Source organism: Sphaerisporangium dianthi (genome assembly GCF_042654065.1).
Taxonomy (GTDB): Bacteria; Actinomycetota; Actinomycetes; order Streptosporangiales; family Streptosporangiaceae; genus Sphaerisporangium; species Sphaerisporangium dianthi.
In genome coordinates, this window is sequence record NZ_JBHSFP010000004.1 from 168,204 (window position 1) to 225,874 (window position 57,671).

Below are 57,671 nucleotides of genomic sequence, written 5' to 3' on the forward strand. Positions count from 1 at the left end.
TCGGCCGGGCCGTCGCGCGCGGCTTCGCCCGGGAAGGCGCGACGGTGTTCGCCGCCGGCCGCCGGCGCGAGCCTCTGGAGGAGACGGTCCGGCTCGTCGAGGCCGAGAGCGGCCGGGCGACCGCGCTGACCGCCGATGTGACCAGTTCCGCAGACGTCGCCCGGCTCGTCGGCGAGATCATGCGGCGGGAGGGGAGGCTGGACGTCGCGGTGAACAACGCCGGCGTCCTCACCATGGGCCACGTCGCCGACATCGACGAGGACGACTGGGCGCGCACCATCGACGCCAACGCCACCGGCGTCTTCCTGTCGATGAAACACGAGATCGCCGCCATGCGCCGGCACGGCACCGGTGTGATCATCAACGTGTCGTCGCAGATCGGCGCGCACAAAAGGGTCCCCGGCCTGGGCGCCTACGCCGCGTCCAAGGCCGCGGTGGCGGCGCTGACCCGCACGGCCGCGCTCGAGTACATCGGCGAGGGCATCCGCATTAACGCGGTGAGCCCGGGACCGCACGACACCCCCATGTCCATGCGCCCGGGCGAGACCGAGGCGGACCGCGCCGCCCGCATCAAGGCACAGCTGCCCATCGGCCGGGTCGGCACGCTCGACGAGATCACCGCGGCGGTGCTCTGGTTCGCCTCCGACGACGCCGGCTTCGCCGTCGGCCACGATCTCGTCGTGGACGGCGGCTCCACCGCCTGACGTGAGTCACCGGGCACCATTACCCGGGGCGTAATCGCGGCGGCGCCGGGCGGCGCATACCCTCAGGGCCATGACGATGACGGCGCTGTCCCGGCGGCCGGTGGGCGAGCTGCTCCGCCAGTGGCGCGAGCACCGCCGGCTCAGCCAGCTCGACCTGGCCATCCAGGCCGACATCTCCGCCCGGCACCTGAGCTTCCTGGAGACCGGGCGGTCCAATCCGAGCCGCGAGATGGTGCTCCACCTGTCCGAGCACCTTGACCTGTCGCTGCGCGAGCGCAACCGCCTGCTGCTGGCGGCGGGGTTCGCCCCCGTCTTCTCCGAGAGCACGCTGGACGCGCCGGGCATGCGAGCCGTGCGCGGGGCGATCCGGCAGGTCCTCACCGGGCACGAGCCCTACCCCGCGGTCGTGGTCGACGGCCGCTGGAACCTCGTGGACGGCAACGCGAGCCTCTCGCTGTTCACGCGGCTGGTGTCGCCCGGCCTGCTCGCCTCGCCCGCCAACGTGCTGCGCGCCAGCCTGCACCCGGACGGCCTGGCCCCCCACATCGTCAACCTCGGTGAGTGGCGGGGGCACCTGCTCGGCCGGCTCCGCCGCCAGATCTCGCTCACCGCCGACCCGCAACTGGAGGCGCTGGACCAGGAGCTGCGCTCTTATCCGTGCGACCAGCCGGAACCGGAGGTGGAGATCCCCGGCCCCGGAGACATCGTCGTGCCGCTGCGCCTGCGCCACGAGGGCGGCGAGCTCGCGTTCTTCAGCACGATCGCGACCTTCGGCACTCCCCTCGACATCACGGTCGCCGAGCTGGCCATCGAGTCGTTCTACCCCGCCGACGAGTCCACGGCCGCCACCCTGCGCGAGATGGCCTCCCGACCGGATCGGCCCTCGTCGTAACGGCCGGTCCTGCTCGATCAGGCCGCGCCCCGTGGCAAGGGCTCAGTGCGGGGCCATGTCGACGAAGCGGCTGTAGTGGCCCTGGAAGGCGACGGTCACCGTCGCGGTGGGACCGTTACGGTGCTTCGCCACGATCAGGTCGGCCTCGCCGGCCCGCGGCGACTCGCGCTCGTAGGCGTCCTCCCGATGCAGCAGGATCACCACGTCCGCGTCCTGCTCAATCGACCCAGACTCGCGCAAGTCGGACACCTGGGGGCGCTTGTCGGTGCGCTGTTCGGGGCCACGGTTGAGCTGGGAGATCGCGATGACCGGAACCTCCAGCTCCTTGGCCAGCAGCTTGAGGGCCCGGGAGATCTCGGAGACCTCCTGCTGGCGGCTCTCTGTCTTCTTCGGAGAGCTCATCAGCTGGAGGTAGTCGACGATGACGAAGCGCAGGTCGTGACGCTGCTTGAGCCGCCGGCACTTGGCGCGGATCTCCATCATCGACATGTTCGGCGAGTCGTCGATGAACAGCGGCGCCTCGGCGACCTCGCTCATGCGGCGGGCGAGACGCGTCCAGTCTTCGTCGTTCATCGTGCCGGAACGCATGGTGTGCAGCGCCACTCGCGCCTCCGCCGACAGCAGGCGCATCGTGATCTCGTTGCGCGACATTTCCAGGGAGAACACGACCGTGGTCATATGGTGCTTGATCGCAGCGGATCTGGCGAAATCAAGCCCCAGCGTCGACTTTCCGATCGCGGGACGGGCGGCGACGACGATCATCTGGCCGGGGTGGAGGCCGTTCATCAGGGCGTCGAGGTCCTGGAAGCCGGTGGGCACGCCGACCATCTGGCCGCTGCGGCTGCCGATGGCCTCGATCTCGTCGAGCGCACCCGGCATGATCTCCGACAGCGGGCGGTAGTCCTCGCTGGTGCGGCGCTCGGTCACCGCGTAGACCTCGGCCTGGGCCCGGTCGACCAGTTCGTCGACCTCCTCGTTCTGCCCGCCGTAGCCGTAGGAGACGATGCGGGTGCCCGCCTCGATGAGCCGCCGCAGGATGGCCTGCTCGCGCACGATCTTGGCGTAGTAGCCGGCGTTGGCGGCCGTGGGAACGATGGCGGTGAGCGTGTGCAAGTAGGTGCCGCCGCCCACCCGGGCCATCTCACCCCGCCGGGACAGCTCACTGAAGATCGTCACCGCGTCGGCCGGCTCGCCCCGCCCGTACAGGTCGAGGATGGCGTCGTAGATGACCTGGTGCGCGGGCCGGTAGAAGTCGTCGGAGCGCAGGACCTCCACCACGTCGGCGATGGCGTCCTTGGACAGCAGCATGCCGCCCAGCACGGACTGCTCAGCCTCGATGTTGCTCGGGGGCGTACGCTCGAACGGTGCGTCGAAGGCCGGGATGACTTCACTGCTCAACTGGCGGCCCTCCTGACTCCCCCGTGCCACCCCCGAAGTAGCCGGGGTGACAGTTTCGCCGGTAATCGCGCAAGCGGCAACGCGTCCTGTCGACAACGTTGTGGATAACGTGTGCAGTTCTCCGCCGGAGGTGTGGGCACACTGGGGACAACTCTGTGGATAACTGTTGGGGACAACCACAGACCCCCTATTGAGCAGGGGAAACAGTATCCACGGGCTGTGGAGAAAAGAAAGTCTGCGCGACAGGCCGACGACCGGAGGAGCCGGTGCCGAGCATGCTGAGGTAAGGGGCAATATAGACAAGTGGCTCTTACCCCTCGTGTCGGCAGCCGGGAGATCCTCAGGCTCGCCGTCCCCGCCTTCGGCGCCCTGGTCGCGGAGCCGCTCTTCATCCTCGTCGACTACGCCATCGTCGGCCGCCTGGGCACGGCCTCGCTCGGCGCCCTCGGCATCGCGGGCGCCGCGCTCACCACCCTGGTGAACGTCTGCGTCTTCCTCGCGTACGGCACCACCGCAGCAGTGGCCCGGCAGGTCGGCGCGGGCAACCTCCTGCGGGCGGTCAAGCAGGGCATCGACGGGCTCTGGCTCGCCACGGCGATCGGGCTGGCACTGATCGCGATCTGCTGGCCGATCGCCCCGTGGATCGTCGAGTGGTTCGGCGCGGCTCCCGAGGTGTCCGGGCAGGCGGTCACCTACCTGCGCGTCAGCCTGCTCGGCATCCCGGCGATGCTGATCATCCTGGCCGGGACGGGCGTTCTGCGCGGCCTGCAGGACACCGTCACCCCGCTGGTCGTCTCGGTCGGGTCGTTCGCGCTGAACGCCGTGCTCAACGCCGCCTTCGTGCTGCTGTTCCACTGGGGCATCGCCGGCTCCGCCTGGGGCACCGTGGCGGCCCAGGGGCTCGGGGCCCTTGTCTACCTGCTCGTCATCGCCCGTGCGGCCCGTGAGCACAAGGTCCCCGTACGGCCGGACCTGGCCGGCGTGCGGGCCTCAGGCGCGGCGGGCATCGCGCTGATCATCCGTACGGTGTGCCTGAGGATCGTGCTGATCGCGGCCACCGTCGTGGCGACCCGCATGGGCGTCGCCCAGCTCGCGGCGCACGCGATCGCGACGCAGATCTGGTCGCTGCTCGCCTACGCCCTGGACGCGATCGCCATCGCCGGCCAGGCCATCACCGGCCGCACCCTCGGCGCGGGGCGCACGGCCGACACGCGGGCCGCCACGCGGACCATGGTGGCCTGGGGCGTCGGCTATGGGATCGTCCTGGGCGCCGCCCTCATCGTGCTGCGGCCGGTGATCCCGCACCTGTTCGGCGCCGACGCCGCCGTGAGCGCCGAGCTGGTCGCGGTCCTGTGGCCGGTCGCGCTGCTCCAGCCTCTGGCAGGCGTGGTGTTCGTGCTGGACGGCGTCCTCATCGGCGCCGGCGACCGGCGATACCTCGCCTGGGCGTCGGCGATCACGACGGCCGTCTACCTTCCCGTCGCGTTCGCCGTCGTCCACCTGGGCGGCGGCCTGGTCGCCCTGTGGGCGGCGTTCGGCCTGTGGATGGCGGCCCGCCTGGTCACCCTCGGGTCGCGCGCGTACGGACGCGCCTGGCTCGTCACCGGCGGTTGAGCACCCTGCGGGGAACCCACGCGCGTGAGGGTCGGTGAAGAACGCTTCGGCTCCGGCGCACCGGCCGCCGATCCGGGCCATCGGGACTCGATCTTCGCCGGTTCACCGGAGGTCTTCCGGTTCGCCGATCCGCCTTGTCGACGCGGCTCACCAGCGGGTCGTCCTTCTGGACGACCAGGCCGGTCTCCTCGGGGACGGCAAAAGGCCCCTTTCTTAGCAGAAAGGGGCCTTTGTGGACCTAAGCCGCGGGCGGCCCTCCCATGAGCGGGAGTACGGGCCGCCGGCGGCCGGAGCCGGCACGGTCAGGAGCCGACGACCTCGACGTCCAGGTTGGCGGACACCTCGGGGTGCAGCCGGACCGAGACGCGGTGGGAGCCGACGCTCTTGATCGCGTTGGTGATCTCGATGCGACGGCGGTCCAGGGTGGGACCGCCGGCGGCCTTGACGGCGTCGGCGATGTCACCGGTGGTCACCGAGCCGAACAGGCGGCCGGAGTCGCCGGCGCGCGTCTTCAGCGTGACCCGCAGAGCGCCGAGCCGGCCGGCGACCTCCTTGGCGGTGCCGAGGTCGCGGATCTCGCGGGCGTCGCGCGCCTTCTTGATCGAGTCGATCTGCTTCTCGCCGCCACGGGTCCAGCGCATGGCGAACCCGCGCGGGATCAGGTAGTTGCGGCCGTAGCCGTCCTTGACCTCGACGATGTCACCGGGCGCGCCGAGGCCCGAGACCTCATTGGTGAGAATGAGCTTCATATCTGCAAGCCTCCTGTCAGCGCGCAGTGCTCGTGTACGGCAGCAGCGCCATCTCACGAGCATTCTTGATCGCGGTCGCCACGTCACGCTGGTGCTGGGTGCAGTTGCCCGTCACCCGGCGGGCACGGATCTTGCCGCGGTCGGAGATGAACTTCCGCAGCAGCGCCGTGTCCTTGTAGTCGACGTAGGAGATCTTGTCATGGCAGAACAGGCAAACCTTCTTCTTCGGCTTGCGCAGTGCCGGCTTCGCCATCTTGGTGCTCCTCCTAAGAGAGCCCCGCATGACGCGGGAATGGTCGATCGGTTACTGGAATGGGTGGGTGATCAGAAGGGGGGCTCGTCGCTGAGGTCGCCGCCACCGCCACCGCCGCCGAAGCCGCCCTGGTTGTAGCCGCCACCCTGGTTGTAGCCCCCGCCGCCGCCACCGCTGAAACCGCCGCCCGAGGGCGCCGGAGTGGCCGAGGCCCACGGGTCGTCGGCGCCGCCGCCGAACCCGCCGCCTCCGCCGCCGCCGCCCTGACGCGCGGTCTTGTTGACCTTGGTGGTGGCGTTGCGCAAGGACGGGCCGACCTCGTCGACCTCGACCTCGTAGACCGTGCGCTTCTCGCCTTCCTTGGTCTCATACGACCGCTGGCGCAGCCGCCCCTGGACGATGACCCGCATCCCACGCTGGAGGCTCTCGGCGACGTTCTCCGCCGCCTGGCGCCACACGTTGCAGGTCAGGAAGAGGCTCTCGCCATCCTTCCACTCGTTGGTCTGGCGGTCCATGAACCGCGGAGTGGACGCGATGCGGAACCGGGCCACGGCCTGCCCCGAAGGGGTGAAACGCAGCTCGGGGTCGTCGACAAGATTGCCGACGATGGTGATCGTTGTGTCGCCTGCTGCCATCGGTCGCTTTCGCCTTCCTGCGTGAGTCTGCGCAGCCTGTCGGGGCTCAGAGTACGGCCACCGCCCGACAAAAGCCGGGCTTCCGCGGACTCGGAGCCGCTCAGTGCATGTCGGGGCGCAGCACCTTGGTGCGCAGAATGCCTTCGTTCAGGTTGAGCTGGCGGTCGAGCTCCTTGACGGTGGCCGGAGCCGCCGTCAGGTCGATGACGGCGTAGATGCCCTCGGACTTCTTGATGATGTCGTAGGCCAGCCGGCGACGACCCCACACGTCGACCTTCTCCACGGTGCCGCCATCGTTGCGGACGACGGTGAGGAACTGGTCGAGCGAGGGAGTCACCGTGCGCTCATCGAGGGACGGGTCGAGGATGACCATCACTTCGTAACGACGCATGCGGACTTCCAACCTCCTCTGGACTTTTGCGGTCACGACACCATGCCGTGACAGGAGGACGCTGACGTCGTCGCCCTCGCCTTTCGGTGGCAGGGCGACCGCGTGGCCGATGTTCGGCATGCCGAACGGCACGCATATGCGACGCAGCCCAGGAAGTCTACCAGGGCCGCACGACCGGCCTGCCGCGATTGCCGACCGTCACAACGGGAACGTGGCAGGAAACGGGAGGAATAGGAAAGGAGGTGGTTGTCATGCCATCTGCCACAGATCGTGCAGGCAGAGAGCACTTCCACCTGACGCTGAACTCCGACGGCGGGAGCCACACCCGTGAGAACGTCCTGACGCTGGTGGCGCTGGCGTGCGGCGTCATCGCGTTCATCAGCGGCCCGATGGTGGCGGCGCACATCGTCGCCTCATGGGCGGGAACGATCGGTTTCGTGGTGGGGATGTACTCCCAATATGTGTCGGCCACGACCGCCGAGCGGTCCGTGAACATCGTCGCCATCGTCATGTCGTTCGTCGGCGTCGCGATGGGCGTGTTTCACGGCGGGTTCATCTGACCGAGCCGGCACCACGCGGCCATGGCGGCGGGCTCATCGGCCGCGGGTGGGGCGACCGGGCGCGTCCGCCCGGCAGGATCCTCCGTGATGGGGCGCCCCCCGAGGCGCCCCACCGATCACTCGCCGCCGATGTGGAGGTCGACTCCGAGCAGGATCAGGAACCACAGGAAGACAGCGAGCAGGGCTTGGGCGATCCTCCTGAGCAAAGAGGGGGTGATGTAATCGTGAACCCATGCCACGTAGATGCCGATGAGAATGTAGATCAGGCCTAAGAGGCTGACCCCGCGGCGGTAGTAGGCCACAGTCGTCTCCTATATGTCACGGCACGCGAGTCTCAGGGCGTACCAGCCTGGCGCTCCCACTGCCCCTGGTGCAGGCCTTGAAACGGCTAGGCTCGTCCCATGGTTCGTATCGGAGCTCACGTCGACCGAGATGACCCGCTGACTCATGCGGCGGCCCGCGACGCCGAGGTCGCGCAGTTCTTCCTGGGCGATCCGCAGGGGTGGAAAGGGCCGGTGCTGCCCGAGAACGCCGCGGCCCTCGCCACCTCAGATATCGACGTCTACATCCACGCCCCGTACGTGATCAACGTCGCCACCGCGAACAACCGCATCCGCATCCCGAGCCGCAAACTGCTCGCCGGCCAGTTGGAGGCGGCGGCGTCGATCGGCGCCAAGGGTCTGATCGTGCACGGCGGTCACGTCGGCAAGGACGACGATCCGCAGGTCGGGTTCGACAACTGGCGCAAGGTCTTCGAGCGTCTGGAGACCCCGATCCCCGTCCTGATCGAGAACACCGCCGGCGGGGGCAACGCGATGGCGCGCAGGCTCGAGCGCCTCGCGCGGCTGTGGGAGGCGCTCGACGGCTTCGACGTGGGGTTCTGCCTGGACACCTGCCACGCGCACGCCGGCGGTGAAGAGCTCGCCGACGTGGTCGACCGGGTCAAGGCCATCACGGGGCGCATCGACCTGATCCACTGCAACGACTCACGCGACGCCTTCGACTCCGGCGCCGACAGGCACGCCAACCTCGGCAAGGGACAGATCGACCCTGAGCTGATCCTGGGCGTGTGCCGTGCCGCGGGGGCGCCGATCGTCGTGGAGACCCCTTCCGACGGGCAGGCGGCCGACATCGCCTTCCTCCGTGAGCACCTTTGATCCACAGCCTGTGGATAAATCCCCTGGATTACGGCGACGGGAAAAGGGGTAAGGGCGGCGCGCGATAAGCCTCCGCGGACGCGACCCCCCGGACGGGCGCGTCAACCCGCCCAGGCGCCTCTCATGAAGGTCAGCGTGTTCAGCACCATGAGCGGCCCGGCCACCAGCGCGTACAACACCAGCACCCAGCGGTGGCGTACCGACACCCTGCCGAGCATCACCCACAGCGGCCACCACAGCAGGGCCGCGCGCGGGACCGACAGGTAGTACGCCGAGAACAAAAGGGCGCCGAGCTGCAGGCCGACGTAGACGAACTCGCTCCACCTGCGCGCCACGAGCAGCCAGATCAGTACGGCGCCGCCGAGCAGAGCTCCGGCGATCTCCATGCGGAACGCCCAGACGAACTGCCCGTCTCCGCCCGCCATGCTCCAGGTGGTCATGAACGACTGCCACGGCCACACCATCTCCCGTCCCCAGCCCGCTTGCTGCGCGTGCTGCCAGGCGAGCCAGTCGCCTGTGCGCCCGTGCTGGTAGGCCGAGTAGGCGACCAGCGGGAGGAACGGGACCAGTAGCCACCATGCCTGACGAACCCGCTCGCGCCGCACGACGAATTCCACGATCAGCGCGAGCGCGAGGAACAGGCCGGTGATGCGCACGCAGGACGCGCCGGCCGCCAGCAGCGCCGCCGCCGACCAGTCTCCGCGCTTCGCGTACAGCCAGGCGGGGATCGCGAACGCCAGGAACAGCGACTCGCTGTACCCGGCGAACAGGAACACCGCCATGGGGAACATCAGGATCGCGAGCACCGCCCGCCGTCCGGCGCCGGCAGGTCCCTCGAAGTCGGCCAGCCGTGCCAGGGCCACCATCGCCACCGCGCCGGCGACGAACGAGATCAGCAGACCGGCGAGCGACCAGTCGGGGACGATCACGTGGACCAGGCGCAGCGCGAGGGGCATCCCGGGGAAGAAGGCGGGCAGGCCGGCGTCGGGGTTCTCGGCCGGATCACCGCCGTAGCCGAACTTCGCGATCTTCACCATGAGCCCGGCGTCCCAGTGCACCCAGCGCTCCAGGAACGGCGTGTTGTTCGCCTCGCCGCCCAGCACCCCCGCACCGACCGTCATCGCGACGACTATCCCGAGGCGCGACCCCAGCCACGCCAACAGCGCATCGCCGGTGGAGGAACGTACAGGCACCGGAGAGACGGTCTCCGGTGCCGGCTCCGGCTCCGGTGGGGAGGTCTCCTGGGGGGAGGTCTGCACACATAGGAGAATAGGGGGTCAAGCCGGACTCTCGATCAGAGATCACACAAAACCACAGCGGTCATGAAGGACCGGGAGCGGGCTCCCGCACCACCGGCCGAGTCGGCGCCCGCAGGACGAAGCGGTCCTCGGCGCCGTCGAAGACCCCGCCCACCGGATCGTCCACGCCGCCCTGCCGGATGATGTCGTGCTCGGGACGCATGATGTCCCTGATCACGAAGGCCACCATGATCGCGATGGTGATCGCCCGCGCCCACACCGCCGTGAAGTAGGCCCCGTCGCCGATGCCGAGTGCCTCGCCGCCCGACTGCACATGCACCAGATACAGCCAGATCGCGAAGAAGTACCAGCACTCGGCGACCTGCCACAGGGCCAGCGGCTTCCAGTTCGGCCGCGCCAGCACCGCGAACGGCACCAGCCACAGCACGTACTGCGGAGACCACACCTTGTTGGTGACCATGAAGGCGGCCAGCACCAGGAAGCAGAGTTGCATGAGCCTCGGCCGGGTGGGCGCGATGAGCGCGAGCAGGGCTATGCCGAGGCAGAGCAGGGCGAACGACCCGATGCCGAGGGTGTCCAGTCGCGCGGCGTCACCGAGGAACGGCCACTGCCGATTCTGGAAGAAGAACCACAGCGACCCCCAGTCGGCTCCGCGCTCGCTGCTGAAGACGTAGAACCTCTTCCATCCGGTGAACGCCAGCAGCATGAACGGCAGGTTGACGACCACCCACGTGATCACCGTGCCGCCCAGCGTCCACAGGAAGGGCGACAGCTTGCGCGTTCGCAGAGCCAGCAGCAGTAAAGGGCCGAAGAAGATCACCGGGTAGAACTTCGTGGCGATGGCGAGGCCGAGCAGCACTCCTGCCAGGAAGTGCGCCCGCCGGGACCAGGCGAGGAAGGCGCCGAGGCTGAGCGCGCCGCACATCAGGTCCCAGTTGATGTACGCGGTGAGGATGAGCGCGGGCGCCACCGCGTACCAGGCCGCGTCCCACGGCCGGCCCTGCAGGCCGGCCAGCGCCACCATGATGACCACCCCGGCCACCAGCGACACGGCCATGACGATCACGGTGAGGTCGTAGAACCGGACGCCCGGATCACTGGTGCCCGTCACGAGCTTCTGGATGCCCCACATCAGGGAGCCGATGCCGACCGGGTATTCGACCGGATGTCCGAAATAGGGCGTGACGCCCTGGTCGAGCTTCTCGTTCCACCACAGCGGATAGATATCGGTGTAGCAGAAGTTGAGGAACTGCTGAGTGCCGTCGTTCCACGCCCCGCCGAACCGGCACGGCGCCTTCCATGCGTACGCGAGAATCGCCCCGACGGCCGCGAGCAGCCCGAGGGGGACGAACGGCAGCGCGGCGCGCGCCACGGAGCCGGCGGGACCCGGCAGGGACGTGGAACGGGTCATGACGTCGTCCGATCAGCGAGAGGGCGCGGGCGTCGAGCGGCGTCCGCCCGACGCGGTCGGGGTGGGGACCGGCGTGGCGGCGCCGCTCGGGGCGCTGCCCTGGTTGTACGGGTCACCCCCGCCACCGCCGCCGTTGTTGTTGCAGGAGTCGTCCCAGGGCATGCAGTCGCCCTGGGGATTGCCGTTGGGGTTGCCGTTGTCGTTCGGGGCACCATTGTCGTCGGGGAAGCCGTCACCGTCAGGGAAGCCGTCGCCGTCGGGGAAGCCGGGGTCGGCGGTGGGCGTCGGCGTCGGGACCGGCTTGGGCGCCAGGTCCAGCGGGTTGCCGATGTTCGACGGCGGCGGGAACTCCATGGGCTTGCGCCCCTTCATCGCCTCGCTCATGAACGCCCGCCAGACGCGGGCGGGCACGGTGCCTCCGTCGAAGTTGTTGCCCAGCGACAGCTCGGCCCCGGTCTTGCGGTCCTCCTTGTACATGCCGACCGCCGTCGACAACTGCGGGGTGAAGCCGACGAACCAGGCTTCCTTGTTGTCGTTGTTCGTTCCGGTCTTTCCCGCCACCGGACGGTCGGCCAGCGCCGCCGCCGTACCCGTTCCGCCCTTGACGACCGACCGCAGGGCCACGATCGAGTCCGCCGCCACATCTTCGGAGATGACCTGCTTGGGCGACTTGTCCTCGTTGACGACCTCGGTGCCGTCCGGCGCGATGACCTTGACGACGGTGTGCGTCTTGTAGTGCTTCCCCTTGTTGGCGAAGATCGAGTACCCGCCCGCCTGTTCGACGGGGGTCACACCGGCGCTGCCGATGGAGAACAGGAACCTGTGCTCGTCGACGTCCTTGTCGAGGCTCTCTTTGCTCAGCCCGGCGTCCTCGGCGATGCGCTTGACCGCGTCCAGCCCGACCTCGGCGCCCATCTGGCCGAAGGCGGTGTTGATGGAGTGCTGGGTCGCGTAGACGATGTTCATGGACTGCGGGGTGGAGTGGCCGTTGAAGATCGGCGTGGTGCCCTCGAGCTTGAGCGGCTGCTTGCCGGTCACATAGCTCTTCAGGCTGTTCCCGGCCTTCAGCCACGCCGCGAGCACGTACGGCTTGAACGCCGACGCCGCCTGCTTGCGGGCCTGGAACGCCTCGTTGAACTGGTCGGGGTGCTTGCCGAGGTAGTTGTCACCGCCGTAGAACGCCACCACCCGGCCGTTGTTCGGGTCGACCGCGGCAAGGCCGGTGTGGACCTCCTTGGGCAGGCCGGCCGTGGTCTGCTTGACCGCCGTCCTGGCCGCCTTCATGAGGTTCTTGTCGAAGGTGGTGTAGACCTTGTACCCGCCGGTCTCGATGTCGGAGCGCCTGATGCCCGCCGACTCGAGCTCCTTGAGCACCTCGGTGATCATGTACCCGTGCAGGCCGGCGAAGGCCTGGGAGATGGTGCGGGGCTTGGGCTTGGGGTACTTCAGCGTCGTCGGGTAGTTGCCGTACTTCTGCGGGTTGACCTCGGCCATCTGCCTCAGCACGTACTCGAAGCGGAACTTCGTGCCCGAGAAGTCCTTCTTCTGCTCTTCCGCTATGTCGAACTGCCCCGGCTGCTGGATGCGGCCGGCCAGGTACGCGGCCTCGGCGGGGGTGAGCTTCTTGACGCCGTGACCGAAGAACTCCCTGGCCGCCGCCTCGATGCCGTAGGTGTTGCGCCCGAAGGGAACGATGTTCAGGTAGTACTCGAGGACCTTGTCCTTGGACCACTCTTTGTCGAGCTTGACGGCGATGAAGATCTCCTTGACCTTCCGCTTGACCGTCCGCTCCTGGCTGAGGCCCTTGAAGTAGGCGCGAGCCATCTGCTGGGTGATCGTGGAGGCGCCCTGCACCTGGGCCCCGGTGGCGGTGCTCCACGCCGAGCGCACGATGCCCGACAGCGAGATTCCGGGGTCGGTGTAGAACGTCTTGTTCTCGGCGGCGACCACGGCGTCGCGGACGTACTGCGGCACGTCCTTGATGTCCACCAGTCGCCGCTCGGTGCCGAGGCTGGCCATGAGCGAGTTGTCGGCGTAGTAGAACCGGCTGCCCTGCGAGGTCGCCGTCTCCTGGGCGGCCGTCGGCATCTCGGTGTTGGCGTAGGCGACGGCGATCATGCCGAAGACGCCGGCCGCCAGGACGACGAACGCCGCCATGACGATCTTCCAGTTCGGGAGGAACCGCTTCCAGCCGCGGCCGCCGGGCTCCTCCTCCCGCCGCGCCCGGCGCCCACCCGGGGGCTCGTCGCCGGGACCGCGTCCGCCGGGACCTCCTGGACCGTCGGAGCCGCCACGTCCGCCCGGACCGCCGGCACGCGCGGAACCCCCCGGAGCCCTGCGAGAACGCCTCGCGCCGCCGGCGTCGCGGTTCACCGCGGTCTCGGCGTCGGAGACCTCACGCCGCTGGGCGCCCGGTGCCGACCCGGCCACCTGGCCCATCGACTGGGTGTCCTCGAACGCCGCCTCGGAGCGGCGGGGCCGTGCCGCCGCCTGGCCCCGGCGCGGGTCGCCGGGGGGTGGCTGCCGCACATCGGCCGCGGCCGGGCGGGGACGGGGGCCGGGGGCTGGGCGTCCGGTCGGGGGGCGCTGTGGAGAGGTCCATCCCGCATCGGGGACCGGCTGCGGGGCGGCACGCCGCCCGGAGCCCTGGTCGTACGCCGGCGCCGACGGCGCTGAGTGGTCTCCACCGGCGGGCGCGTCCCCTTGGGGAGAGCGACGGCGCCGCCCGGGACGAGCTGATCCACCGGTGCCCTCGGTCGGGCCGGGGCGGCCGGTCGGCTCGGGGCCATAGCTGCTGTAACTCACGCGTCCTCGTTGGGTCATCTGGCGATCTGGAGGGTCTTCGACGTCTGTCTGCGGCAGGCGGAGAGCATGCCTCCCGGCGGAACTCAACTGCACATGGCTACGTCTCTTCGGGGTGCCCGCCTGAGTCGGAGCCGTTCTGTCGCATGGTGCCTGAGTTGCCCGGTGGCCCGCCGTTGCCCAGGACGAAGGAAACCGTCAGGTGATTCCATGAACAACCTTGGCAGACCTCGACAACGTAGACCCGGAATTCCTCGTATTCGTGGGCCATCTGAACAAGGTCTGACGTGGCTTTTACGCGTCCTGCGCTGCGACCTAGCGCATCGCCGTACACGTATGTGACATGAGTCACGTTCCGGTGCTCGCAGATGGGGCAGACGCGCTGCGTCGGCTCCCCGTGGTAGCGAGCGGCACGCAAGAGGTAGGGATGCGCATCGCACACATCGCGCCTGGCCGTGCGGCCGGAGCGGAGCGACTGGAGCGTCGCTCGCTTCGCGAGGCCATAGTTCACGACCCCTCGCTGTGACCACATGAGCGTCAGACTACGACTTTTTCGTCTATTCCGCCCAACCGCTTGACTGATTTCTTCATTGCGCAGTATGCCGACGCGACGTATCCTCTGGATGTATCGGCTCGATACATCGACGAGACACATCCTTGCGAGAGGGGGCGGTTCCAGTGGCGGTCGGCAAAGGCGGAGTCCTGGAACTGGCCGTGCTCGGCTCGCTGCACGAGACGCCTCTGCACGGCTATGAGCTGCGCAAACGGCTCAATACCCTGCTCGGCATGTTCCGCGCGTTCTCCTACGGCTCGCTCTACCCGTGCCTTAGGCAACTGCTCGCGAACGGGTTGATCGCAGAAGAGTCGCCCGAAGACAACACCGCTGCCACCGGGTCTCAGACCGCGATCGACAGCGCCCTGCCGCTCACCGGCCGCCGGTCGAAGATCGTGTACAAGCTGACGGCCGAGGGCAAAGAGCGGCTCCACGAACTGCTGACGCAAGCGGGGCCCTCCTCCTGGGAGGACGAGAGCTTCGGCGTTCACTTCGCCTTCTTCCGCCACACGGAGGCCGAGGTCCGGCTGCGCATCCTCGAAGGCCGCAGAAGCCGGCTGGAAGAGCGGCTCGACGGGGTGCGCACCGCTCTCGCCCGCACGCGAGAGCGTCTCGACAGCTACACGCTGGAGTTACAGCGCCATGGCTTGGAGTCGGTCGAGCGTGAGGTGCGCTGGTTGAACGAGCTGATCGATACCGAACGAGCGCAAGCCGTCCGGGCAAGAACGGACAGGGCACAGGCGCAGGACGCCGAGCCCGTTCCTGATAAGACGAACGAGTAAAGGAGCGAGTGCCATGGGTTCTGTGCGCGTAGCCATCGTCGGTGTCGGCAACTGCGCCGCTGCGCTGGTCCAGGGCGTGCACTATTACAAGGACGCCGATCCGGCCGTCCGGGTGCCCGGCCTCATGCACGTCCAGTTCGGCGACTACCACGTCGGTGACGTGGAGTTCGTGGCCGCGTTCGACGTCGACGCCAAGAAGGTCGGACGCGACCTGTCCGAGGCGATCGTCGCCTCGGAGAACAACACGATCAAGATCTGCGATGTGCCGCCGACGGGCGTCACCGTGCAGCGCGGCCCGACATATGACGGTCTCGGCGAGTTCTACCGCGAGATGATCGAGGAGTCCGACGAAGAGCCGGTCGACGTGGTCGCCGTGCTCAAGGCCGCCAGGGCGGACGTCCTGGTCTCCTACCTCCCCGTGGGGTCGGAGGACGCCGACCGCTTCTACGCCCAGTGCGCCATCGACGCGGGCGTCGCCTTCGTCAACGCGCTTCCCGTCTTCATCGCCTCCGACCCGGTCTGGGCGCAGAAGTTCACCGACGCCGGCATCCCCATCGTCGGGGACGACATCAAGTCCCAGGTCGGCGCCACCATCACCCACCGCGTCATGGCCAAGCTCTTCGAAGACCGCGGGGTCGAGCTGCTGCGCACCTACCAGCTCAACTTCGGCGGCAACATGGACTTCATGAACATGCTGGAGCGCAAGCGCCTCCAGTCCAAGAAGATCTCCAAGACGCAGTCGGTCACCTCGCAGATCCCGCACGAGATGGCCAAGGCGGACGTCCACATCGGCCCGTCCGACCACGTGCCGTGGCTGGACGACCGCAAGTGGGCGTACGTCCGCCTGGAGGGCAGGTCCTTCGGTGACACGCCGCTGAACCTCGAGTACAAACTGGAGGTCTGGGACTCCCCGAACTCCGCCGGCGTCATCATCGACGCCGTGCGCGCCGCCAAGATCGCCATGGACCGCGGCATCGGCGGCCCGATCCTGTCGGCCTCGTCGTACTTCATGAAGTCGCCGCCGGAGCAGTACTCCGACGACGACGCGCGTGACGCCGTCGAGAAGTTCATCCGCGGCGAGGTCGATCGCTGACGGCGGCTCCGGCCGCCGCCGTTTCGGCTGTCGCGAAGGCCGGTACGCCAGGCGCGGCTTCGGCGACCTGGAGGTTCAGGCGCCCCGGACAGATCGGACGGTGTGCGACGCCACCGGCACGCCGCCTCGGCTCGAAAGGAAAGCGCCCATGGTTCCACGTGAAACCATGGGCGCTTCCTCATGTCATCCCTGTGCGCGAGGGGCCGGGGCGCTGACGCCCTTCAGACGCCCGGAGCGGGCAAGCGAGCGGCGGGCGGAAGGTCCGCGTGGTCGGCGGAGGGCCAGGTATAGGGGTCGGCGCCGAGCGCCGTGAGCAACGGCACCTGTTCCGCGCACCACGGGGAGATCGCCAGCAGCCCGCACATGACGTCGTCGGTGAACTCCTTCCACGGCATCCAGCGGACGTCACCGACCTCCTCCGGGTTCGGAACCGGGGCGGCGGAGACGACGGCCCGGTAGACCGGGCACATCTCGTGCTCCACCGTGCCGTCTGCCATCACCGCGCGGTAGGTGAAGCCTGGAAGCATCAGCTCGACGTCGTCGGCCGTCAGGCCGAGCTCGTGGGCGAGCCTGCGCCCCACCGCCTCGACCGGCGGCTCCCCCGGCAGCGGGTGCCCGCAACAGCTGTTGGTCCACACCCCCGGCCAGGTGCGCTTGTGCGAGGCGCGCCGGGTGAGCAGGACCCTTCCCTCGCCGTCGAACACATAGCACGAGAACGCCAGATGCAGCGGGGTGTCGGCGCCGTGCACGACCGTCTTGGCGGCGGTGCCGATCGCCTCGCCTCGCGCGTTCACGAGCACGACATGTTCGTCCTGAGTCACGTGACCGAGGGTACGTGATCATGTCGGGTAGATGGGTTGCACTGAAGTGCTGGCACGGCGAACCGGCCAGAGAAGGGTCATCCCTGGATGAGGAAATGTCCTTCTCGGTGGACCAACCATCTACCTTGAGCGAACTCGGAGGACGAACCGCTCCAAAAACGATGGTGCCGCTCCGGCACGAGCGAGCACCGGACCACCGGACCAGGCGGAGAACAAGCACCCTTTCCGTATGCGCGACCGTCTCGGCGACGCGACGGAACCCTCGGACGTTCCGGGAACGACGGTGGCCGACACAGTTCTCATGCGGTGTCCCGGTAGATGAGGGGGAGCTTGGGCGTTCCGGGAACGACGGTGGCCGCGGCCCGAGGGCCGGGCTGCGCTCGTGACAGGTGGGCGAAATGGGGGAGTTCATCATCTGTTGGGGGTGAATCAGGGTTGTTCCCGATGTGGCGCCCCGCACATGGACAGTAGGCTGACCCGCGTGCCATTCGTCTCCGACCTCCGTGCGGTCCTTCGAGGCCGGGACTTCAGGCGTCTGTTCGCGACCCGCCTGGTCTCGCAGTTCTCCGACGGCGTGTTCCAGTTCGCCGTGGCGGGTTACGCCTTCTTCACGCCGGAGAAGCAGACGAGCGCGGCCGAGGCCGCCGTCGCGTTCGCGGTGCTCCTCCTGCCGTACTCCATCCTCGGGCCCTTCGCCGGGGTGTTCATCGACCGCTGGTCACGGCGGCAGATCTTGGTCATCGCACCGGTCGTGCGCGGGGCGCTGCTGGTGGCCGCCGCGCTGCTGGTGGCGCTGAACGCCCCCGACTGGTGCTTCTACGCCGCCGCCCTGGCGGTGCTGGGCGTCAACCGCTTCTTCCTGTCGGCCCTGAGCGCCTCGCTGCCGCACGTGGTCGAGGGTGAGCGACTGCTGCTGGCCAACGCCGTCACCCCGACCTCCGGCACGGTCGCCACGTTCGTCGGCGCCGGCGCGGGCTACCTGCTGCGCCTGGCCTTCGGCCCCGAGCACGCCGGCACCGCGGGGTTGCTGGTCGTCTCGGGAGTGGTGTTCGGGCTGAGCGCCCTCATCGCCTCCACCATGCAGAGGGACCTGCTCGGCCCGTCGTTCGACCCGAACCGCCCGCAGACCCGCCAGGCCGTTCGTCACGTGCTCACCGGGCTTGTCGACGGGGCACGCCACATGCTTCACAAGCGGGCCCCGGCGGCCGCGCTGGGCAGCATGGCCGCTCATCGGTTCATGTACGGCCTGGTCATCGTCATGACGGTGATGCTCTACCGCTTCTACTTCACCTCCAACGTCGAGGCGGGCCTGAACGAGATCACCGGCGTGCTGGCGACCTCCGGCGTCGGCTTCTTCGTGGCCGCGCTCATCACCCCGTGGGCGACCGAGCGGTTCCGCCCCGAGGCGTGGATCCCCATCATGCTGGCGACGGGAGGGGTGCTGCTGCTGGCGCTCTGCCTGCCGTTCCAGCAGATCGGCTTCCTCGCCGCCGGCTTCGTCCTGGGCGTGACCGGGCAGAGCGTGAAGATCTGCGCCGACACGATCGTCCAGCGCGACGTCGAGGACGCCTACCTCGGCCGGGTGTTCTCCATCTACGACATGCTCTTCAACGGCATGCTCGTGCTGGCCGCCGTGGCCGCCGCGTCGCTGCTCCCGGCCAACGGCAAGTCCTACCCGGTGCTGCTGATCGCCTCCATCGGTTATGTCGTGAGCGCCGTGGTCTACCGCCTCGTCGTCGGAGTCACCACCCGCCCCACCCCCCAAGAAGCCACCCGCTGACCCACACCCCCGACCGGCGCCCGCAGGCGGACGCCCACCGACGCGGTGGCGTGCGGCGCGGTCAGGAGCGCAGTGCGGCCACGGCCGCGTTCATCGCCTCGGTGATGGCGGCGAGGTCGCCAGGACCGGCGCAGTAGGGCGGCATGGTGTAGATCAGGCGCCCGAAGGGGCGCAGCCAGACGCCGTGCTCCATCACGATGCCTTGGACCTTCTCCACCTCCACCGGATCGACGGTCTCTATGACGCCGATCGCCCCGAGGACCCGGACGTCGCGCACCCCTGGGGCTCCCGCGGCCGAGGCCAGCCCTTCGCCGAGGCCCGCCTCGATGCACTTGACCTCATCGCGCCAGGGCCGCTCGAGCAGCAGGGACAGAGAGGCGTCGGCGACCGCCGCGGCCAGCGGATTGGCCATGAAGGTCGGGCCGTGCATCAGCACACCGATGCGCTCGGCGACCTCGTCGGTGCACAGCGCCGCGGCCATGGTGAGGTAGCCACCCGTCAGCGCCTTGCCCACGCACATGATGTCGGGCCGGACGCCCGCGTGATCGCAGCCGAACAGCTCGCCCGTACGCCCGAGCCCCGTGGCGATCTCGTCGGCGATGAGCAGCAGGCCGTGCTCATCGGCCAGCTCGCGCAGCCGCCTCAAGTAGGCAGGGTGGTAGAAGCGCATGCCGCCCGCCCCCTGCACCACGGGTTCGACGATGATCGCCGCCAGCTCGCCGGCGTGCCGCTCGACCATCGCTTCGAGATGGCGCAGATAGCCCTCGTCGGGGACGGCTTCGGCGGAATCTCGGGACGTGCCGGGGCGCAGGCCGTAGTCGCCCGGTGGGCGGTCGGCGAAGACATGGACGGGCAGGACACCGGTGAACAGGTGGTGCATGCCGTTCACCGGATCGCAGACGGACATCGCCCCGAAGGTGTCGCCGTGGTAGCCGCCCTTCACGGTGAGCAGGCGGCTCTTGCCGGTGCACTGGAATGCCATCTTGATGGCGACCTCGACGGCCACCGAGCCGGAGTCGGCGAAGAAGACCTTCGGCAGGCCGGTCATCTCGGCCAGCCGCCGCGCGAGGCGGACGGCCGGCTCGTGGGTGAGGCCGCCGAACATGACGTGCGCCATGTCGCCGAGCTGGTCGCGGACGGCGGCGTCCAGACGGGGGTGACCATAGCCATGGATCGCCGCCCACCAAGAGGACATGCCGTCGATCAGCTCACGGCCGTCGTCGAGCGTCAGCCGCACGCCCTTGGCCCTGGTCACAGGATGGGCGGTGACGGAGGGAGATGCGGCGGCATAGGGGTGCCACAGGTGTCTCCGGTCGAGGGCTCGCAGGTTCTCGGCGTTCATGCGGCCACCTTAATCAGGCGTGCCGTCTCCGCCCGGGCGCACGCCGCGCCTGTGGACGACCGACCCCGGACATATCACACAAGCTGGGGATGAATGCCCCGGAAAACCCGGCAACCTGTGGATGACCAGCCTGCTTGGGCCCGGGCTTCCGCCGAGGCGTCGCCGGGGGCGGAGCCGCCGTCCACGACGTTGCCGACCGGAGGCGCCGCGCCAGGCCGCCCGTCGCGACCTGGCCTCCGGTCAGCCGGAGCCCGGGACGAGACCCTGTTCGCGACCCCAGTTCAGCAGGGCCTCCTTGGCGGCGTCCTTGCCGACGATGCCCTGGTCGAGACGCATGTCCAGCAGGTACTTGTACGCCTTGCCCACCACAGGGCCCGGTCCGACGCCCAGAACCTGCTGGATCTCGTTGCCGTCCAGCTCGGGCCGCATCTTCGCCAGCTCTTCCTCGTCGGCGAGGCGGGCGATGCGCTGCTCGAGGTCGTCGTAGGTGCGTGACAGGGCCTGGGCCTTGCGCTTGTTGCGGGTCGTGCAGTCGGCGCGGGTGAGCTTGTGCAGCCGCTCCAGCAGGTGGCCGCCGTCGCGGACGTACCGGCGCACGGCGGAGTCGGTCCACTCGCCGGTGCCGTAGCCGTGGAAGCGCAGGTGCAGCTCGACCAGCCGGGCGACGTCGGCGACGACGTCCTTGGGGAAACGCAGCTCGCCGAGGCGCTTCTTGGCCATCTGGGCGCCCACCACCTCGTGGTGGTGGAAGGAGACCCGGCCGGCCTCCTCGTACCGGCGCGTCTTGGGCTTGCCGATGTCGTGCAGCAGCGCCGCCCACCGGAGCACGCGGTCGGGCCCGGCGGCCTCCAGCGCGATGGCCTGCTCGAGCACGATGAGGGTGTGCTCGTAGACGTCCTTGTGGCGGTGGTGCTCGTCGATCTCGAGCCGCAGCTTGGGCAGCTCGGGCAGCACGTGGGCGGCCAGGCCGGTGTCGGTCAGGAGGCCGAGGCCCTCGCGGGGGCCGGCGCCGCAGATCAGCTTGTCCAGCTCGTCGCGGATGCGCTCGGCGGACACGATCTCGATGCGGTCTGCCATCGACGTCATGGCCGCGACGACCGCGGGGTCGACGGTGAAACCGAGCTGGGAGGCGAAGCGCGCCGCCCTCAGCATCCGGAGCGGGTCGTCGTCGAAGGACCGCTCGGGCGTGCCGGGCGTGCGCAGCGCCTTGGCGGCGAGGTCGGACAGGCCGCCGTACGGGTCGACGAACTCGTGCCCGGGCAGCCGCACGGCCATGGCGTTGACCGCGAAGTCCCGCCGCTCGAGATCGGCTTCGAGGGTCTCGCCGTAGACGACCTCGGGCTTGCGGGACTTGGGGTCGTAGGACTCGCTGCGGTAGGTGGTGATCTCAAGGACCCAGTTGCCCTTGCGCACGCCGACCGTTCCGAAGTCGATGCCGATGGTCCAGATGGAGTCGGCCCAGTCTCTGACGATTTCCAGCACCCGCTCCGGGCGCGCGTCGGTGGTCAGGTCAAGGTCGTTGCCGATGCGGCCGAGCAGGACGTCGCGAACCGAGCCGCCGACCACGGCGAGCTCGTGCCGCTGCGCGGCGAACAGTTCGCCGAGCTCGTCGACGACCGGAGCAATGCGCCGGAATAGGTCGGTCACTGCCCTCTGCTGACTAACGCTCAGATTTGAGACGGACAAGCTGGGTAGGTCCTTCGGTTACGGAAGCAAATCTCTGAGCTAGCCCTGGTGTGACCCGCCCGGGACACACCCCGAGCGATCACCAGGTTACGGTCGGTCGTAGATCCGTCGGGGGCACCCGGACAAGACAAGGAGCACGAGAGATGAAAGATGCCCTCGCGATCCATCGCTGGCTCCTGTCCCACCAGATCCACCATGAGATCGTACGGCTTCCCCGCGCCTTGACATGCGCCGACGACCTCCCGGCCATTCTCCACGCCGAGCCGTCCTCCTGCATTCGAGTGACGGTCTTCGAGGTCACGACCCGCAACCAGCGCGAGCCCGTGGCCGTGGTCACCACGGTCGCCTCGCCCCCTCGCCCGGGAGCCGTCGGAGCGCTTCTCGGCGCCCGCCGGGTGCGCCCGGCACCCGCGTTCCTGGTCAACTCGGCCACCGACTACGCCGCCACATGCGTGTCACCTCTGCTGCTTCCTCAGGAACTCACCGTCCTGATCGACGAGCAGTTGGCCGCCCCCGGCGACCCTGACGAGATGGTGTGCACCCCGACCGGCGAGCGGCGCACCGCCCTGCGCCTGAGGACCCTTGACCTGCTGTCTCTCACGCGGGGAAAGCAGGTGGACCTGCAATCACCGCGGCACAGGACGGTGCGCATGCCCGGCACCCGGGAGGTGCGGCAGGTGAGAGGCGCCCCACGCTGCGAATCGCCGCCCGCTCTGCTTTAGGCCATACCATTCTGGGCGTGCGCCCAACTCCACCCCTGGCCGGCACGTGATCCGCGGAGCCGCCCTGATCTTCGCCCTGACCGCCGCGTCCCTCACGACGCCGGCGGTCGTCACCGGTGCCTCGGCCGGTGCCGCAGGGACGGGCGCCGCGCAGGCCGTCGCGGTGACGCGAGCGCATTCCTCCGCGGGAGCTCCGGGCCAGGTCCTTCCGGCCCATGCCGGGGCCTCGACGCGGGCGCGCCCCGCCCACGCCGGGGCCGCCGCCACCGGGCGCCAGGAAACGCAGATCGTGATCAACTCGATCACGCCCCAGGCGCCGCGCGACCCGGCCTCCGAGGTGAAGATCTCCGGGGCCATCGCCAACACCGGCGCCACCACGCTCAACTCGCTCACGCTCCGCTTGCGCTTCTCCCGCCAGCCGTTCGCCACCCGCGCCGAGATGCAGGCGTTCGCCGCTGGTGGCCCGATGCTCGACTCCTCACGCGAGTCCCTGGTGGTCGGCCAGTTGGTGGCCTCCCAGAAGGTCCCCTTCGAGTTCGCCACCACGCCGGCCGAGCTGGGCATGTACCGCTTCGGCGTCTATCCCCTCACGGTCGAGATCATCGACGTGACGGGGCGGCAGCTGGCCGCGCAGAGGACGTTCCTGCCGTACGCCCCCCGAGACCAGCAGGTCGCCCGCACGAAGATCGCCTGGGCGCTCCCCATCGTCGACCAGCCCCATCGCGGCGACGACGCCACCTTCGTCGACGACGGCCTGCACGACGCTGTCGCCGACGCGGGCCGTCTGGGCAAGATCCTCAAGATCGCCGAAACCTCCACCAAGGGGGTCAACTGGTTCGTCGACCCGGCGGTGCTCGACGACGCGCAGGCCATGGCGAAGGGGTACACGCTCAAGTCCGGCGACAAGAGAACGGCCCGGCCGGGCGACCAGACCGCCTCGCAGTGGCTGCAGCGCCTGCGCACGGCTCTGCAGGACGTCCCCGTCTCCGCCGTCCCCTACGCCGACCCCGACATCGCGGCGGTCAACCACCACGGTCTGGACGCCACCACCGGCATCGCGCTCAAACAGGGCGCCGCCGTCGCCACCGCGCTGCTCGGCAAGCAGGTCACCACCGCCGTCAACTGGCCGGCGGCCGGGGTCATCGACCGCGACGCGCTCGACGTCCTGGCCGTCGGCGACGTGCGCACCGTCCTGCTGAACGCCTCCGCCCTCCCGCCGAGCGTCCCGATCACCTACACGCCCGACGCCGCCGCCACGGTGGACACCGTGCGACGGCCGGTGCGCGCGCTGCTGGCCGACCCGGTGCTGAGCGAGCTGATCGGCACGACCGGCACTTCCGCGCCGGGCGTGACCGCCCTCACCACCCAGCGCTTCCTCGCCGAGACCGCGATGATCAGCGCCGAGCGTCCCACCGAGTCGCGCTCGGTCGTGGCGGCGCCCGCACGACGGTGGAACCCCGACCCCGCGTTCGTCACCGCGCTGCTGAAGACGGCGGCCTCGGCCCCCTGGCTCAAGCCCGTCTCCCTGAGCTCGGTCAAGCCCTCGGCCAAGACCGCGGTGCCCCGCGCCGACCTGCTGTACAGCGACAAAGACCGGCAGGCCGAGCTGAACCGGGCCTACATCGGCGGCGTGAGGCAGCTCAGCAGGCGCGCCGAGCTGACCGCCACCATCACCGCGGACCACCGCCGGGTCTTCGACACCGCCCTGCTCCGCGCCGCCTCGACCGCGTGGCGCGGTCGCACCGGCGCCGCCGGGCCGCTGCTCAAGCAGGTCGACACCGCCGTGACCACGCGCACCGAGGACATCTCGATCACCAACGGGGAGGGGCGGGCGCTCGCCGGAAAGAACGGCATCGTGCCGATCAGCATCCGCAACGACCTGGGCGACCAGGACGTCACGATCGGCGTCCGCATCACCTCGGGCGACCCCAAGCTGCTCACCATCGGCGCCTTCGAGTCGCCCGTCACGATCAGTCCGGGCAAGACCCGTCCGATCGACATCCCGATGACCGCCAACGGCAGCGGCGAGACGACGGTCAAGGTGCAGCTCATCACCGCGAGCGGCATACGCTACGGCGCTCCCGTCGAGATCACCGTGCGCACCACGGGCTACGCCGCCATCGCACTGGTCATCGTGGGCGCCGCCGTGGCGGTGATGCTCGCCGCCGTGCTGCTGCGCGTCGCCCGGCGCCGCGCACGCAAGATCGTAAAAGCGCGTGACGCGGCGCGCAACGTGCCGCGCGCCGTCCCCGAACCGGCACAGCAGCGAGAGGGTCCTTCATGAGCCGGATGTTGCGCGCGAGCGCGATCATGGCCGCGGGCACCATGGTGTCCCGCCTGACCGGCTTCGTGCGTACGGCGGTGCTCGCCTCGGCGATCGGCGTCGCCGCCCTGGGCGACGCCTACAACATCGCGTACACGATCCCGTTCATCCTGTTCGACCTCCTCATCGGCGGCGTGCTCAGCAGCGTGATCGTCCCGATGATCGTCAAGGCGCAGAAGCACGACCCCGACGGCGGCCGCGCCTACGAGCAGCGGCTGATGACCGTGGCCACGCTGGCGCTGATCGCGATCGCGGTCGTCGGCGTGCTGTGCGCTCCGCTGCTGGTCGGGCTGCTCACCACCGACCTGTCCCCGCGCGACGCCGAGGTCGCCACCACGCTCGCGCGCTACATCCTGCCCCAGATCGCGTTCTTCGGCGTCGGCGCGATCGCCGGCGCCATCTTGAACACCCGCGACCGGTTCGCGGCGCCCATGTGGGCGCCCGTGCTGAACAACGTCGTGGTCATCGGGGTCGGGCTCCTGTACCACCTGGTCAGCCGCACCGGTGCGAACATCGGCGCGGTCACCGGCTCCGACCTGCTCCTGCTCGGGCTCGGCACCACGGCGGGCATCGTCATCCAGTCGATCGTCCTGGTGGTCGCGGTGCACCGCGTGGGGTTCAGGTTCGTCCCGCGGTTCGACCTGCGCAACGCCAGGCTCGGCGAGATGGGCAGGGCGGGCGTGTGGACGCTCGCGTTCGTCGGGTTCAACCAGGTCTCCTTCATCGTGACGACGAACCTCGCGACCGGCGCCACCGCCAAGGCCGGGGCCGAGCACGTCGCCGGCATCGCCTCTTACAGCTACGCCTTCCAGCTCTTCCAGCTGCCCTACGGCATCATCGCCGTCTCGGTGATCACCGCGATGCTGCCGCGCATGAGCCGGTACGCGCACGAGGGCGAGTACGGAGCCATCCGCGACGAGTTCGCCTCGGGGGTGCGCCTGGTGGCGTGCGTGATCGTGCCGTGCGGGCTGCTGCTCATGGTCCTCGGCCCGGCGGTGACGGTGCTGATCTTCGGGCACGGCAGCACCTCGGTCGAGGACGCCGTGAACATGGGCAACGTCCTGCAGGTGTTCGGGCTGGCGCTGGTGCCGTTCTCGATCTACCAACTGCTGCTGCGCGTGTTCTACAGCTTCGGCGACACCCGCACCCCCGCGTTCATCGCCGCCGGGAACGTCGCCGTGAACGCCACCGTCAGCTACGTCCTGTACCTCACGCTGCCGCCGCAGCTCATCGTCATGGGGCTCGCGGCGGCGCTCACCGCGGCGTACGTGGTCGGCGGGACGGTCGCCTGGACGCTGGCGAGCCGCAAGGTGGGCGGCGGGCTCGGCGGCCGCATCGTCGCCTCCGGGCTGTCGCGGATGTACGTCGCGGCCATCCCGGCCGCCGTGATCGCGCTCGCCGCCCTGTGGGCGACCAAAGAACTGGCCGGCGTCACGCCGCTGAGCTCGGCGATCATGCTGGTGGCGGGCGGCGGGCTCGGCGGGGCCCTCTACCTGCTCACCTCGCATCGCATGCGCATCGCGGAGATCAGCTCGATCATTGGACTTGTGGCGGGGCGGGTAGGCCGCTAGTCATAGGTAACCCGGAAGTCCGGTTCGCCCGTGTTCAAAGGGCAACACGGACGATGGCCGCTCCGGACTACGATGGTGCCCGGCGCATGGTCACGATCGCGCGCCACCGGCTGACGATGAGCAGGAGGGGCGTGGGGTCATTCGCACGGACATCGCCCGCGACCAGGGAGAGGATCACCTCATGAGCGCCCCGGCCGTGGAGCCCGGCGGCCGTCTGGCCGACCGGTTCCGCCTGGAAGACCGCGTCAGCGAGTCGGGTGGCGCCACCCTGTGGAAGGCCATCGACGAGGTGCTCGCGCGGCCCGTCTGCGTCCTCACGCTGGACCCCGACTTCGAACGCGTCTCCGAGGTGGTCACCGCCGCCCGCCGGGCCAGCCGCCTGACCGATCCCCGGCTCACTCAGGTCTTCGACGCCGCCGAGGAGAACGGCCAGGCGTACGTGGTGAGCGAGTGGGTCACCGGAGAGACCCTGACCGACATGGTGTCCTCCGGCCCCATGGCGCCCGAGCGGGCCGCCGCGCTGGTGGCCGAGGCCGCCGAGGCGGTCGCGCACGCCCACGAGTCCGGTCTGGCCCACCTGTGCCTCACCCCCGACCGCCTCATCTGGACCGCCGGCAGCACCGTCAAGCTGCTCGGGCTGGCCGTCGACGCCTCTCTGAGCGACATCGAGAGCGACAACGCCGCCCGCGAGGACGCCCAAGGGCTCGGCCGCCTGCTGTACACCGCGCTGACGGGCCACTGGCCGGGCGACGAGGACGTCGACCTGCCTCAGGCCCCGCTCGACGACGGGAAGATCTGCACGCCGCGCCAGGTCACGGCGGGTGTTCCCGGTTTCCTCGACGCCATCACCTGCCGCGCCCTGCTGCAGGAGCCGCGGCGCGGCCTGCCGGCGCTCGCGACGCCCGCCGCGGTGGCCGAGGCGCTCGCCGAGGTGCCGAGGCCCGCGCCCGTGCCGGTGTCGGCGACGCCTCCCGCGGTCAGCCTGCGCTCGGAGGCGCCGGTCGACACCGAGCCGCCCCGCCAGAACCACACCACCGCGCACCAGCGACCTCCCATGGGAGGCATGCCCCGCCGGTCGGGCAGCATGGCCGGCCGAGCCATGATCACCATCGTGGTCGTGCTGGTCATCGTGGCGGTCGGCATCGGCGCGTGGACCTTGGGCCAGACCCTCGGCAAGCGGCAGTCTCCCGCCGTCGCCACCTCCTCCCCCGCGCAGGCGCCACAGCCGAAGATCACCACGGTGAGGCCGGCGAGCGCCAACGGGTTCGACCCGCTGAGCACCGACCATTCCGAGCACCCCGAGTGGGCCCACCTGGCCATCGACGGCAAGCCGTCCACCGAGTGGCACACCGACAAGTACAACAGCGCCGAGCTCGGCGGGCTTAAAAAGGGCGTCGGCCTCATCGTGGAGCTCGGCAAGTCGACGCCGGTCGCCGATGTGGTGGTCTCGCTGGGGGACACGCCGGGGTCCAGCATCGAGTTGCGAATCGGCGACTCAGCGGACCTCGGTGCGCTGAAAACGGCCGCCAAGCAGGAGAATGTCTCCGGCACGGTGACCCTCACACCAGACAAGGCCACAAGCGGTCGGTACGTTTTGATCTGGTTTACGCGCCTTCCGGCCTTTGAGGGGAAGTTTCGTGGCACCATCTATGACGTAGTGGTGCACTCTCCCGGATCGGCATAACAGGACACGCGTTGTGAACCTTCCTCCCGATAGCCCGCCGGCGGCTCAGCACGCCGCACGGTCCGCGTTGTCCGACGCCGACCTGCTGACGAGCCATATCGGCGGCGATCCACACGCTTTCAGTGAGATCGTCCGGCGCCATCGCGACCGCATGTGGGCGGTGGCTCTGCGCACGCTCGGTGACCCCGACGAGGCGGCCGACGCCGTACAGGACGCCTTCGTCTCCGCCTACCGCAAGGCCGACAGTTTCCGCGGCGAAGCGGCGGTGACCACCTGGCTCCACCGCATCGTCGTGAACGCCTGCCTCGACCGCATGCGCCGCAAGTCGATCCGCCCGGTCGCCGACGACGAACTCGTCGAGGCCGCCGAGCGGGACACGCCGGTACCCGACCAGACCGGAGATCGCGACGTCTCCATGGAGGTCACGGCCGCCCTCAAGTTGCTCCCGGCCGACCAGCGCGCCGCGTTGGTGCTGGTGGACATGATGGGGTACTCGGTCGAGGACGCCGCTCAGGTGCTCGGTGTGCCGACCGGCACCGTCAAGAGCCGTTGCGCACGGGGACGCGCCAAACTTGCCCCGATTCTTTCCCATCTGCGGAACCGTTCGGACCTATCTCGCGTCTCATCCGCGAAGGGAGCAGAACTTCGTGACGGGTGATACGCACTACGATATGGAGATCCTTGCCGAGTTGGCAGAGGGTCTTCTCGACGGCGCCACGGCCGCGCGGGTCCGCGAGCATCTCGCGGTATGCGATCCCTGCGGGGAGAGCCTCGCCGACCTGGCCGCGGTCCGCGAGATGCTCGCGGGAGTGCCGGTGCCCGCGATGCCGATGGGCGTCGCGCTCCGCATCGACAAGGCACTGGGCGCCGAAGCCGAGACCAGGCGGTCCAGCGGCGGGCTCCGGCTCGACGAGGCGCCCGACTGGGACCGCATCATGGCCGACTCCCCCTGGGAGACCTCGCCGGCCTCTCCTTGGGAGACCACGCCCGAGCCGCCTATGACGGTTCCGGCGTCACCGCTGCGGGCGATACCCGCGGCGACCGCCGAGCCGTTCGCACCGCCGGTTCCAGAACCGCAGGAGGTCGTGCGCCTCGGCGTCGTGGCCGACGACGGCACGGTCGTCCCCGCGAGACGCCGCCGCAAGGCGTCCCGGCGGCAGGGCTGGAGAATGCCCGCGGTGGCGAGCGTGGCGGCGGCGACCGTCCTCGGTGTCGCAGGGTTGTCGGCGAGCCTGCTGTCGGCCTCGGGTCCCGGTGGGGGGACGGGAAGCGGTCCGGTCATCGCCTTGGACATCCCCACGACGGCGTCGGCGGTGCCCAGCCGGGTGCCGCAGCCCACCGTGACCACGGGGTCGGCTCCGAGCTATGTGATCGGCAAGAGCGACTTCAACTACTCCAACGCGGTGCTCAGCGGTCCGCTGGCGACCTACGTCGGCGCCTACGGCCCGGGTTCCACCGGCGACGCCTCAGGCGACCCTGGGGTGGTGCGGTGCATCACCCGCATCTCCGAGCAGGTGGGAGACCAGTTGGGCTCGCGGAAGAACCCCAACCCGATCGGCGTCGACCAGGCGTTCTACCAGGGCAGTGAGGCCACAGTGATGGCCTTCTGGAAGAATCGTCTGCACAATGCCGTGTGGGTGTACGTCGTGGACGACAACTGCCGCAACATGCGGCCGCCGTCGGTGAGCCGCTGGCAGTAGGCAGGAATCGCAGGGAGGGACGTCCCGTCCCTCCCGGATCAGTGTCGAACAAGTCCTCCGCGGGTCCCCGCGGAGGGCTTTTTCTTGTGGAAGGCGCGGCTTTCCTGGGGTGGGAATCCCGGACGCCTAGGATCTGTTGACGCCACTGGCATCCACGAACGGGTTACCAGAGCCGGACAGCGTGCGGCGACGCACATCGGCGATCAGCCGGGACACCATGCGCAGAAAGGCGAGAGGCGTGAGCGACGTCCGTAATGTGATCATCATTGGGTCCGGCCCGGCCGGTTATACGGCGGCGGTCTACGCGGCGCGCGCCGATCTCAACCCTCTCGTGTTCGAGGGATCCGTCACCGCCGGTGGCGCGCTCATGAACACGACCGAGGTCGAGAACTTCCCCGGCTTCCCGGACGGCATCATGGGTCCGGAACTGATGGACAACTTCCGCAAGCAGGCCGAGCGCTTCGGCGCCGAGCTGGTCGCGGACGATGTCGTCGAGGTCGACCTGACCCGGACGCCCAAGGTCGTCAAGACCGCGACCGAGACCCACCTGGCCAAGACGGTCATCGTCGCCACCGGCTCGGGATACCGCGAGCTCGGTCTGCCGAACGAGAAGCGGCTGTCCGGCCGCGGCGTCTCCTGGTGTGCCACCTGCGACGGCTTCTTCTTCCGTGACCAGGACATCGTGGTCGTCGGAGGCGGCGACACCGCCATGGAGGAGGCCACCTTCCTCAGCCGCTTCGCCAGGACGGTCACCGTGATCCATCGCCGTTCCGAACTGCGCGCCAGCAAGATCATGCAGGACCGCGCCTTCGCGAACGAGAAGATCCGCTTCCTCTGGGACAGCCAGGTCGTCGACGTCGTCGGAGACACCCGGGTGTCCGGGATCAAGGTCAGCAACGTCGTCACCGGCGAACAGACCGAGCTGGCCGTGGGCGGCATGTTCGTCGCCATCGGACACGACCCGCGCAGCGAGCTGTTCAAGGGCCAGCTCAAGCTGGACGACGAGGGCTACATCAAGGTCGACGGGCAGAGCACCAGGACCAACCTGGACGGCGTCTTCGCCTGCGGCGACGTCGTCGACCACACCTACCGCCAGGCCATCACCGCCGCGGGCACCGGCTGCGCGGCGGCGATCGACGCCGAACGGTGGCTCGCGGACAGCGCCGACACCGTCGCGACCGCCACCAGTTCGACCGCCACCAGTTGACCGTCACCGCAACCCGCCAAAAGTCAAGGGGAGAACATCGTGGGCGACATCAAGTCCGTAACCGACGCCACCTTCGAGGCCGAGGTGCTCAAGAGCGACAAGCCCGTGCTCGTCGACTTCTGGGCCGAGTGGTGCGGCCCGTGCCGGCAGGTCGCGCCGATCCTGCAGGAGATCGCGGCCGAGCACGCCGACAAGCTCACCATCGTCAAGATCAACATTGACGAGAACCCGGCGACCCCGCGCGACTATGGCGTGCTCCAGATCCCGACCCTGAACGTCTACAAGGGTGGAGAGGTCGTGAAGCAGATCATCGGAGCCAAGCCGAAGGCCATGCTGCTCCGCGAGCTCGACGGCGTCATCTAGAAGCCCCTGCGACTCGCGCCATCGGCGACCGGGCGAGCCGTACCACCCCGCCGCCTCCTTCCGGGCGGCACGCCCACCCAGCGGAGCCCTTCGCGCCACCGGCGCGGAGGGCTCTGTGTCGTTCGCGGGCGCCGATGGTCGCCGGGCGGAGCTGAGATCACCCTCAGACGGGGCGAAGGGCGCGTTCTGGGCTCATGGAGCCCAGCAGACGCTCCAGCGCCACCTCGACGTCCTCGCGCCATGAGGCCGCGGTCTTGAGCTCCAACCTCAGCCGCGGGAATCGCAGATGGGGGCGTACCGTCTTGAACCCCACGGCCAGCAAATACTCGGCGGGCATGACGCAGCCCGGTTGCTCCCATTTGAGGTCACCGAACGCCTCGATCGCCCGAACTCCGCGCCGCGTCAGGTCTTTCGCCACCCCCTGGATCAGCATGCGGCCGAGCCCGCCGCCGGAGAATTCCGGGATGATGTGCGCGGTCATCAGCAGGACGGCGTCCGCGCTGACCGGAGAGGTGGGGAAGGCCACCGAGCGTGGCACGTAAAGCGGCGGCGCGTAGAGCACGAAACCGGCCGGAACCCCGTCGACGTAGCAGATCTTGCCGCAGCTGCCCCACTCGAGCAGGGTCGCCGAGATCCACGCCTCCTTCTCCAGCTCTGGATCGCCGGCCATCTGCGCACGCTCACCGCTGACCGGGTCGAGCTCCCAGAAGACACATCGCCGGCAGCGGCGCGGCAGATCATCAAGGTTGTCCAGCGTGACGTTGACCAGCCGACGCGACACCTCGTCCCCCAATCCTTGCGAGACCACGCGAGTCATGGCGGAAATGCGCACGAATCACGGCGTCTCCAAACTGGCATGGTAGCCGAGTGAAAGGGGATAGGCGGGTCCTGCCGTCCGAACTTCCCCCGCCAGTCGCCGTCACTGGCGCCGTCACTGGCGCCGTCCTGTCGCGGCCGGAGGACCGCCGAGAATCTCCGAGCAGGGCGAAGACCACGCCGAGCCCGTGAGAGCCACTCCGGACCGCCGCCGGCGTTCCCCGGAGATGCCTCCACCGGCGATTCGCCGAGGGCCGAGGCGGCTTGGGCGGGGAGCCTCCGCGCACCCCGGAAGAGGGAAAGCGCACCCCAGAAATCCCGGTCGAAATGCCGGAAGAAGAACCTGGAGTGAGTAATTCGGGGAAGCGTTCGAGGTCTCTGCCGTAGTCTGGTCACTCCGCAACAAACCTGGCTCGGCTATGCCCTAGGAGGTGGACCGTGACGGAAGAGCAGGATCACGGTCGGAGGACGGCGACCCACGGGTCGCGCATCGACGCCTACATCGATCGGTACGCCGCACGCGCGGCCGGCATGGTGGCCTCCGAGATCCGAGCTCTTTTCGCCGTCGCATCGAGGCCCGAGGTGGTCTCGCTGGCCGGCGGCATGCCGTACGTCACGGCCCTCCCCCTCGACACCGTCGGCGAGATCGTCGCCGACCTGGTGGCCCATCGCGGCACCGTGGCCCTGCAGTACGGCTCCGGCCAGGGCGATCCTCACCTGCGCGAGCAGATCTGCGAGGTCATGCGCCTGGAGGGCATCGAGGCCGGCCCCGACGACGTCGTCGTCACTGTCGGTTCCCAGCAGGCCCTCGACCTGATCACGCGCATCTTCATCGACCCGGGCGACGTGGTCCTCGCCGAAGGCCCCTCCTACGTCGGCGCCCTGGGCACGTTCGCCGCCTACCAGGCGTCCGTGGTGCACGTCGCCATGGACGACGAGGGGCTCATCCCCGAAGAGCTCTCCGCGACCATCGACGCGCTGGCACGCGAAGGCCGCCGCATCAAGTTCCTCTACACCGTGCCGAACTTCCAGAACCCCGCCGGGGTCACGCTCAGCGCCGCACGCCGCCACCAGGTCTTGGAGATCTGCCACAGGGCCGATGTGCTGGTGGTGGAGGACAACCCGTACGGCCTGCTGGGCTTCGACGGCGACCCCATGCGGGCGTTGCGGGCGGACGACCCGGACGGCGTGGTCTATCTCGGTTCGTTCTCCAAGACGCTGGCCCCCGGCTTCCGCGTCGGCTGGGCGCTGGCCCCGCACGCCGTCCGGGACAAGCTGGTGCTGGCCATGGAGTCCGCCGTCCTGTCGCATTCGAGCTTCTCGCAGCTGGCCGTCGGGCAATACCTGGCGAGCCAGCCGTGGCGCGAGCAGATCAAGTCGTTCCGCGAGCTCTACCGCGAGCGGCGTGACGCCCTGCTCGGCGCGATGGAAGCGCTCATGCCGCCCGGCTGCGTCTGGACGCGGCCCGCCGGCGGGTTCTTCGTCTGGATGACGCTGCCCGAAGGGCTCGACTCCAAGGCGATCCTGCCCCGAGCCGTCGCCGAGCGGGTGGCGTTCGTGCCCGGCACGGGTTTCTACGCCGACGGCTCCGGCGCGCGACACATGCGCCTGTCGTACTGCTACCCCGAGCCCGACCGCATCCGTGAGGGTGTCCGCAGGCTGTCCGGAGTGATCCAGCAAGAACTGCTCATACGCGACACGTTCGGCACCGGGTCCGCCCCCGCCCACGGTGGGGTGGACACCCCCGGCCCCGACCTAGCCTGAAAGACGACGTGCGGCAGGCGCCTCCCCCGGCAGGGGTGGCGCCTGCCCTTTGAAGAGCGAGCGGTAGAAAGGTCCTCGATGAGCGATCTCGGTCATGTGCTGGTACTTGCGGGCGGGCTGTCCTACGAGCGCGAGGTCTCCCTGCGCTCGGGTCGTCGCGTGAGCGAAGTGCTTCGTGCGTCCGGGGTCGACGTCGAGACGCGGGACACCGACGCGAGCCTCGTTCCCTCCGTCCTGGCCGATCCTCCGGACGTGGTGTTCGTGACGCTGCACGGCGGCAGCGGCGAGGACGGCGCCATCCGCTCGGTGCTCGAACTGCTCGACCTGCCGTACGTGGGCGCCGCGCCTGAGGCCTGTCGCATCGCCTTCGACAAGCCGACGGCCAAGACGATGGTCCGCTCGGTCGGCGTCCGCACGCCCGACGCCGTCGTGCTCCCCAAAGAGACCTTCCACGACCTCGGCGCGTCGGCCGTGCTCGGCCGCATCATCGACCGGCTCGGCCTGCCGCTGTTCGTCAAGCCGTCGCACGGCGGGTCGGCGCTGGGCGGTTCCATCGTCCGCAAGGCCGACGAACTGCCCGCGGCCATGGTCGGATGCTTCGCCTACGGCGACACGGCGCTGGTCGAGCAGTACGTCGAGGGCGTGGAGGTCGCGGTCTCGGTGATCGACCTCGGGGACGGGCCCACCGCCCTGCCGCCGGTCGAGATCGTCGCCGACGAGGGCGTGTACGACTACTCCGCGCGCTACACGGCGGGGCGCACCGAGTTCTTCGCGCCGGCGCGGCTCAGGCCGGAGGTCGCGGAGGCGTGCGCTCAGCTCGCCGTCACCGCGCACACGGCCCTCGGGCTGCGCGACCTCTCCCGCACCGACATCATCGTCGACGCCAAGGGGCAGCCGCACTTCCTGGAGGTCAACGTCGCCCCCGGGATGACCGAGACATCCCTGATGCCGATGGCCGTGGAGGCCGCAGGAGAGGACCTCGGCGCCATCTGCCGCGGCCTTCTCCACGCCGCCGTCAAGCGCGCCCGCTGACCACCCTCCCGGCCGGCTCCATCGCGGCCCGCCGCGCTCAGCCGCTCTGTCACAGCGTCGCTCTACCGCTCCAGGACTTCCTGGAGCGGCCCGGCCCGCGGGTGGCGAGGTCCGCGGCGTAGCCTTGCGGCGTGATCGAACAGCTTTACTCCAAGAGCTTCGCGAGCGACAACCACGCCGGAGCCCATCCCGCCGTCATCGAGGCCGTGACCGCCGCCAACACCGGCGACGCCCCCGCGTACGGCGACGACGCCTGGACCGGCGCGCTGGCCGAGCAGGTGCGCGCCGAGTTCGGTGACCACGCCACGAGCCTGGTCGTGCTCAACGGCACCGGCGCCAACATGCTCTCCCTGAGCATGATGCTGGGACGCCGGTACGAGGCGATCATCTGCCCGGAGACGGCGCACATCGCCACCCACGAGACGGGAGCCAGCGAGCGGGTGCTCGGAGTCAAGCTCGTCACCGTCCCGACGCGGGACGGGAAGCTGACTCCCGCCGACATCACCGCGCGGCTCGGCGGGCGAGGCAACATCAGCGAGGTGCAGCCGCGCGTCGTGTCCATCTCACAGGTCACCGAGCTCGGCACCTGCTACACCGCCGACGAGGTCGCCGCGATCGCCCGCACCGCTCACGACAACGGCCTGCTGCTCCACATGGACGGAGCCCGCCTGGCCAACGCCGCCGCCCACCTCGGCTGCTCACTGCGCGAACTGACCACCGAGGCCGGGGTGGACGTGCTCAGCTTCGGGGCGAGCAAGAATGGCGCCGCCGTCGGGGAAGCGGTGATCGTCCTGCGCCCGGACCTCGCGGAGGCCGGACCGTACCTCCGGCGACAGACGCTTCAGCTCGCCTCCAAGATGCGCTTCGTCTCGGCCCAGGTTTCCGTGCTGCTGACCGGCGAGCTGTGGCGGCGCAACGCCGAACACGCGAACGCGATGGCACGCCGGCTCGCCGAGAGCGTCGCAGATGTCCCTGGGCTGAGCATCACGTGGCCGGTCGAGTCCAACGCCGTCTTCGCCTCACTGCCGGCCGAGGTGATTCCCGAGCTCCAGGCGCGTTACCTGTTCCACGTGTGGGACGCCTCGCTCGGCATCGTCCGCTGGATGACGGCGTTCGACACCTCCCCCGAAGATGTGGACACCTTCGCCGCCGACATCCGCCAGGCCCTCAAGGCCGCGACCTCCTGACCGCGCGCCGGGAACCGCTGCCCCTGACCATGGCCAGGCATCGCCGCCTTCCGGCCGCACGCCAGGAACCGCTGCCTCGTGGCCCGGTACGCAAGACCGGCCCAGCGGCCACCCGGCTCCGGCATCACGTTTCACGTGAAACATGCGGCAGGTTGGCGGTCGCCTTCTGGCGTCCAAACGACCGGCCTCGACCATGACATCGATCCACCGTTTCACGTGAAACACGTCGCGCGCGGGTCGTCCTTCAGGGTCGACCCCGCCACGCCCGAGGCCGGGCCTGTTTCACGTGAAACACCGCATCTCCTTGTCCCCCTTCGCTGCGCCGAGGAAGGGGTGAGCTATCCCTCAACGGCGCGAGGACATGCGCGGTCGACGTGACGGACGCGCGGGGTTGCGCACCCTCGCCGTTCGCCGAAGAAAGACCCAGGTGTCCCCTCAGCGGCGCGAGGACGTGCGCGATCGACACGACAGACCTGAGGGGCGTGCACGCTCTCGTCGTATCGCCGCTCCGGCGGCGGCAGGGGTATCAGGGAGCCTTCGAGTGCCGACCACCGAACGCTCCTCGGAGAGCCGGACGGCAGAGACGGCCCGAGAGCCGGACCTCAAACGGCCTGAAGGCCAGGCGGTCGGGGCGGTCTCCGGAGGGACAGCTCCGGAGGGACAGCTCCGGAGGGACAGCTCCGGAGGGTCTCTCTTCGGGGGGCAGTCTCCGGAGTCGGTCTCGGAGGTCGGTCTTCGGAGGGTCAGTCTTCGGGGGCGTAGATGACGGTGGCGGCTTCGGGGGCCATGGCGCCGATGATGCGTTCGAGGTCGTCCATCGTGGCGAACTCCACGACGATGCGGCCCTTGTGGCGACCGAGGTCCACCTTGACGCGGGTCTCGAAATGGTCGGACAGCCGGTGGGCGAGATGTGCCAGGACCGGCTCGGGGGCGTCCTTCACACGGCGCGCCCGGGGCGCGGGGGCCGCGGTCGCCTCGCCCATGGAGACGATCTCCTCCACGGTGCGCACGGACAGCCCCTCGGCGAAGATGCGGTTCGCGAGGTGCTCCTGTGCCGCCGGATCGCTGAGCCCGAGCAGCGCCCGCGCGTGGCCCGCGCTGATCGTGCCGGCCGCCACGCGTGTCTGGACGCTGGCGGGCAGGTTGAGCAGGCGCAGAGTGTTGGTGATGTGCGAGCGGGAACGTCCGACCCGCTGGGCGAGCTGCTCGTGCGTCGCGCCGAAGTCGTCCAGGAGCTGACGGTAGGCCGCGGCCTCCTCCAGCGCGTTGAGCTGCTCCCGCTGGAGGTTCTCGATGAGCGCCTCGCGGAGCATCTCGTCGTCCTGGGTGCTCCGGACGATCGCGGGGATCTCCGTCATGCCCAGCAGCTTCGACGCGCGCCAGCGCCGCTCCCCCATGATCAGCTCGTAGCGTCCATCGCCCGCGGCGCGCACCACGATGGGCTGGAGGAGCCCGACCTCGCTGATGGAGTCGGCGAGCTCGCGGAGCGCGTCCTCGTCGAAGATGTCCCTGGGCTGCCGTGAGTTCGGGATCACCGAGCTGAGCGGGATCTCCAGGAAGTACGCCCCCGCGACCGGCTTCGGCCCGTCATCGACGACCGGCGGGGCTTGCTCGACCGACCCCGCCGGGCTCGGCGCCTCGACGACCGGCCCGTTGGGGATCAGGGCCGCGAGCCCCTTCCCCAATCCACCACGCCTCTGCTGAGCCACGACTCCTCCTCGCCCAACGCCTCGCCTGCGCGGAGACGGTCACCACCGGCACCGCCTCTGTCGCCGCGTATTCCTCGAATTCGGTCTTGATCGGCCGGAACCCGGCGCGGGACGCTCCACAGGAGGGTACCGCTGCCGGAGGGGGTCAGCTTCCCGCCACGGCCGCGGCACGGAAGGCGATCTCTCGCGCCGCCTCCATGTACGCCAGGGCGCCGCTGGAGCCCGCGTCGTAGGTCAGCACGGACTGGCCGTAGCTGGGCGCCTCGGACACCCGGACACTCCGCGGGATGACCGTGTTGAGGACGGTGTCACCGAAGTGGGACCGAACTTCGTCGGCCACCTGCGACGCCAGCCGCGTGCGGCCGTCGTACATCGTGAGCAGGATGGTCGAGACCTTGAGCTTCTGGTTGAGGTGGACGCGGACCAGCTCGACGTTCTGCAGGAGCTGGCTGACGCCTTCCAGCGCGTAGTACTCGCACTGGATGGGGATCATGACCTCCTCGGCCGCGACCATGGCGTTCACGGTGAGCAGACCGAGCGACGGCGGGCAGTCGATGAGGATGTAGTCCAGGTCGACCGCGTCGAAGGCCTCCAGCGCCCGCTTGAGCCGCGCCTCGCGGGCGACCAGCGACACCAGCTCGATCTCGGCGCCGGCCAGGCCGATGGTCGCCGGAGCGCAGTACAGGTTGGGCATGTCGGGCACCGGGCTGACGATCTCTTTGAGCGGCAGGTCCTCGACCAGCACCTGGTAGACCGAGGGAATGTCACCGCGGTGTTCGACGGACAGCGCGGTGGAGGCGTTGCCCTGAGGGTCGAGGTCGACGACGAGCACACGCTGGCCGTGCATCGACAGCCCCGCCGCGAGGTTGACCGCCGTCGTCGTCTTGCCGACACCGCCCTTCTGGTTGGCGATGGTGATGATCCGCGGCTTCGGGGGACGCGGCCAGTCCCCCTCCTGCAGGGAGGACGAATAGCCGATCGAAGCGGCGGCCACCGGAGCTGATGGAGTTGTTTCACGTGAAACCACTGAGCTGAGCGCCTCTCGGACCAGCGGCGAATCGCCGGGGTTAAGGGGGGACTGAGACACGGTCGTCGTCCTTTCAACCGGCGGGGCGGCATCAGGGGAGATCGGCCAGCCGAGACCTGAGGGCCTTCCGCTTGTGGCGGAGACATGACCAGCGGGCCATCCAAGGCCGCCTGCCGTATCCGGCATAACCGTCACCTCTTCCGTCGGCGCCGCGCACCCTGCGCACTTCGAGCTGGCGAGCGTCCGGCGACCACCCGGACGAGAGTCGCGGGCGGATCGACCTTACCGCGCCCGACCGTGACAAGTTCGGCAGAACGCACCCCGTAGGTCTCCAATTGCCGTGTCGCGTCGTCGAGTTCCTCTGCGGCGCGTTCCCCCTTCATCGCAAGGAGCTGTCCGCCTTCGCGCAGGAGGGGCAGAGACCAGGCGAGCAGGCGGTCGAGCGGCGCGACGGCGCGCGCGGAGGCCACGTCGAAGACCCGCTTGCCCACCAGTTCTTCGGCGCGTCCGCGAAGCACCTCGACGTTGTCCAGCTTGAGCTCCTCAACGCACTCCTCCAGGAACGTCGTCCTGCGCAGGAGCGGCTCAAGAAGGGTCACGCTCACATCGGGCCGCACGATCGCCAGCACGATGCCGGGCAGCCCGGCTCCGGAACCGATGTCGACCAGGTGCGCGTCCTCGGGCACCGCCTCGGCCACCACGGCGCAGTTGAGCAGGTGCCGGTCCCAGATGCGCGAGACCTCCCTGGGTCCGAGCAGCCCTCGCACGACGCCGGGACCCGCCAGCATCTCAGCGAACGCCCTGGCCCGGGGCCACGCCTCACCGGTGAAGACCGCGCGCGCCGCATCGGGCGCGTCGGGCAGTTCATCGCTTTCCGCCATCACTCACTCAACTAGAACGGTCACCATATCTTCGCGTAAGGGTAGCCCTCTCCGCCGTCGCCGACGGCTCGACGCGTCCGATCAGCGAGGCCGCGCCCGGCGTGCCGCTCCGAGACAGGGCGGTGGAGTGATCAGGGCAAGCGGACCGGCGCCCGCACGGCGAGAAGGCCCTACAGCGCTACAAACGGGACGACGCATCGGATGGCCGGGCGCACGCGGGCGGGAAGAGCCTGAACGGCCGAAGGCCGCCGATCCTCACGAATCGGCGGCCTTCGCCCGAGTTGCCAGGCTTGTTCGCTTCGCGCCTCTGTGGCGAGGGCGCTCTCTGCGGTCAGGCGGGGAGGACGACGACGTAGCGCTCGGGCTCCTCGCCCTCGGACTCGCTCCGCAGGCCGGCCGCGGCGACGGCGTCGTGCACGATCTTGCGCTCGAAAGGCGTCATCGGCTGCAGGGACTTGGCCTCGCCTGAGCGCTTGACATCCTCGGCGGTCTTGGCACCGAGCTTGCTCAGCTCGGCGCGCTTGCCCTGCCGGTAACCGGCGACGTCGAGCATCAGGCGGGAACGTTCGCCCGTGCGGCGGTGCACGGCGAGGCGGGTGAGCTCCTGCAGCGCTTCCAGCACCTCGCCGTTCTCGCCGACGAGGTCGTTGCCCTTGATGTCAACGATGGACACGAGGGCGCGGTCGCCTTCGACGTCCATGTCGATATCGCCGTCGAGGTCGGCGATGTCCAGCAGACCTTCGAGGTAGTCGGCCGCGATCTCGCCCTCCTGCTCCAGCGCGGCGATGTCGGGCGCGGCCTTCGGGGCCTGCTCCTCGTTGACTTCGGTCACGTCCGGACTCTCCTTTAAGACAACCGGCTACGGCTTCTTGCTACCTGTGCGCTTGCTGCGCGGCTGCCGCGTGGGCTGCTGACGAACGATCTTCTGTTCCGGCTCCGGCGGCGGCGCGTCGGCGGGCTCCTTGGCTTCGGCCTTCCCCGGCAGGATCTTGCTCAGCAGCCCTGGCTTGGGCTCGGGCGTCACCATGTTGCCCTTGGCGTCGACCACCGGCATCGGATGCCGGCTGTAGAACCAGTGTTGCTGACCCAAGGTCCACAGGTTGGTGGTGACCCAGTAAAGGATAAGCCCGAGAGCGAAGTTCAAGCTGAAGATCGCGAACAGCGGCGAGATGTACATCAGGATCTTCTGCTGCTGCGCCATGGGGTTGTCGGGCATCTGCGCCATGGAGCGCGTGACGCTCTGCCGCACCGTGAGGAAGGTGGTGGCGGAGCTGACCGCCACGAAGATCCCCAGGATGATCTTCGTGATGATCGGGTCGGCGCCGAGGGCGTGGATCTCGGCCCCGCTGGTGAAGAACGTCGCGGGGATCGGCGCGCCGAAGATGTGGGCGGACCGCGCGGAGTCCACCATCTCCTGCGTCATGCCGTGGGCGGCCTTGTCCTCGGCGATCGACCGCAGCACGGTGAACACGGAGATGAAGATCGGGAACTGGGCCACCACGGGCAGGCAGCCGCCCAGCGGGTTGGCGCCGGCCTCCTGGTAGACCTTCATGACCTCCTGGTTCATGCGCTGCTTGTCGTTCTTGTACCGCTTGCGCAGCTCTTGCACCTTGGGGGCGAGTTCCTGCATCTTCTTCGACGAGCGCATCTGCTTGAGGAAGAGCGGGAAGATCAGCAGACGCATCAGCACGGTGAGCGTGATGATGGTCAGTGCCCAGTTCAGCCCGTTGTCCGGGGGGATGATGACGCTGTACGCCGCGTGAATCCACGCGATCACCGTCGCTACCGCGGTGTACAGCGGTTCCAGGAATGTCAGCTCCACCGAGCTAGCTCCCTTGCGTTTCGTCGTGGGACCGGACCGGGCGCGGAGGCACCGGGTCGTAACCTCCCGGGTGGAAGGGGTGGCAACGCCCGATTCGCCTGGCGGTCAGCCACAGCCCGCGCAACGCGCCGTGGACGGCGATCGCCTCGAGGCCATAGGCACTGCAGGACGGTTCGAAGCGGCATCGCGGCCCAAGGAGGGGGCTTATGAAGGCTCGATAGAACCGGATCGGGGCGATGAGGACACGGGCGCTCACCGAGATCGCGGGGGACCGCCCCGTGTCCACGGTCGCGCTCGGCGAGGGAATCATGTGCCCGCCCGCGTCCCGTTCTCTCGCCTCTGGATCTCCGTTGGTCATGCCTGTCCGTCCGTCGCGGCCGGGCGATCGGACCGTCGCCCAGACGCCCGCCGCCCGATCAACCGGTCCAGCGCGGCGTCGAGCTCGGCGGCGAGGTGCTCGCTTCGCGCGGACGCCGCCTGTGGATTGGCGCGTACAACAAGCAGGCTACCTCGCGGGAGCGCATGCAGGCGGGGCCGCATCAGGTGCCTCAGCCGACGCTTGACCTGGTTGCGGACGACCGCGCCGCCGACCGCCTTGCTGACCACGAAGCCGACCAGGGGAGGGTCGTGGGGATCGCCCCGGTCGCTGAAGTGGGCGACCAGGGCGGGGCGCCCCGCGCGCCTTCCTTTTCGGATCGCGCTCGCGAACTCTTCGGCCCGGCGCATTCGGGAGGCGGACGGCAGCACGACTGGACCTGCTTTCAGACCGGCAGACGCCCGGGCACGGCTATCGCCCGCCGGTCAGTTCCGACGGGCGAGGCGAACACGCACCGGGCGCTCGACGCTGTCAGGCGGACAGCTCCGCGCGGCCCTTGCGACGGCGGGCGGCGAGGATGGCGCGGCCGGCCCGCGTGCGCATGCGCAGCCGGAAGCCGTGGGTCTTCGCGCGACGACGGTTGTTCGGCTGGAAAGTACGCTTGCTCACGAGTGGGCTCCAGGCTTGAGTTCACCCGCACACGGTGCGAGCGATTGACACACAGGGCATGGCCTGTCTATTGCGTGGGCACGCCAAAGTGCCGTCGCGCGACAAGCCGACCGTCGTACGTTACGGGGCCGGAAGGCCGGAGGTCAAACCGGAACGGTGCGCATGTGTCTTCGCCAACCGGACGACCGTGCCCGCCGGCAGCCCCCGTACCGGGGTTCCCGCCCCAGGTTATCCACTATTCCACAGGGTGGATTTCCACCGCCGCCGCGTCATCCACAGTATGTGCACCACCTCGCCCCCAGCCTGCCACTAGGCTGTGGACAACGTCTTGAACAGGGATGTGCACAGCGCTACTGTCGGCCCTCCGGACCTACCCTCCATCTCACCGATGTGCACGGAAGCACGCTTGGAAGGTTGTGGACCACGAGTGGCCCCTGTGGACACTGTGTGGACTACGTGTGGATCCCTTGTGGACCACCGGAGGCAGCCTGCGGACAACGCTGTGGGGACAGCCGCGAGGCCCGGCGCCATCGGAGCATGCTCCGTGGAGCGTCCTTGTGGAAAACAGATCGCGGCGAGCGTGCGGGGGCCGCGTTAGGGAGGAGGGGCCGGACAATGGATGGCGTCGACCTCGGCCCATTGTGGGCCCGGGCGCTTGAGAGCTTCGCCGAGGGCAGCGTTCCGCCCCAGCAGCGCGCGTGGCTGAACATGACCCGGCCGTTCGGGCTCGTCAACGACACGATCATCCTCGCCGCCCCCAACGACTTCGCCAAGGACGTCCTCGAGACCAAGCTGCGCCCGTTGATCGCGCAGGCGCTCTCGCAGGAGTTCGGGCGTCCGATGCGCGTGGCCGTCATGGTGGACCCCGTGGCCGTCGCCGGCGACCCCCAGGGCCCGGGTCCCGAGGGATATCCCCAGGCCCCCTCGCCTGGTTATCCCCATGGTGGACAACCGCAGCAGGGCTACGGACAGCCTGGCAGGCAGGGCTCGATGGGCCAGCAGCCCTTTCCCGACCAGGGCGTGTCCACCGACTATCCACAGGGCAGACCACAGGCGCAGCCGTACTCCTATCCCTATGGTGGAAACCCCGAGGAGTCCTACGGAGGCGGCCCGGCGGGGCCCGCACAGACCTACCGTCAGGACGGTTACCAGGGGGCGGGCGAGGCCTTCCCCGGCCGCCCGCCGGCCCAGTCCGGCCAGCCCGGGCAAGAGAAGGGTCACCCTTCCCAGCAAGAGCCCGCGGCGTCCCAGCCGTTCCCTCGCGGTGAGTCGTCCCAGCCCTACAACTCGCACAACGAGGGCTCCCAGCAGTACGCGCAGGGCGAGGCCGCGCAGCAGTACCCGCGCGGCGACGGGTCACAGCCCTTCCCGCGGGGTGAGAGCCCTCAGCCGTTCCAGCACTCCGACGGGTCCCAGCCGTTCCATCGCGCCGAGGGCTCGCAGGCGTATCCCCGCGGCGAGTCGGCGCAGCCGTACGGGCAGGGCGACGGCTCCCAGCCCTACGCGCAGGGCGAGGCGTCACGTCCTTATCCTCCGCAGGCGGGCGGTTACGGCGGGCAGGCTCCGTACGCGGGCAATCCCGAGAGCCGGCCGCCGCGTCCGCGCCAGGAGCCCGAGACCTACGACCGCCCGGCGCAGAACCGCTGGGACAGCCGGGGCGGCAAACCGGGCGAGCCGGGCAGGCTCAACCCCAAGTACACCTTCGAGACCTTCGTCATCGGAGCGTCCAACAGGTTCGCGCACGCGGCCGCCGTGGCGGTCGCCGAGGCGCCGGCCAAGGCGTACAACCCGCTGTTCATCTACGGTGACTCGGGTCTGGGCAAGACCCACCTCCTGCACGCCATCGGCCATTACGCGCAACGCCTCTACGACGGCGCCCGCGTGCGGTACGTGAGCTCCGAGGAGTTCACCAACGACTTCATCAACTCCATCCGCGACCACAAGGCCGACGGGTTCCGGGCGCGCTACCGGGCTGTGGACATCCTGCTCGTGGACGACATCCAGTTCCTGGAGGGCAAGGAGCAGACGCAGGAGGAGTTCTTCCACACCTTCAACACGCTGCACAACGCCAACAAGCAGATCGTCATCTCCAGCGACCGGGCGCCCAAGCAACTGGTGACCCTGGAGGACCGGCTCCGCAACCGTTTCGAGTGGGGCCTGATCACCGACGTCCAGCCGCCCGAACTCGAGACGCGCATCGCCATCCTGCGCAAGAAGGCCATCCAGGAAGGGCTCGCGGCGCCGGGCGACGTGCTCGAGTACATCGCCAGCAAGATCTCCACCAACATCCGCGAACTGGAGGGGGCGCTCATCCGGGTCACCGCGTTCGCCAGCCTCAACCGGCAGTCCGTCGACCTGCAGCTCGCGGAGGTCGTGCTCAAGGACCTCATCACCGAGGACTCCAGCACCGAGATCACCATCGCGACGATCATGGCGCAGACGGCGGCCTACTTCGGGCTGTCGATCGACGACCTGTGCGGCAGCTCGCGGTCGCGGGTGCTCGTGACGGCCCGCCAGATCGCCATGTACCTGGCGCGCGAGCTCACCGACCTGTCCCTTCCCAAGATCGGTCAGCAGTTCGGCGGCCGTGACCACACGACGGTCATGCACGCCGAGCGCAAGATCCGCTCGCTGATGGCGGAGCGGCGGTCGATGTACAACCAGGTCACAGAACTGACCAACCGCATCAAACAGAATTCCCGTAACGCATGATGATCCACAGCCTGTGGATATCTCTGTGGATCAGTGCATGGTGTCGATGAATGACCGGAATGCCCGGACCGAACGGCGATCAACCAAGCGTCCGGTTGGGAAAGTCCGACTCGGAGCCTGGGGACAAATCTGGGGACATCCTGGGGAAGACCTGGGGACTACTCGTGGATGAGCTGGGGACGCCCTGTGGGCAGTGCCAGAACGCATACCCGAGAAGGCCTTCTACCCCGTGGATAACCGGTGGAAACCTCGTGGATGACCGGTGGATGAAGACCCCGGAAACTGGGGACGGCCTGTGTGCAACGTTCGGTCATCCCCAGGCGAGGCGCGGAAACCCACCGCCCACCCACAGGAGCGGTGGACAAAAAAGGGGCGCTGAGCTGCGGGAACACCCGTCTTCCACAGTATCCACCCCCCCTAATGTGACGACCTGTATCTCTCTCTACTAAGAACTCAAGATCCATAGAAGGGTTCTCGCGGTGCTCCCGTGCGGGAGAGTGAACACTTGAATCAACGGCGAAGAGCAGTCGAGCCGTGATCAAGACCGCGAGCTAGGCACAGCCAAAGCCGAAGACGACAGGAGGCGGTTCGACGTGATGTTCCGTGTCGACCGAGACGTACTCGCAGAAGCGGTCGCCTGGACCGCGCGCAGCCTGCCAGCCCGGCCCTCGGTGCCGGTTCTGGCCGGAATGCGGTTGGAGGTCACCGAGGAGCAGCAGCTCAAGCTCTCGGGCTTCGACTACGAGGTCTCCGCCGAGGTGACCCTTGAGCTGCAGACCGGTGACCCCGGCCTGGTGCTCGTCTCAGGCCGCCTGCTCGCGGAGATCACGCGCGCGCTTCCCTCACAGCCTGTGGACTTCGTGGTGGAAGGCGCCAAGGCCGTCGTCACCTGTGGAAGCGCCAGGTTCACCCTGCTGACGATGCCCGCCGAGGACTACCCCTCGCTGCCCGCGATGCCTCCCGCGGCCGGCCGGGTCGGCAGCGACATCTTCTCCTCGGCCGTCGCCCAGGTCGCCGTCGCGGCGGGCAAGGACGACACGCTGCCCATGCTCACCGGCGTGCGCATGGAGATCGAGGGCGACACCGTGACCCTCGCGGCCACCGACCGCTACCGCCTGGCCGTCCGCGAGCTGAAGTGGCAGCCCGACCAGCCCGACTTCTCGGCCATCGCCATGATCCCCGGCAGGACCCTCGCCGACACCGCCAAGTCGCTGACCACGGGCGCCGAGGTCGAGATCGCCCTCAGCTCCTCCGGCGGCACGGGCGAAGGCATGATCGGCTTCTCCAGCGCCGGGCGGCGCACCACCACCAGGCTCCTGGACCCTGAGTTCCCCAAGTACCGCTCGTTGCTGCCGACGGAGTTCTCGGCCCACGCCGACCTCGCCACCTCGGCGTTCGTCGAGGCGGTCAAGCGCGTCGCCCTGGTCGCCGAGCGCAACACGCCGGTGCGCCTGGCGTTCCACGGCGGCGAGGTCGTGCTGGAGGCCGGCAGCGGCGACGAGGCGCAGGCGGTCGAGGTGCTGCCGGTCGACTTCGACGGCGACGAGATCAACATCGCCTTCAACCACCAGTTCCTGCTGGAAGGGCTCGGCGCGATCGACTCCGACGTGGCGCGCCTGCAGTTCACCACGTCCACCAAGCCCGCCATCCTCACAGGTGGCAAGCCTGTGGACGAGGGTCTGACCCCTGACTACCGGTACCTCATCATGCCCATCAGACTGTCCAGCTAGGATCCCCCTGGTCCACATCAAATGGACAGGGTGGGGCAAGGTACGACGCGGGGGACACGTCGTCAATGATGAAGAAAGTCGCAAGGGGTGGCAGTGATGCAAATCGGCATGGTGGGGCTGGGCAAGATGGGCGGCAACATGGCCGAGAGGCTGCGCCGCGCCGGGCATGACGTGATCGGCTACGACCGCCACCCCGAGAACAGCGACGTGGCCGGCCTCGACGAGCTCGTCCAGCGTCTCCAGGCCCCCAGGGTCGTGTGGGTCATGGTCCCGGCCGGCGACCCCACCAGGGCGACGATCGACCAGCTCTGCGAGGCGCTGTCGCCGGGCGACATCGTCGTGGACGGGGGCAACTCCCACTATCGCGACGACAAGAAGCACGCCGACCAGCTCGGCTCCCGCGGCATCGGCTTCGTCGACGTCGGCGTCAGCGGCGGGGTATGGGGCCTGCAGAACGGCTACGCCCTGATGGTCGGCGGCGACGCCGAGCACGTCGACCGGCTCATGCCGATCTTCCAGTCGCTCAAGCCCGAGGGCGAGGACGGCTACGTCCACGCCGGCACGGTGGGCGCGGGCCACTTCGCCAAGATGGTCCACAACGGCATTGAGTACGGCATTATGCAGGCCTTCGCCGAGGGCTGGGAGCTCCTGGAGGCCACCGACATCGTCACCGACGTGCCCGGGGCCTTCAAGAGCTGGCGCACCGGCACGGTGATCCGCTCCTGGCTGCTCGACCTGCTGGTGCGGGCGCTCGACCAGGACCCCGACCTGTCCGAGCTCAAGGGCTACGCCGAAGACTCCGGAGAGGGCCGCTGGACGGTCCAGGCCGCGGTGGACCACGCCGTCCCGCTGCCGGCCATCACGGCGGCCCTGTACGCCCGTTTCTCCTCGCGCCAGGAGGACTCCCCGGCCATGAAGATGGTCGCGGCGCTGCGCAACCAGTTCGGCGGCCACGCGGTGGCCTCCGCCGAGGGCCAGCGCACCAAGGGCGCCGACGCGCCCGGCGCGGACGTCACGCCCCCGGTCGAGGCCCAGCACTGATCCTCCGCCGGGACACCACGCCGGCCCGCCGCAAGGGCGCTCCCCCCACCGCCAGGCCGCCTCGCGTTCCCTGAAGGCCGGCGCACCGCGCCTCCGGTGAGGGCTTCGGCGCCGCGGTTCCGTCCGGGCGCGCCTCGTCCTCCGGACGCCACGCCGGCACGCATCCTGGTCCCCGTTGGCCACACCCTGTGGAGAACGTACCGTTCTCAGGAGGCCGGCGTGATGAACCGTGGTCATCGGTGGAAGTCGTGCTGATGTTGTCGTAGGGGCCCACTAACCTTCGTGGGGTGCATGTCGCCCACCTGTCGCTGACCGACTTCCGGTCCTACTCCTCCGTGGAGCTGGCCCTGGAGCCCGGCGTGACGGCGTTCGTGGGCCCGAACGGCCAGGGCAAGACCAACCTCGTCGAGGCCCTGGGGTACGTCGCGACACTCGGCAGCTTCCGCGTCGCGACCGACGCGCCGCTCGTCCGCCAGGGCGCCATGCGGGCGATCATCCGGTCCGTGGTGGTCCGCGACGATCGCCGCGCCCTGGTCGAGCTCGAGATCAACCCGGGCCGGGCGAACCGGGCGCGGCTCAACCGCGCGCCGGTGCCGCGGCCGCGCGACATCCTGGGCCTGCTCCGCACGGTCCTGTTCGCGCCCGAAGACCTCGCGCTGGTGAAGGGCGACCCCGCCGACCGCCGCAGGTTCCTGGACGACCTGCTGGTCGCGCGGGCTCCCCGCTTCGCCGGCGTGCGGGCCGACTACGAGCGGGTGCTCAAGCAGCGCGGCGCGCTGCTCCGCAGCGCCATGCAGTCCCGCCACGGCCGCAGGCAGAGCCCGCGCCGGCAGGAGGCCGAGGCCGGGTTCGCCGCCTCCGGCGCCGGAGACGCGCTCAGCACCCTGGAGGTCTGGGACGCCCATCTCGCCCGTCACGGCGCCGAGCTGCTCGCCGCCCGCCTCCAGCTGGTGGCGGCGCTGAGCCCGCTGGTCGCCCGCGCCTACGCCCTGCTCGCCCCCTCCTCGGCCCCCGCCGGCATCGAGTACCGCCACACGTTGTCCACAGCGGTGGACGGCCTGCCGCAGGCGCCGCCGTCCACGCCGCCGGACGGCCCTGTGGACGGCCTCGCGGAGCCACCGCCGTCCACAGGGTCAGGAACTCCGGTGCCCGACCGCCCGGCGCTGGAGGAGGCTCTGAGGGCCAGCCTGCTGGAGGTCCGGCAGGCCGAGCTCGAACGAGGGGTCACCCTGGTCGGCCCGCACCGCGACGACCTGATGCTGCGCCTCGGCGAGCTGCCCGCCCGCGGCTACGCCAGCCACGGCGAGTCCTGGTCGTTCGCCCTGGCGCTGCGCCTGGCCGCGTACGACCTGCTGAAGGCCGAAGGCGGTGATCCCGTGCTGATCCTCGACGACGTCTTCGCCGAGCTGGACGCGCGCAGGCGGCGCAGCCTGGCCGAGATCGTGGCGCCGGCCGAGCAGGTCCTGATCACCGCGGCGGTGCCCGAGGACGTCCCCGCGCAGCTGTCCGGCGCCCGGTTCGACGTCGCGGAAGGGAGCGTCACCCGTGTCAGGTGAGCCGTCCGGAGTCCAGTCCCCCGACGTCGTCGCCGCCCGCGGCGCGGCGCTGGCGCGCGAGAAGCTCGCCCAGGCCAAGGCCGACGCGGCCAAGCGCGGGCAGCTTCCCCGGCGTGAGCCCCGCCGCCGCTCGGCGGCCCGGCGCGACGCCGGCGACCCACAGCTCTTCGGCCGGGCCATCCGCGACCTGCTCGCCGACCGGGGGTGGGAAGAGCCGCTCGCGGTCGGCGGGGTGTTCGGGCGCTGGCGCGAGATCGTCGGGCCCGACCTGGCCGCGCACACCAAGCCCGAGACCTTCGCCGAGGGCGAGGTGCTGATCGTCGCCGACTCCACGGCCTGGGCCACCCAGGTGCGCCTGCTCGCCTCCACGCTGGTCAGACGCCTGAACGAGGAGCTCGGAGACGGCACCGTGCAGCGGGTGAAGGTCCGCGGGCCACAGAACGGTCCCCGGCAGAAGGGAGGCCTGCGCGTGACCGGAAGCCGGGGTCCTGGTGACACATATGGTTGACAGAGGCCTAACAGCGTCGCCCGACCAGCGTCGGCGGGGTGCTCATCCCCGGGGAAACCGATCAGAATCACGTTGGCGGCAGTGACCCCCCTCCCTCGTGGGGGGATGCTCACTAAGGCATCCAACGCCCGACAGGCCGCCACAGCGGCCGTCAATGCCACCTGATGCGCTTCTGACCGGTAGAATGAACTCGGATTCCGGACACGTCCGTATGCGAGTCACCCCCGGCCGCGCGCCGATCTCCCACGGGTGGTCGCATCGAGGCACTCACGACGGTGACGGGCACGGCAGGAGCAGCCGCATCATGGCCTCTCCTGCCGCGTGTCCGCGGCAGGAGGATTTGGCACTTGTCCTACGACGCTAGCTCAATCACCGTTCTCGAAGGGCTTGAGGCGGTTCGTAAGCGCCCTGGCATGTACATCGGCTCGACCGGAGAGCGTGGCCTCCACCACCTGGTCCAAGAGGTCGTGGACAACTCCGTCGACGAGGCCCTCGCCGGGTACGCCGACCACATCGAGGTCACACTCCTCGCCGACAACGGCGTCCGGGTGGTGGACAACGGCCGTGGCATCCCCGTCGGCATCGTCCCCGGCGAGGAGCGGCCCGCCGTCGAGGTCGTGCTCACCGTCCTGCACGCGGGCGGCAAGTTCGACAGCAAGTCCTACGCCGTCTCCGGTGGCCTGCACGGCGTGGGCGTGTCGGTGGTCAACGCCCTCTCCACCCATCTGGAGGTGGAGATCAAGACGGAGGGCCACTACTGGCGGCAGTCCTACGTCGAGAGCAGGCCGACCGGCCCGCTGGTCAAGGGCGAGCCCACCGACGAGACCGGCACCTCGATCACCTTCTGGGCCGACGGCACCATCTTCGAGACCACCACGTGGAACTTCGAGACGCTGTCGCGCAGGCTCCAGGAGATGGCCTTCCTGAACAAGGGCCTGACGATCGTGATCCGCGACGAGCGGCCCGATCACATGAACGGCGAGCCGCATGTGGTGACCTACCACTACGAGGGCGGCCTGTCCGACTTCGTCAGGCACATCAACGCCAAGAAAGAACCGGTCCACAACTCGGTCGTCGACTTCGAGTCCGAGGGCGACGGCATCTCCGTCGAGATCGCGATGCAGTGGAACGCCTCCTACAGCGAGTCGGTCTACACCTTCGCCAACACCATCAACACCGCAGAGGGCGGCACGCACGAGGAGGGCTTCCGTGCGGCGCTGACGACGATCGTCAACCGCTACGCCCGCGAGCAGAAGTTCCTCAAAGAGGGCAAGGACGACAACCTCACCGGTGACGACATCCGGGAAGGCCTCACGGCGATCATCTCGGTGAAGCTCGCCGACCCGCAGTTCGAGGGCCAGACCAAGACCAAGCTCGGCAACACCGAGGCCAAGTCGTTCGTCCAGAAGGCCTGCAACGACTTCCTGCGCGACTGGTTCGAGCGCAACCCGGGCGAGGCCAAAGAGATCATCAGCAAGTCGCTGCAGGCGTCCCGCGCCCGCATCGCGGCCCGCCAGGCCCGTGACCTCACCCGGCGCAAGTCGCTGCTGGAGGCCGGCTCCGGGCTGCCGGGCAAGCTCGCCGACTGCCAGTGGACCGAGCCCGAGAAGTGCGAGCTGTACATCGTCGAGGGCGACTCGGCGGGCGGCTCGGCCAAGGGTGGCCGAGACCCGAAGTTCCAGGCCATCCTGCCGATCCGCGGCAAGATCCTGAACGTCGAGAAGGCCCGCATCGACCGCGTGCTGAAGAACAACGAGGTGCAGGCGCTGATCACCGCGCTCGGCACCGGCGTGCACGCCGAGTTCGACATCGCCAAGCTGCGCTACCACAAGCTCATCCTCATGGCGGACGCCGACGTCGACGGTCAGCACATCACCACCCTGCTGCTGACGCTGCTGTTCCGCTTCATGAGGCCGCTGATCGAGGCCGGGCACGTCTACCTCTCCCAGCCCCCGCTGTACAAGATCAAGTGGGACAGGAAGGGCGAGGACGCGAGCTACGCCTACTCCGACCGCGAGCGCGACTCCATCATCGAGGCCGGCATCACGGCGGGCAGGCGCGACCCGCGCATGCACGACGGTGTGCAGCGCTTCAAGGGGCTGGGCGAGATGAACGCCTCCCAGCTCTGGGACACCACGATGAACCCGGCGACCCGGGTTCTCCTTCAGGTCACGCTCGACGACGCAGCCCAGGCCGATGAGATGTTCACCGTGCTGATGGGCGAGGACGTCGAGGCGCGCAGGTCGTTCATCATCAGGAACGCGCGGGATGTCCGATTCCTTGACGTGTAGCGGCTGCCGTACTGACTCATCTCCGAAAAGGACGTACCACCCGTGACGGAAGTGAACACCCCGCCTGGTCCTCCCGCCGACCGCGTCGAGCCCGTGGACATCCAGTCCGAGATGCAGCGCAGCTACATGGACTACGCGATGTCGGTCATCGTGTCCCGGGCGCTGCCGGACGTGCGCGACGGCCTCAAGCCCGTGCACCGGCGCGTGCTCTACGCCATGTACGACGGCGGATACCGGCCCGACCGCGGGTACTTCAAGTGCTCCCGCGTCGTCGGTGACGTGATGGGTTCCTACCACCCGCACGGCGACGCGTCGATCTACGACACCGTCGTACGGCTCGCGCAGCCGTGGGCGCTGCGCTACACGCTGGTCGACGGCCAGGGCAACTTCGGCTCGCCCGGCAACGACCCGGCCGCCGCCATGCGGTACACCGAGTGCCGGCTCGCGCCGATCGCCATGGAGATGCTCCGTGACATCGACAAGGAGACCGTCGACTTCCAGCCCAACTACGACGGCCGCTCGCAGGAGCCCGTCGTCCTGCCGTCCAGGTTCCCGAACCTCCTGGTGAACGGCGCGGCCGGCATCGCGGTCGGCATGGCGACCAACATCCCGCCGCACAACCTGCGCGAGGTCGCCGCCGGCGTCCAGTGGTGCCTTGAGAACCCCGAGGTCACCGACGAAGAACTGCTCGAGGCGATGATCGCCCGCGTCAAGGGTCCCGACTTCCCCACCGGCGCGCTGATCGTCGGCCGGCGCGGCATCGACGACGCCTACCGCACCGGGCGCGGCTCGATCACCATGCGGGCCATCGTCGAGGTCGAGGAGGACCCCAAGGGCCGCCAGTGCCTGGTCGTCACCGAGCTCCCTTACCAGGTGAACCCGGACAATCTCGCGCTCACCATCGCCGAGCTGGTCAAGGACGGCAAGGTCAACGGCATCGCCGACGTCCGCGACGAGACCTCCTCGCGCACCGGCCAGCGCCTGGTGATCGTCCTCAAGCGCGACGCCGTCGCCAAGGTCGTGCTGAACAACCTCTACAAGCACACCCAGCTCCAGACCACGTTCGGCGCGAACATGCTCGCCCTGGTCGACGGGGTGCCGAGGACGCTGCGGCTGGACCAGTTCGTCAAGCACTACGTCGCCCACCAGATCGAGGTCGTCGTCCGCCGCACGCGCTACCTGCTGCGCAAGGCCGAAGAGCGCGCCCACATCCTGAGCGGCCTGCTCAAGGCGATGGACCGCATGGACGAGGTCATCGCCCTGATCCGCCGGTCGCCGTCGGCGGCGCAGGCGGTCGGCGGCCTGATGGAACTGCTGGAGATCGACGAGATCCAGGCGCAGGCCATCCTCGACATGCAGCTGCGCAAGCTGGCCGCCCTGGAGCGCCAGCAGATCATCGACGAGTACGAGTCGCTGATGACGCAGATCGCCGACTACCAGGCGATCCTGGCCTCGCCGAGCCGTCAGCGGCAGATCGTCGGCGACGAGCTCGGCGAGATCGTCAACCGGTACGGCGACGAGCGCAAGACCGAGATCATCGCCTACGACGGCGACATGTCCATCGAAGACCTGATCGCCGAAGAGGACATGGTCGTCACCATCACCCGTGGTGGCTACGCCAAGCGCACCAAGACCGACCTCTACCGCGCCCAGAAGCGCGGCGGCAAGGGCGTGCGCGGCGCCCAGCTGCGCCAGGACGACATCGTCGAGCACTTCTTCGTCACCACGACGCACCACTGGCTGCTGTTCTTCACCAACAAGGGCCGGGTGTACCGCATCAAGGCCTACGAGCTGCCCGACGCCGGCCGCGACGCGCGCGGTCAGCACCTGGCGAACCTCTTGGCCATGCAGCCGGACGAGCACGTCATGGAGGTCCTCGACCTGCGCGACTACCAGGTCTCCCCCTACCTGGTGCTCGCGACCCGCAGCGGCCTGGTGAAGAAGACCCGGCTGTCGGAGTACGACTCCCCCAGGTCAGGCGGCCTGATCGCCGTCAACCTCCGCGAGGACGACGAGGTCATCGCCGCGCGGCTGGTCTCCGAGGACGACGACCTGCTGCTGGTCTCCCGCGGCGCGAAGTCGATCCGCTTCACCGCCTCCGACGAGACCCTTCGTCCCATGGGCCGCGCCACCAGCGGCGTGATCGGCATGCGCTTCCTGGACGGCGACGAACTGCTGGCGATGAACGTGCTCAGCGACGGCGCGGACGTGCTTATCGCGACCGAAGGTGGGTATGCGAAGCGGACACCCGTGGATCAATATCCTCTTCAAGGAAGAGGCGGGCAAGGCGTACTGACTGCGAAGATTGTGAGTGCCCGTGGCAAGCTGGTCGGAGCAGTCATGGTGAGTCCCGAGGACGAGGTGTTCGCGATCACCTCGGCCGGTGGGGTGATCCGGACCAGCGCGGGTGAGATCAAGCAGTCCGGCCGCCAGACCATGGGAGTGCGCCTGATGAACCTCTCAGAAGGAGACAGCGTGGTTGCCCTCGCCCGCAACGCCGAAGCGCTGGACTCCGAGGACAACGGGGGAGATGACGAGGAATGAGCCCTCAGGCGAACTCCGGTGGTTCCGGCGCATCGGGAAAACCGCCCGGAACGTCGGCGAACCGTAAGCGCGGCACGCCAAAGACGGCCCGGCCGGCGTCCTCGGTGAACTCCTCGACACGCAATCATGTGACGGAGAGCGTGAACACCTCGGAAAGTACGGGCAAGGTCCGTTCCCCCGCCGACCAGAGTGATGACAGGGTTGTCGTTGTGTCCAATGACGACGACGCGGCGAACCCGGCCGCAGGTGGCGAGGGCGGCGACGCGACCCTGCGCATCCGCTCCTCCTCCGTGCCCGACAACTCCTGGTCGCCCGCCGCCGACGGCCAGGGCGCAGGCCCGACCAGGCCCTCGCCGAAGCCCCAGGCCGCCCCGTCGCCCGGCCAGGGCGCCGGTCCGGCCGCGCGCCCCGTGCCCTCCGGCGCTCCGGCGGGCGCCCCGCGCCCCGGCTCTGCGGGCCCCGGCCCGAGTGCCGGTCCAGGCACGGGCACGCGCCCGGCCGCCGGCCCTGGCGCCGGAACACGCCCGGCAGCCGGGCCCGGTTCCGCCACCGGAACACGCCCCGCCGCCGGCTCAGGCCCGGCGGGCCCAGGCGCAGGCCCCGCCACCGGAACACGCCCGGGCGCCACGGGTTCCCGGCAGGGCGGCTTCGGCGCCGTGTCGGCCCTGTCCACGCCCGAGCCGGTCGTCAACGCCCGCCCCGAGCAGCGTGACAAGCCCGCGCCCGCCAAGGCGCCCCGCAAGGCCCACCTGGTGCTGCGCAGGGTGGAGCCCTGGTCGGCGATGAAGTTCAGCTTCGTCGTCTCCCTGGTCTGCTTCGTGGTGCTCTTCGTGGCGGTCGCGGTCCTGTACGGGGTGCTGTCGGCGCTCGGCGTCTTCGACTCCATCGTGAACACCGTGACGCAGCTCACCGTGCCCGACGGCAAGACCACCGCCGGCATCGACATCAAGTCCTGGTTCGAGCCGGTGCGCATCCTCGGCTACACCGCCCTCCTCGGAGCGGTGAACGTCGTCCTCATCACCGCCCTCTCCACGCTGGGCGCCGTCATCTACAACGTCGCCTCCGACCTCGTCGGCGGCGTCGAGGTGACCTTCAGCGAGGCCGAGTGACCCCACCCGCGCTCACGGCCCCGGCCACGCCGGCACCGCCCGGCCCCGGCCGGGTCGGTGCCGCTGACGACCTTGGTCGCCCACCGTCCACACCAGACTGGGCGATAACAGGTGAAATCTGTGGCACAGACGGGCCCCAGAGCACGGTAAGCTTTTCCCTGTCGGTGAGACGGTTCGCTTCCGCACCGCGGAGGCGATAGTGTTCTCTCCGTCAGCGGGGCTATAGCTCAGACGGTTAGAGCGCTTCCCTGATAAGGAAGAGGTCCCAGGTTCAAGTCCTGGTAGCCCCACCCAGCTAGAGGCCCTATTCCAATCAAGGAATAGGGCCTTTGACGTCAACAGGGACGGCGACGTCACCGGACTTCGTCTCCGAACAGCTCTCCCGAGATCTTGCTGATCGCTTCTGTGCGGCTGTCCTGATCGCCGTGCGCGTAGATCTCCATCGTGACCGAGATCCGCGCATGCCCCAAGATCTCTTTCGCGGCGCGTGGTGAGACCTTCAGATTCTTGAGCAGTGTTCCGGTGGTGTGCCGAAGGTCGTGCAGCCTGATCCGTGTGCGACCGACATTGATCGTTCACGCCTGGGTCCGGGTCTTCTGCTGGGGCGTTCGTAGGGGGGTTTGGCCGCCGAGGTCTTGCCGAGATCCGCTTCGTCCGCGACCCGGACGGCAACAATGTGGAGGCGGTCTGTCACCTGCCCGAGTAGCCCTCGCGGTCCTCAGAGTGGCACCGACTCCGGTGAACAGTGCCTGCGCGCCAGGTGGACGCTGCATCAAAATGCCTGACGGCGGCGGGAAGATCAGAGCCGTGGGCCGCGCGAGCTGGTATCCGGGCTCGCCCGGGACGGATCCCCGGCCATTCGCAGCGATCAATCTGTTGCGGCGTCCGATATCCCGGACGGCCGGCCACATCTGAACGGTGGCCATGACCCGCCTTCAGCCGGTTGCCGCCACCGGCCGTTCCGTTCCCCTCCGAGGCCCTCACCGTCCGCGGCACGTCACCGCCCCAAGGCTGCGCCTGAGGTGCCCGTCTGGCACGGGCACACTTAAAGGACGGGTACATTATCGGGTCGGGCGTTTAACCGCATTGCGGTAAATGCCACCAGGCACCCCAAGAGTGTTCCTTCTGTGCGATCAGCCGCCGAGCCGGCGACCTCGCACGGCGAGCTCGATCCAGGTTCAGATTAAAACTCATAAGCGCTGATAAATAAGGACCATCAGAACATTCCGCGCCTCCATCACCGTATGGGACTGCGGCCAGAACCGGCCATCCCATCTCCGTCTGAGGCCTTGCGTCTTCCCTGTCGTCGGTGATTAGGTCATCTACATGACAAGCGTGCCACTGTGTGCGGCAGGTGAGAGCAAGGACGGATTCACCGTGTTTCATCCGCGATGGATCCCCGTCAGATTCTGATCGTCGACGACGTCACCGCCGAGCTGGCTCGAGCTGCTCGCACGTAGCCTTGCCAGAGAGTCAAGAGTCCCCCCACACGATCTGCCACTGTC

The 57,671-nt window shown here is 69.2% G+C and carries 50 protein-coding genes and 1 tRNA gene (1 of these 51 only partly in view); 28 read left to right on the plus strand and 23 right to left on the minus strand.

Annotated features, from left to right (window positions below; translation table 11 throughout):
• Positions 1 to 704: the 3' portion of an SDR family NAD(P)-dependent oxidoreductase gene (locus ACFO60_RS08665; RefSeq protein ID WP_380838949.1), read on the plus strand. 49 nt of this gene lie to the left of the window's left edge; 704 of the gene's 753 nt are visible here — the last part of the coding sequence; the start codon falls outside the window, past its left edge; its stop codon occupies positions 702 to 704.
• Between the two features lie 70 nt (positions 705 to 774).
• Entirely contained in the window at positions 775 to 1,596 is an 822-nt protein-coding gene (locus ACFO60_RS08670; protein ID WP_380838951.1) for a helix-turn-helix domain-containing protein, read from the plus strand.
• 42 nt (positions 1,597 to 1,638) lie between these two features.
• Here the strand turns inward: ACFO60_RS08670 and dnaB are convergent, their stop codons facing one another.
• Entirely contained in the window at positions 1,639 to 2,994 is a 1,356-nt protein-coding gene (dnaB, locus tag ACFO60_RS08675) for a replicative DNA helicase (RefSeq protein ID WP_380838953.1), read from the minus strand.
• Between the two features lie 303 nt (positions 2,995 to 3,297).
• Here dnaB and ACFO60_RS08680 point away from each other — a divergent pair, with 303 nt between their 5' ends.
• Positions 3,298 to 4,608: an MATE family efflux transporter gene (locus tag ACFO60_RS08680; RefSeq protein WP_380838955.1), complete on the plus strand. Its 1,311-nt coding sequence runs from the start codon at positions 3,298 to 3,300 to the stop codon at positions 4,606 to 4,608.
• Between the two features lie 302 nt (positions 4,609 to 4,910).
• On the opposite strand, the gene rplI is transcribed toward ACFO60_RS08680, so the two are convergent.
• From rplI to rpsF, 4 genes are all read right to left on the minus strand, one after another.
• Positions 4,911 to 5,357, minus strand: a complete 447-nt coding sequence (gene rplI / locus ACFO60_RS08685) for a 50S ribosomal protein L9 (protein ID WP_380838957.1) — start codon at positions 5,355 to 5,357, stop codon at positions 4,911 to 4,913.
• A 16-nt stretch (positions 5,358 to 5,373) separates the two neighbouring features.
• Positions 5,374 to 5,610, minus strand: a complete 237-nt coding sequence (gene rpsR / locus ACFO60_RS08690) for a 30S ribosomal protein S18 (protein ID WP_061256131.1) — start codon at positions 5,608 to 5,610, stop codon at positions 5,374 to 5,376.
• A gap of 71 nt (positions 5,611 to 5,681) precedes the next feature.
• Positions 5,682 to 6,245 (minus strand): single-stranded DNA-binding protein, encoded by a 564-nt coding sequence (locus ACFO60_RS08695; RefSeq protein WP_380838959.1) that lies wholly within the window; start codon positions 6,243 to 6,245, stop codon positions 5,682 to 5,684.
• A gap of 100 nt (positions 6,246 to 6,345) precedes the next feature.
• Positions 6,346 to 6,636 carry a 30S ribosomal protein S6 gene (gene rpsF, locus ACFO60_RS08700; protein ID WP_380838961.1) on the minus strand — a complete coding sequence of 97 codons (291 nt, stop codon included), beginning with the start codon at positions 6,634 to 6,636 and terminating at the stop codon, positions 6,346 to 6,348.
• A 251-nt stretch (positions 6,637 to 6,887) separates the two neighbouring features.
• On the opposite strand from rpsF, the gene ACFO60_RS08705 reads away from it, so the two are divergent.
• Positions 6,888 to 7,196, plus strand: a complete 309-nt coding sequence (locus ACFO60_RS08705; protein ID WP_380838963.1) for a hypothetical protein — start codon at positions 6,888 to 6,890, stop codon at positions 7,194 to 7,196.
• A 116-nt stretch (positions 7,197 to 7,312) separates the two neighbouring features.
• On the opposite strand, the gene ACFO60_RS08710 is transcribed toward ACFO60_RS08705, so the two are convergent.
• The gene (locus tag ACFO60_RS08710; RefSeq protein ID WP_380838964.1) at positions 7,313 to 7,498 is read right to left on the minus strand and encodes a hypothetical protein; all 186 of its coding nucleotides are present in this window, start codon (positions 7,496 to 7,498) and stop codon (positions 7,313 to 7,315) included.
• A gap of 99 nt (positions 7,499 to 7,597) precedes the next feature.
• Here ACFO60_RS08710 and ACFO60_RS08715 point away from each other — a divergent pair, with 99 nt between their 5' ends.
• The gene (locus ACFO60_RS08715; protein ID WP_380838966.1) at positions 7,598 to 8,353 is read left to right on the plus strand and encodes a deoxyribonuclease IV; all 756 of its coding nucleotides are present in this window, start codon (positions 7,598 to 7,600) and stop codon (positions 8,351 to 8,353) included.
• 101 nt (positions 8,354 to 8,454) lie between these two features.
• On the opposite strand, the gene ACFO60_RS08720 is transcribed toward ACFO60_RS08715, so the two are convergent.
• The 4 genes from ACFO60_RS08720 to ACFO60_RS08735 form a co-directional block, all read right to left on the minus strand.
• Positions 8,455 to 9,474 (minus strand): mannosyltransferase family protein, encoded by a 1,020-nt coding sequence (locus ACFO60_RS08720; protein WP_380838968.1) that lies wholly within the window; start codon positions 9,472 to 9,474, stop codon positions 8,455 to 8,457.
• Positions 9,475 to 9,673: 199 nt separating this feature from the next.
• On the minus strand, positions 9,674 to 11,023 hold the full coding sequence (locus tag ACFO60_RS08725) for a glycosyltransferase family 87 protein (protein WP_380838970.1): 1,350 nt from the start codon (positions 11,021 to 11,023) through the stop codon (positions 9,674 to 9,676).
• A gap of 12 nt (positions 11,024 to 11,035) precedes the next feature.
• Positions 11,036 to 13,552, minus strand: a complete 2,517-nt coding sequence (locus tag ACFO60_RS08730) for a transglycosylase domain-containing protein (protein ID WP_380838972.1) — start codon at positions 13,550 to 13,552, stop codon at positions 11,036 to 11,038.
• Between the two features lie 373 nt (positions 13,553 to 13,925).
• Positions 13,926 to 14,480, minus strand: a complete 555-nt coding sequence (locus ACFO60_RS08735; protein WP_380838974.1) for a DUF5318 family protein — start codon at positions 14,478 to 14,480, stop codon at positions 13,926 to 13,928.
• A 23-nt stretch (positions 14,481 to 14,503) separates the two neighbouring features.
• Between ACFO60_RS08735 and ACFO60_RS08740 the strand changes: the two genes are divergently transcribed.
• Complete coding sequence (locus tag ACFO60_RS08740) at positions 14,504 to 15,160, plus strand: PadR family transcriptional regulator (RefSeq protein WP_380838976.1); 657 nt, start codon at positions 14,504 to 14,506, stop codon at positions 15,158 to 15,160.
• A 13-nt stretch (positions 15,161 to 15,173) separates the two neighbouring features.
• Positions 15,174 to 16,253 carry an inositol-3-phosphate synthase gene (locus tag ACFO60_RS08745; protein ID WP_380838978.1) on the plus strand — a complete coding sequence of 360 codons (1,080 nt, stop codon included), beginning with the start codon at positions 15,174 to 15,176 and terminating at the stop codon, positions 16,251 to 16,253.
• Positions 16,254 to 16,474: 221 nt separating this feature from the next.
• On the opposite strand, the gene idi is transcribed toward ACFO60_RS08745, so the two are convergent.
• Entirely contained in the window at positions 16,475 to 17,074 is a 600-nt protein-coding gene (idi, locus tag ACFO60_RS08750) for an isopentenyl-diphosphate Delta-isomerase (protein WP_380838980.1), read from the minus strand.
• 481 nt (positions 17,075 to 17,555) lie between these two features.
• Between idi and ACFO60_RS08755 the strand changes: the two genes are divergently transcribed.
• Positions 17,556 to 18,854: an MFS transporter gene (locus ACFO60_RS08755; protein WP_380838982.1), complete on the plus strand. Its 1,299-nt coding sequence runs from the start codon at positions 17,556 to 17,558 to the stop codon at positions 18,852 to 18,854.
• Between the two features lie 61 nt (positions 18,855 to 18,915).
• Here the strand turns inward: ACFO60_RS08755 and ACFO60_RS08760 are convergent, their stop codons facing one another.
• Both ACFO60_RS08760 and ACFO60_RS08765 read right to left on the minus strand, forming a co-directional pair.
• Positions 18,916 to 20,196, minus strand: coding sequence for an adenosylmethionine--8-amino-7-oxononanoate transaminase (locus ACFO60_RS08760; RefSeq protein WP_380838983.1), 1,281 nt, complete (start codon positions 20,194 to 20,196; stop codon positions 18,916 to 18,918).
• Positions 20,197 to 20,436: 240 nt separating this feature from the next.
• Positions 20,437 to 21,882: a CCA tRNA nucleotidyltransferase gene (locus ACFO60_RS08765; protein WP_380838985.1), complete on the minus strand. Its 1,446-nt coding sequence runs from the start codon at positions 21,880 to 21,882 to the stop codon at positions 20,437 to 20,439.
• A 143-nt stretch (positions 21,883 to 22,025) separates the two neighbouring features.
• Between ACFO60_RS08765 and ACFO60_RS08770 the strand changes: the two genes are divergently transcribed.
• The 8 genes from ACFO60_RS08770 (at position 22,026) to trxA (ending at position 31,452) form a co-directional block, all read left to right on the plus strand.
• Complete coding sequence (locus tag ACFO60_RS08770; RefSeq protein WP_380838987.1) at positions 22,026 to 22,604, plus strand: aminoacyl-tRNA deacylase; 579 nt, start codon at positions 22,026 to 22,028, stop codon at positions 22,602 to 22,604.
• A 46-nt stretch (positions 22,605 to 22,650) separates the two neighbouring features.
• Positions 22,651 to 24,888 carry a DUF6049 family protein gene (locus tag ACFO60_RS08775; protein WP_380838989.1) on the plus strand — a complete coding sequence of 746 codons (2,238 nt, stop codon included), beginning with the start codon at positions 22,651 to 22,653 and terminating at the stop codon, positions 24,886 to 24,888.
• On the plus strand, positions 24,885 to 26,498 hold the full coding sequence (murJ, locus tag ACFO60_RS08780; protein ID WP_380838991.1) for a murein biosynthesis integral membrane protein MurJ: 1,614 nt from the start codon (positions 24,885 to 24,887) through the stop codon (positions 26,496 to 26,498). The genes ACFO60_RS08775 and murJ overlap by 4 nt, the downstream gene beginning before the upstream one ends.
• A 181-nt stretch (positions 26,499 to 26,679) precedes the next feature.
• Positions 26,680 to 28,182: a protein kinase family protein gene (locus ACFO60_RS08785; protein WP_380838993.1), complete on the plus strand. Its 1,503-nt coding sequence runs from the start codon at positions 26,680 to 26,682 to the stop codon at positions 28,180 to 28,182.
• Between the two features lie 13 nt (positions 28,183 to 28,195).
• Complete coding sequence (gene sigM, locus ACFO60_RS08790) at positions 28,196 to 28,840, plus strand: RNA polymerase sigma factor SigM (protein WP_380838995.1); 645 nt, start codon at positions 28,196 to 28,198, stop codon at positions 28,838 to 28,840.
• Positions 28,841 to 28,853: 13 nt separating this feature from the next.
• Positions 28,854 to 29,882 carry a zf-HC2 domain-containing protein gene (locus ACFO60_RS08795; RefSeq protein WP_380838997.1) on the plus strand — a complete coding sequence of 343 codons (1,029 nt, stop codon included), beginning with the start codon at positions 28,854 to 28,856 and terminating at the stop codon, positions 29,880 to 29,882.
• Positions 29,883 to 30,120: 238 nt separating this feature from the next.
• Positions 30,121 to 31,089 (plus strand): thioredoxin-disulfide reductase, encoded by a 969-nt coding sequence (trxB, locus tag ACFO60_RS08800; protein ID WP_380838998.1) that lies wholly within the window; start codon positions 30,121 to 30,123, stop codon positions 31,087 to 31,089.
• A gap of 39 nt (positions 31,090 to 31,128) precedes the next feature.
• Positions 31,129 to 31,452: a thioredoxin gene (gene trxA / locus ACFO60_RS08805; protein ID WP_465269876.1), complete on the plus strand. Its 324-nt coding sequence runs from the start codon at positions 31,129 to 31,131 to the stop codon at positions 31,450 to 31,452.
• 163 nt (positions 31,453 to 31,615) lie between these two features.
• Here the strand turns inward: trxA and ACFO60_RS08810 are convergent, their stop codons facing one another.
• The gene (locus tag ACFO60_RS08810; RefSeq protein ID WP_380839000.1) at positions 31,616 to 32,233 is read right to left on the minus strand and encodes a GNAT family N-acetyltransferase; all 618 of its coding nucleotides are present in this window, start codon (positions 32,231 to 32,233) and stop codon (positions 31,616 to 31,618) included.
• A gap of 566 nt (positions 32,234 to 32,799) precedes the next feature.
• Here ACFO60_RS08810 and ACFO60_RS08815 point away from each other — a divergent pair.
• The 3 genes from ACFO60_RS08815 (at position 32,800) to ACFO60_RS08825 (ending at position 36,251) form a co-directional block, all read left to right on the plus strand.
• Positions 32,800 to 34,032: an aminotransferase-like domain-containing protein gene (locus tag ACFO60_RS08815; protein WP_380839324.1), complete on the plus strand. Its 1,233-nt coding sequence runs from the start codon at positions 32,800 to 32,802 to the stop codon at positions 34,030 to 34,032.
• A gap of 78 nt (positions 34,033 to 34,110) precedes the next feature.
• On the plus strand, positions 34,111 to 35,064 hold the full coding sequence (locus tag ACFO60_RS08820; RefSeq protein WP_380839002.1) for a D-alanine--D-alanine ligase family protein: 954 nt from the start codon (positions 34,111 to 34,113) through the stop codon (positions 35,062 to 35,064).
• A 131-nt stretch (positions 35,065 to 35,195) separates the two neighbouring features.
• Entirely contained in the window at positions 35,196 to 36,251 is a 1,056-nt protein-coding gene (locus ACFO60_RS08825) for a threonine aldolase family protein (protein ID WP_380839004.1), read from the plus strand.
• A gap of 743 nt (positions 36,252 to 36,994) precedes the next feature.
• On the opposite strand, the gene ACFO60_RS08830 is transcribed toward ACFO60_RS08825, so the two are convergent.
• From ACFO60_RS08830 to rpmH, 8 genes are all read right to left on the minus strand, one after another.
• Complete coding sequence (locus tag ACFO60_RS08830; RefSeq protein WP_380839006.1) at positions 36,995 to 37,960, minus strand: ParB/RepB/Spo0J family partition protein; 966 nt, start codon at positions 37,958 to 37,960, stop codon at positions 36,995 to 36,997.
• Positions 37,961 to 38,105: 145 nt separating this feature from the next.
• The gene (locus tag ACFO60_RS08835) at positions 38,106 to 38,954 is read right to left on the minus strand and encodes a ParA family protein (protein WP_380839008.1); all 849 of its coding nucleotides are present in this window, start codon (positions 38,952 to 38,954) and stop codon (positions 38,106 to 38,108) included.
• Between the two features lie 224 nt (positions 38,955 to 39,178).
• The gene (rsmG, locus tag ACFO60_RS08840) at positions 39,179 to 39,868 is read right to left on the minus strand and encodes a 16S rRNA (guanine(527)-N(7))-methyltransferase RsmG (protein ID WP_380839010.1); all 690 of its coding nucleotides are present in this window, start codon (positions 39,866 to 39,868) and stop codon (positions 39,179 to 39,181) included.
• Between the two features lie 331 nt (positions 39,869 to 40,199).
• Complete coding sequence (locus ACFO60_RS08845) at positions 40,200 to 40,700, minus strand: Jag family protein (RefSeq protein WP_380839012.1); 501 nt, start codon at positions 40,698 to 40,700, stop codon at positions 40,200 to 40,202.
• A 27-nt stretch (positions 40,701 to 40,727) separates the two neighbouring features.
• On the minus strand, positions 40,728 to 41,690 hold the full coding sequence (gene yidC, locus ACFO60_RS08850; protein WP_380839014.1) for a membrane protein insertase YidC: 963 nt from the start codon (positions 41,688 to 41,690) through the stop codon (positions 40,728 to 40,730).
• Between the two features lie 4 nt (positions 41,691 to 41,694).
• A complete protein-coding gene (yidD, locus tag ACFO60_RS08855; RefSeq protein WP_465269877.1) occupies positions 41,695 to 42,000 on the minus strand; it encodes a membrane protein insertion efficiency factor YidD in 306 nt (101 codons plus the stop codon).
• A 44-nt stretch (positions 42,001 to 42,044) separates the two neighbouring features.
• Positions 42,045 to 42,437, minus strand: coding sequence for a ribonuclease P protein component (rnpA, locus tag ACFO60_RS08860; RefSeq protein WP_380839016.1), 393 nt, complete (start codon positions 42,435 to 42,437; stop codon positions 42,045 to 42,047).
• 100 nt (positions 42,438 to 42,537) lie between these two features.
• Positions 42,538 to 42,675, minus strand: a complete 138-nt coding sequence (gene rpmH, locus ACFO60_RS08865; protein ID WP_010849920.1) for a 50S ribosomal protein L34 — start codon at positions 42,673 to 42,675, stop codon at positions 42,538 to 42,540.
• A gap of 615 nt (positions 42,676 to 43,290) precedes the next feature.
• Between rpmH and dnaA the strand changes: the two genes are divergently transcribed.
• The 9 genes from dnaA to ACFO60_RS08910 all read left to right on the plus strand — a co-directional run bounded on the left by dnaA (position 43,291) and on the right by ACFO60_RS08910 (position 56,456).
• Positions 43,291 to 45,387 (plus strand): chromosomal replication initiator protein DnaA, encoded by a 2,097-nt coding sequence (dnaA, locus tag ACFO60_RS08870; RefSeq protein ID WP_380839017.1) that lies wholly within the window; start codon positions 43,291 to 43,293, stop codon positions 45,385 to 45,387.
• 593 nt (positions 45,388 to 45,980) lie between these two features.
• Positions 45,981 to 47,117, plus strand: coding sequence for a DNA polymerase III subunit beta (gene dnaN, locus ACFO60_RS08875; protein WP_380839019.1), 1,137 nt, complete (start codon positions 45,981 to 45,983; stop codon positions 47,115 to 47,117).
• A 96-nt stretch (positions 47,118 to 47,213) separates the two neighbouring features.
• Complete coding sequence (gnd, locus tag ACFO60_RS08880) at positions 47,214 to 48,158, plus strand: phosphogluconate dehydrogenase (NAD(+)-dependent, decarboxylating) (RefSeq protein ID WP_380839328.1); 945 nt, start codon at positions 47,214 to 47,216, stop codon at positions 48,156 to 48,158.
• Positions 48,159 to 48,445: 287 nt separating this feature from the next.
• Positions 48,446 to 49,714, plus strand: coding sequence for a DNA replication/repair protein RecF (recF, locus tag ACFO60_RS08885; RefSeq protein ID WP_380839021.1), 1,269 nt, complete (start codon positions 48,446 to 48,448; stop codon positions 49,712 to 49,714).
• Positions 49,704 to 50,222 (plus strand): DciA family protein, encoded by a 519-nt coding sequence (locus tag ACFO60_RS08890; RefSeq protein ID WP_380839023.1) that lies wholly within the window; start codon positions 49,704 to 49,706, stop codon positions 50,220 to 50,222. The genes recF and ACFO60_RS08890 overlap by 11 nt, the downstream gene beginning before the upstream one ends.
• Before the next feature lie 368 nt (positions 50,223 to 50,590).
• Complete coding sequence (gene gyrB, locus ACFO60_RS08895) at positions 50,591 to 52,513, plus strand: DNA topoisomerase (ATP-hydrolyzing) subunit B (RefSeq protein WP_380839330.1); 1,923 nt, start codon at positions 50,591 to 50,593, stop codon at positions 52,511 to 52,513.
• Positions 52,514 to 52,555: 42 nt separating this feature from the next.
• Positions 52,556 to 55,057, plus strand: a complete 2,502-nt coding sequence (gyrA, locus tag ACFO60_RS08900) for a DNA gyrase subunit A (RefSeq protein WP_380839025.1) — start codon at positions 52,556 to 52,558, stop codon at positions 55,055 to 55,057.
• 410 nt (positions 55,058 to 55,467) lie between these two features.
• Positions 55,468 to 56,166, plus strand: coding sequence for a DUF3566 domain-containing protein (locus ACFO60_RS08905; protein WP_380839332.1), 699 nt, complete (start codon positions 55,468 to 55,470; stop codon positions 56,164 to 56,166).
• Positions 56,167 to 56,382: 216 nt separating this feature from the next.
• Positions 56,383 to 56,456 (plus strand) — tRNA-Ile (locus ACFO60_RS08910).
• A 63-nt stretch (positions 56,457 to 56,519) separates the two neighbouring features.
• On the opposite strand, the gene ACFO60_RS08915 is transcribed toward ACFO60_RS08910, so the two are convergent.
• The gene (locus ACFO60_RS08915; RefSeq protein WP_380839334.1) at positions 56,520 to 56,738 is read right to left on the minus strand and encodes a tyrosine-type recombinase/integrase; all 219 of its coding nucleotides are present in this window, start codon (positions 56,736 to 56,738) and stop codon (positions 56,520 to 56,522) included.
• Between the last annotated feature and the right edge of the window lie 933 nt (positions 56,739 to 57,671).

Bases quoted from the DNA above. Each gene is read 5' to 3' on its own strand.
- ACFO60_RS08815 (WP_380839324.1), top strand. From the start codon at position 32,800: ATGGTGGCCTCCGAGATCCGAGCTCTTTTCGCCGTCGCATCGAGGCCC.
- rpsR (WP_061256131.1), bottom strand. From the start codon at position 5,610: ATGGCGAAGCCGGCACTGCGCAAGCCGAAGAAGAAGGTTTGCCTGTTC.
- ACFO60_RS08715 (WP_380838966.1), top strand. From the start codon at position 7,598: ATGGTTCGTATCGGAGCTCACGTCGACCGAGATGACCCGCTGACTCAT.
- gnd (WP_380839328.1), top strand. From the start codon at position 47,214: ATGCAAATCGGCATGGTGGGGCTGGGCAAGATGGGCGGCAACATGGCC.
- ACFO60_RS08695 (WP_380838959.1), bottom strand. From the start codon at position 6,245: ATGGCAGCAGGCGACACAACGATCACCATCGTCGGCAATCTTGTCGAC.
- murJ (WP_380838991.1), top strand. From the start codon at position 24,885: ATGAGCCGGATGTTGCGCGCGAGCGCGATCATGGCCGCGGGCACCATG.
- ACFO60_RS08705 (WP_380838963.1), top strand. From the start codon at position 6,888: ATGCCATCTGCCACAGATCGTGCAGGCAGAGAGCACTTCCACCTGACG.
- ACFO60_RS08735 (WP_380838974.1), bottom strand. From the start codon at position 14,480: ATGTGTCTCGTCGATGTATCGAGCCGATACATCCAGAGGATACGTCGC.
- rsmG (WP_380839010.1), bottom strand. From the start codon at position 39,868: ATGGCGGAAAGCGATGAACTGCCCGACGCGCCCGATGCGGCGCGCGCG.
- ACFO60_RS08785 (WP_380838993.1), top strand. From the start codon at position 26,680: ATGAGCGCCCCGGCCGTGGAGCCCGGCGGCCGTCTGGCCGACCGGTTC.
- rplI (WP_380838957.1), bottom strand. From the start codon at position 5,357: ATGAAGCTCATTCTCACCAATGAGGTCTCGGGCCTCGGCGCGCCCGGT.
- dnaA (WP_380839017.1), top strand. From the start codon at position 43,291: ATGGATGGCGTCGACCTCGGCCCATTGTGGGCCCGGGCGCTTGAGAGC.
- ACFO60_RS08725 (WP_380838970.1), bottom strand. From the start codon at position 11,023: ATGACCCGTTCCACGTCCCTGCCGGGTCCCGCCGGCTCCGTGGCGCGC.
- ACFO60_RS08770 (WP_380838987.1), top strand. From the start codon at position 22,026: ATGAAAGATGCCCTCGCGATCCATCGCTGGCTCCTGTCCCACCAGATC.
- ACFO60_RS08670 (WP_380838951.1), top strand. From the start codon at position 775: ATGACGATGACGGCGCTGTCCCGGCGGCCGGTGGGCGAGCTGCTCCGC.
- rpsF (WP_380838961.1), bottom strand. From the start codon at position 6,636: ATGCGTCGTTACGAAGTGATGGTCATCCTCGACCCGTCCCTCGATGAG.
- ACFO60_RS08760 (WP_380838983.1), bottom strand. From the start codon at position 20,196: ATGAACGCCGAGAACCTGCGAGCCCTCGACCGGAGACACCTGTGGCAC.
- yidD (WP_465269877.1), bottom strand. From the start codon at position 42,000: ATGATTCCCTCGCCGAGCGCGACCGTGGACACGGGGCGGTCCCCCGCG.
- ACFO60_RS08820 (WP_380839002.1), top strand. From the start codon at position 34,111: ATGAGCGATCTCGGTCATGTGCTGGTACTTGCGGGCGGGCTGTCCTAC.
- ACFO60_RS08720 (WP_380838968.1), bottom strand. From the start codon at position 9,474: ATGACGGTCGGTGCGGGGGTGCTGGGCGGCGAGGCGAACAACACGCCG.
- ACFO60_RS08745 (WP_380838978.1), top strand. From the start codon at position 15,174: ATGGGTTCTGTGCGCGTAGCCATCGTCGGTGTCGGCAACTGCGCCGCT.
- ACFO60_RS08795 (WP_380838997.1), top strand. From the start codon at position 28,854: ATGGAGATCCTTGCCGAGTTGGCAGAGGGTCTTCTCGACGGCGCCACG.